Below are 57366 nucleotides of genomic sequence, written 5' to 3'. Positions count from 1 at the left end.
TCCGGCCCAGGCTGCTGCTCCAGCCGCTGCCGCTGCGCCGGCTCCGGCCGCCGCGCCTGCTGCACCGGTTGCCGACAGCGTTCAGGACATCCACGTTCCGGACATCGGTTCGGCCGGCAAGGCCAAGATCATCGAAGTACTGGTCAAGGCTGGCGACAGCGTTGAAGCCGACCAGTCGCTGATCACCCTGGAATCCGACAAGGCGAGCATGGAAATCCCGTCGCCTGCCGCTGGCGTGGTGGAAAGCATTTCCATCAAGCTGGACGACGAAGTCGGCACCGGCGATCTGATCCTCAAGCTGAAAGTCAAAGGTGCCGCTCCGGCTGCTGCCCCGGCTCCAGCTGCCGCTGCTGCTCCGAGTGCTCCGGCGCCAGCCGCTGCTGCTCCGGCAGCCGCTGCACCTGCTGCTGCCGCTCCGGTTGCCGCTCCAGCCAAGCCTGGCGCAAAAGTTCACGCCGGCCCGGCCGTGCGTCAACTGGCCCGCGAATTCGGCGTCGAGCTGAGCGCTGTCGGCGCCAGCGGTCCGCACGGTCGCATCCTGAAAGAAGACGTGCAGACTTACGTCAAAGCCATGATGCAGAAGGCCAAGGAAGCTCCGGCCGCTGCTGCTGGCGCAACCGGTGGCGCGGGCATCCCGCCGATTCCGGTCGTCGACTTCAGCCGCTTCGGCGAAATCGAAGAAGTGCCGATGACCCGCCTGATGCAGGTCGGCGCCGCCAACCTGCACCGCAGCTGGCTGAACGTGCCGCACGTAACGCAATTCGACTCGGCGGATATCACCGAGCTGGAAGCGTTCCGCAACGCACAGAAAGCCGTTGCAGAGAAGGCCGGCGTCAAGCTGACCATTCTGCCGCTGCTGCTCAAGTCCTGCGCACACCTGCTCAAGGAACTGCCGGACTTCAACAGCTCGCTGGCTCCAAGCGGCAAGGCGATCATCCGCAAGAAATACGTGAACATCGGCTTCGCCGTCGACACCCCGGATGGCCTGCTGGTACCGGTCATCAAGAACGTCGACCAGAAGAGCCTGCTGCAACTGGCCGCCGAGGCCGCTTCCCTGGCTGAAAAGGCCCGGACCAAGAAGCTCTCGTCGGACGAGATGCAAGGCGCCTGCTTCACCATTTCCAGCCTCGGCCACATTGGCGGCACCGGCTTCACGCCGATCGTCAACGCGCCGGAAGTGGCGATCCTCGGTGTTTCCAAGGCAACCATCCAGCCAGTCTGGGACGGCAAAGCCTTCCAGCCGAAACTGATGCTGCCACTGTCGCTGTCCTACGATCACCGTGTGATCAACGGCGCCGCTGCTGCACGCTTCACCAAGCGTCTGGGCGATCTGCTGGCGGACATCCGCACCATCCTGCTGTAAAGCGCTCGGCCCTCCGGCAACGGAGGGCCGACTGCGTTCCACGTTTTCGAGCGCCACACGCTCGTACCTCAACCCCGTCAGTTTGGCGGGGCTTTTTTTTGTCTGAAATAACGCACGCCTGTACTTTTCCCACAACTTGCGCTGACATCAGCCACGAACCTAGTCCACTTCCTGTCGATATTTTTCATCACCGCCCAACTAACCTTGGCCAACAAAAGTTAGCCAATGGATATTCAAACGCTTTCTTCTCAATCAACACTTATTCGAATGGAATCGAACATGCTAAATCCGACTGTCGGCCCCATTATTGGTCACACTACAACTAACCAGACACGCATATTTGTGCGCGGCGACTTTCAGGACAATAGTGCTGTATTTGCCGGCATTCGTTATCGGGTCACCGATTCAAAACAATGGCACTACGGCCGGTTCATCCGGCTGGATAAGCAACGTGACATGTCTGGCGTACTGCTTCTGGACAACTTGAACGCCGATACCGATTACGAATACCAGACAGGCTACTTCAGCCCTATGAGTCCGACCCACACCATCGAAAGTGTCGCGGAGTTGCCGCTGCAATGGCCACGGGAAACTTATCGCCTGCGTACCCGCAGCAGCCAGGCCTTGCAGCCTCGCGCATATATCCTCGGTTCCTGCCGCTACCTGCGCCTGACCGCCGGCATCCCCGTATTGCCGCATCAGGGCGACCGGATCTTCGCCTCGATCAGCCAATTGATAGAAGGCGCACAACCCCCGGTCAGCGCGATCATGATGAGCGGTGACCAGATCTACGCCGATGATTTGAACCTGATTGCACCGGACCGCGAATATAACGAGATCATTGCCAAATATCGTGCAGCTTTCTCTCAGCCCAACATCAGAAGACTAATGTCGGGCACTTCTACTTATATGATTCTCGATGACCATGAAATAGAAGATAACTGGCCAGCAAATGCCGGCACCTCCGATGAGGCACTGTTTCACAATGCAATGGCGGCTTACGAAATCTATCAGGCCAGTCATAGCCCAGCCTGCTCGCTCACAACTAACGGTCAAATAGAGCATTCTTCGTTGAAGCACTATTGGTATCAATTCAGCGATGGCGATATCGAGTGGTTTGTGACCGACAGTCGTACCCGTCGCAACTTGTCCAGTGAGAACCGCCGCATCCTGGATGAAGAACAGGAACAGGCCTTGTGCAAGTGGTTGATCGAAAGCCCCGCGCGGGTCAAATGCGTGGTCACCAGCGTCATGTTCTACCCGGATCGCAAAATGAACGGCGAGGATGCCTGGATGGGCTTCCCCGAACAGCGCCTGCGCCTGCTGGAAACCATCCGCCAGCATCGGATCAGAAACGTGGTGTTCATTTCCGGTGACGTGCATGGCTCGCTGACATCCCGCCTGACCCACAGCGACGATCCTGACTTCGAAGTGCACACCATCGTGTCCTCGCCGTTGAGCAACAGCAAACTGTTGCCCTATGCCACGGCCTCGACGTTCATTCTCGATAAGCCGCTGGCCCGTACCGACGCAGGAGAATACCGGCACACACTGACCAGCGAGGTCGTCAGTCAGGACAACTTTGCCCACATGGTGGTTGAGGCCGGGCACATCCAGGTCAACTACCACGACCGCGATGGCAAGCGCCTGCAAACGATCAACATTCCACTTCGCTAAACCCGGAGGCTTTACCGTTCCAGTTGCCCGATGGCTCTGGAACGGCACTTTCCCGGCGATCACGCATTACTTTCCGCCACCCGCTGGAGAAATGCCCGCCGCAGCCGACATATTCTTATAGCACTTGGCCTTCATGTCTCTTGTCAGTCGGTGCCGCAATGATGCAACCTTGCCGCAGGCAACAGTAAAGAGGGCGAGAGCCCGGCGCGTTCAGCAAATTTCCAAGCGAGTTCCCTTCATGAAGAGCCAACCCGATGCCGCCAGCCGTATGGCGGCCGAGGTAGTGACGCAGTTGCCTGTGCCCTCGCGGCTCGGCATGCTGCGTTTCGAGCGCCTGAATGAAGCCAGTTGGGCGATGCTGTTTCTCGATCCCAACTGCGAACGCCAGTTCGGCCAGCCGGCCGTCGAACTCTGCGCCCTGGTCGGTTCGCCCTACGCCAGCCTGATGGAGCCCGAAGCGCGCTATCAGTTGCACGATGCGATCCAGCAGCAACTCGGCCAGAGCCCGCATTATCTGGTGCGCTACACCCTGCACACCGCCGCCGGCGCCCTGAGCATTCTCGAACTCGGCGAAGCCTACAAACAGCACAACCGCCACTTGCTGCGCGGTTACCTGCTGGCGGTCGACGATGTATTTGACGAAGCACCAACGCTGCCGTCCGTCGACCTGGAAACCCAGAACTCCCGCCTGCAAATCGCCCTTGAGCTCAATCAGCGCGCCCAGCAGGAACAATTGCAGCACCTGGAGCGGGTGCGCGCCCAGCAGGACCTGATCCTGTTGCTGGCCCGCCAGCGCTACAGCAGCCAGAACTCCCTGCAGGAAGCCGCCGAGCTGATCACCCGCTGCGCCTGCGATATCTACGAAATCGACTGCGCCAGCCTGTGGAACCTCGAAGGCCAGAAACTGGTGCCGATCTCGGCCTACCACCGCGCCACCCAGGAATACATCCTGCCGGACGTGATCGACGTCAGCGGCTTTCCCGATTACATGGAGGCGCTGCACGGCAGTCGCGCCATCGACGCGCACAACGCGATGCGCGACCCGCGCACCCGGGAAATGGCCGAAGCCCTGCGCCCTCGCGACGTCAACGCCATGCTCGATGCCAGTATCCGCGTCGATGGCCAGGTGGTCGGCGTGCTGTGCCTGGAGCAGACCGGCGTCACCCGCGCCTGGCAGTCCGACGAGATCGCCTTTGCCGGCGAGCTGGCCGACCAGTTCGCCCAGGTCATCAATAATCACAACCGGCGCACCGCCACCAGCGCCCTGCACCTGTTCCAGCGTGCGGTCGAGCAAAGTGCCAACGCCTTTTTGCTGGTCAACTGCGACGGCGTGGTCGAGTACGTCAACCCGAGCTTCACCGCGATCACCCAGTACACCACCGAGGAAGTCCACGGCCAGCGTCTGTCGGAGCTGCCGGCCCTGGAAAACCTCAGCGAGCTGCTGTTCGACGCCCCCTCCGCGCTGGCCAAGAGCAACAGCTGGCAGGGCGAATTCAAGAGCCGCCGCAAGAACCTAGAACCCTACTGGGGCCAGTTGTCGATCTCCAAGGTCTATGGCGACAACCGTGAGCTGACGCACTACATTGGCATCTACGAAGACATCACCCAGACCAAACTGGCGCAGCAGCGCATCGAGCGCCTGGCCTACACCGACAACCTGACCAACCTCGGTAACCGGCCTGCATTTATCCGCAATCTGGACGAACGCTTCGCCCGAGACAGCGATACCCCGATCAGCCTGCTGCTGGTGGACATCGATAACTTCAAGCGGATCAACGACAGCCTCGGTCACCAGACCGGCGACAAACTGTTGATCAGCCTGGCACGTCGTCTGCGCAACAGCCTGAGCCCGAGCGGCAGCCTGGCGCGATTCGCCAGCAACGAATTCGCGGTATTGCTCGACAATACCGACCTCGAGGCCGGCCAGCAGATCGCCAGTCAGTTGTTGATGACCCTCGACAAGCCAATGTTCGTCGACAACCAATTGATCAGCGTCACAGGCTCCGTGGGTCTGGCCTGCGCGCCGCTGCACGGCCGCGACCCGCAGACCCTGATGCGCAACGCCGGCCTCGCCCTGCACAAGGCCAAGGCCAACGGCAAACACCAGGTGCAGGTGTTCACCGAAGCGCTGAACGCCGAGGCCAGCTACAAACTGTTCGTCGAGAACAACCTGCGCCGCGCCCTGACCCAGAACGAGCTGGACGTGTTCTATCAGCCGAAGCTGTGCCTGCGCAGCGGCCGGCTGCTGGGCATGGAAGCGCTGCTGCGCTGGAATCATCCGGAGCGCGGCATGATCCGCCCAGACCAGTTCATCAGCGTCGCCGAAGAAACCGGCCTGATCATTCCGATCGGCAAGTGGATCGCCCGCCAGGCCTGCCGCATGAGCAAAGCGCTGACCGCTGCGGGCATGGGCAACCTGCAAGTGGCGATCAACCTGTCACCCAAGCAGTTCTCCGACCCGGATCTGGTGGCCTCGATCGCCAACATCCTCAAGGAAGAAGCCCTGCCGGCCAATCTGCTGGAGCTGGAACTGACCGAAGGCCTGCTGCTGGAAGCCACCGAAGACACCCACTTGCAGCTCGACCAGCTCAAGCGCCTGGGCCTGACCCTGGCCATGGACGACTTCGGCACCGGCTACTCGTCGCTCAGCTACCTGAAGAAATTCCCGATCGACATCATCAAGATCGATCGCAGCTTCATCCATGAAATCCCGGACAACCAGGACGACATGGAAATCACCTCCGCCGTGATCGCCATGGCCCACAACCTTAAACTCAAGGTCGTGGCCGAAGGCATCGAGACCGCCGAGCAACTGGCATTCCTGCGCCGTCATCGCTGCGACGTCGGCCAGGGCTACCTGTTCGACCGGCCGATTCCGGGCGGCGAGCTGATCCAGGCGCTCAAACGCTACCCGCGCGGCCCGCTCTGCCTCTAAATCCGATAATCCCCCCTAACCCTGTGGGAGCGAGCTTGCTCGCGAAAGCGGTGAGTCAGTCACTGCAAATGTTGAATGGAGCGCCGCCTTCGCGAGCAAGCTCGCTCCCACATTTGAATAGTGCGAAATCGGGCATCATTGGGCACACTGGTGGTCTGCTTATTTACATCCCATCCTGACTGAGAGGAACGATCATGGTTCTGCGCTCGGAAATTCTGGTGAACAAAAACGTGCTACCGACTAAAGAACAAGCTCTGCCCGGCCGTGAAACCCCGATGGCCCTGCCTGAAAAACACTTTGTTTTCACCGAAACGCCGTTGCTGGGCCCGTTCTTTCAGGACGTCGACTTCGCGATTTTCGGTCTGGGTTGCTTCTGGGGTGCGGAACGCCGCTTCTGGCAGCGCGAAGGCGTGGTCAGCACCGTGGTCGGCTACGCCGGCGGTTTCACGCCGAACCCGACCTACGAAGAAGTCTGCTCGGGCCTGACCGGACACGCTGAAGTGGTTCTGGTGGTGTATGACAAGGCCAAGGTCAGCTACGAAGAGCTGCTGGCAATGTTCTGGGAATTGCACAACCCGACCCAGGGCATGCGTCAGGGCAACGACATCGGCACTCAGTACCGTTCGGTGATCTACGCGACCCACCCGGAGCAACTGGATGCGGCGCTGAAGAGCAAGGCCGTGTATCAGGCCGAGCTGTCGAAGGCGGGTCTGGGTGAAATCAGCACCGAGATTGAACAGGCGCCGACCGTTTACTTCGCCGAGACCTATCACCAGCAGTATCTGGCGAAAAATCCGGAAGGCTACTGCGGGATTGGCGGCACTGGCGTTTGCATGCCACCGAGCCTGGCAGGTAACTAAGCCCGCCCTGATCGCTCCCGCGCTTGGCGTGGGAGCGATTGACGGTTGATCAGCTCTCGGCGATCAACCAATCCATCTGCCATCCACCCTGAGTCTGGCCCAGTTTCTTGGACAACCACGGCAGCAGCTCACGCAATTCTTCCTCCAGCCCCCACGGCGGATTGGCAATCGCCAGCCCGGAACCGTTCAGGCTGTTCGGCGTGTCCAGCGGATGCACCAGCAGCTCGACCCGCAGCAACTTCGGCGCACCGGTGCCGGCCAGATCCTGATAGAAACGACGCAATGCGCGCTGGTCCTTCACCGGATACCAGATCGCGGCAACAGTCTGGCGCATACGCGAGATCGCTTCTTTCAAGGACGCCGCGCAACGTTGCATCTCGTCGAGTTTCTCGAACGGCGGGTCGATCAGCATCACCGCACGCTTCTCGGCCACCGGCAGCAACGCCCGCGCCACGTGCCAGCCCTCACCCAGATGCACCGCCACACGACGGTCGCCCTTCATGTTGTCCTTGAGCAGCACACCGTCTTCCGGGTGCTTCTCGTTGAGCAGCACGCGATCCTGGGAACGGGTCAGACGCCGCGCCAGCTCCGGCGAACCCGGGTAATAGCGCAACTGGCCATCCGGGTTCATCTCGTGCAGCACGTTCATGTAGTCGGCGGTCAGCGCCGGCAGATCCGGCTGGTCCCACAACCGCGCGATGCCTTCCAGGTACTCGCCGGTACGGTTGGCCTGATCGCCCTGCAGGTCATACAGACCGATGCCGGCGTGGCTGTCGAGATAGGCAAACGGCTGCTCCTTGCGCGACATCAGGGCGATGAGGCGGGTCAAGGTCAGGTGTTTGAACACATCGGCGTGATTGCCGGCATGGAAGGCGTGACGATAATTCATGGCTGCTCCTGCGAGGGCCGTGAAGTTTACCTTTTACCGGGCGGCAAGTCAGGGGTTGGGGGCTGAGTGGGTGGTCTTGCTGTCGGGTACATCCTTGAGCAACCCCTCACCCTAGCCCTCTCCCGGGGGGGAGAGGGGACTGACGGAGGTGTTCTTCCGGCTTGCATCGACCTGAGAGATCACCACGACCTCAGCTTGGCCAAGCCAAGTTCACCGTCAAAGTCGCAGGTCGGCGTACATCATCCAAACAACTCGGTCGGTCCCCTCTACCCGAGGAAGAGGGAATTGACGGTAGTGTTCTTTCGGCTTGCATCGACCTGAGAGATCACCACGTCCTCAGCTTGGCCAAGCCAAGTTCACCGTCAAAGTCGCAGGTCGGCGCAGATCATCCAAACACCTCGGTCGGTCCCCTCTACCCTTGGGAGAGGGTTAGGGTGAGGGCTATCGATCTATGGAGTTACACTCGCTCACCAAGCCCGACAGGAAGTCAAAACCAAATGCGTCGCCCGATCATCTCTCTCTTGTGCCTGCTCAGCTCATACCAAACCGTTGCCAGCGAAAGCCGTACTGAACAAGCACGTCAGAACCTCAAGAACTACGGCCTGAGCCGTTGCATCCTGGCGCCATTCAAAGAACATTCCGCAATGAAAAAGGACATCGAACTGTCCGCCGGAGCCTACTCATTGATGGGCAAAGGCCTGCACACCATTGTTCAGAATGAGGACACGCTGGAGGTCACGCATGATCCGTATGCTGAGACTGAGAAATACATGACAAGCGCCTACCTAAAAACCTCCTCTACCAGCAAACAGACTGGTAAAAACATAGTGTTCTATTCCTGCCTGGAAATTTATAACTCCCCGGAATTTGACACTTTCATAAAGTCGCAGGATCAGTATCTGCAAAACTGAAATCTTCTCGCCTGACTAAATGATCTTTCCAAAACCGATGTTGGAAGGATCTTTGGAAAGGGGTGAGTGGGCAGTCTAGCTGTCGGGTACATCCGTGAGAGCCCCCTCACCCTAACCCTCTCCCGGAGGGCGAGGGGACTGACGGTGGTGATCTTTCGGCTTGCATCGACCTGAGAGATCACCACGCCCTCAGCTTGGCCAAGCCAAGTTCACCGTCAAAGTCGCAGGTCGGCGTACATCATCCAAACAACTCGGTCGGTCCCCTCTCCCACTGGGAGAGGGCTAGGGTGAGGGGATGGGATCTAAGGTCGGTCACGCAACCTGCGGCCAATCACATCCAGCACATCACAGCCGTCGCGCAATGGAATAACGCAGAGCTGGGCGAAGTCGCTGAGGATGACCGAGTCGCACTCGACCGAGCCGCGCATGCACATGTTTTCCAGGACTTGGATGACCGCGCGGATGCGGTAGTTGGCGGCGTCCATCAGGATGTCGAGCGGGGCGTGGGTGTCGATGAACAGGGTGGGCATGTCGTTGCAGTTGCTGGTCAGCGCCATGAGGCGGTTGTTGGGGTGAGGGATGAAAGGTTCGTAGGGTGGATCAGGTTTTAACGTCGACATATTGTTTGCACCTCGGCAGGTTAAGTAAGGCTGCCAACGACCTTCCTACAGGTTTGGGTGGCAGCTGTACGCGAGAGTAGGAAACTGAGGAACCCACCAAACTCAGCTACGCCGAAGCGTTCCCGCGCACAGCCGCCGCGAACAATGTCATGGGCACGTTCAAGTGCCGCAATCAAAGAGCAGAGCGAATGCACGGTGAGTTTTCCAAGGGTTCCTACACCCTGTCACCACTCTCGCAGTGACAGCCAAAAGACTATCCCCGCACCACCGCGCCCACCAGTTCACGAAAACCGCCGCAACTCGCAGGAAACGTCCGAAGCCTTTGCCCGGAAATTTCACTCTGACTCGTCCCGCAAGTAGTCCAGCAACGCCGAAGCCGACGATTCGTCCGACGCCGTAACCGCAAAAAACCTGACAACCTTGCAGCGCAAAACATCGGTGGGAAACGCCTCGAACAACGCAGGTTGCTCCTCACTCAACCACTGCAAGGCGTTGTTGATCCGGGTATCATCGCCGAACTGCGACAGCAGCTTTTCCGGCACTGACCACCAAGGAAACTCCCGACCCGAGACCTGCGCCCTGCCCTCGATCTCCACGGTCTGACCGTTGATCAACCCTCGCGTAAGGACCGAGAGCAATTGCCCGGCATCCATCTCGGACGACTCAAGGATCGGCAACAAAAACCGCCCATCCCAGAACCGGAAGAACACCGCTTTCCCGTCCGGCATCAACACCTGAGTCAAACTGCGAAAGTGCTCGACCACCGCATCAAGCCCGGCCGAAGAAATCGCCAGCCAGCCCCAGTCCCGAGACTCCGTGCTCGCCACCCAATCCAGAAACTCACTACCCGCGTCGACGATTCCCACGTAGGGCATCACCGCATCCCACTCGGCATAGATCGTTTCCGCCCAGACCGGTTTCGGCATCTGCGCCTCCGAAGGCCAGGCTTTCAGCGGTTCTACGGCACTGGCGCTGCTGAAAATCGCGAACAGCTGCTCTGTCGTTTTCAGCGGTTCATCCTTCAACCATTGATCAGGCCGCACAGACACCCTCCTTGCAGCGCTCGCATTCTTCGCAGAACGGCGCATCTCCTTTAAGACTCATGATTTGCGCAGCAGTCAGAATCGCAGCCGGTGCCGCCGCCAGTTTCTCCGGCAACCCCGGCACGGTCGGCGCCGCGCTCATTGCCGCCATCGGCGCACCACCCACCACAATCGGCACGCTGCTGAAGATCCCGCCGGGGCCGATGTTGATCCACTGCCCGCCCGCCTGAATGGTCGCGCTCGCCCCGCCGTCGATCACCACTTGCTGGCCGGCGCTGACGTGGAATTGCGCACTGGCGTTGATCGCCTGATTGCTCACCCGAATATGCCTGTCGCCGGTCACCGTGAGGTGGTCGTCCTGCTTCACTTCGGTCTGGCGCTGACCGTGAGTGATGCGCTGCTCATCGGCTTTCAGTTCATGTTTCGCCAGCCCCGTCACGACAACGCTGCGCTGGTTATCCACCTGCACCTGCTGATCATTCAGCACATGCTGCGTCCAGTTTCGCTGAGCCCGCAGGTAGATTTCCTCGGCGCCCTTGCGATCCTCGATGCGCAATTCGTTGTAGCCCCCGCCGCCGGGACTACTCTGGCTACGGAAAATGCTGCGGGTCTTGTCGGCCGGCAGATCCAGCGGCACCGGCGTCGCGGCGTTCGGCAGGCAACCCATGACCAGCGGTTTGTCGGCGTCGGAGTCGATGAACCCCACCAGCACTTCCATGCCGACCCGCGGGATCAGCACGCTGCCATAACGGTCGTGAGCCCAACCGCTGGCGACCCGCAGCCAGCAGCTGGAATGTTCGTTGAGTTCGCCGTCACGATCACAGGCCAGTTGCACCTTGACCCGGCCGTACTCGTCGCAATGGATTTCACTGTCTTTCGGGCCGGTGACCACGGCCGGCTGATAGCCGAGCATCCGAGGTTTCTCCGGGCCCATCGGCGGGCGGAAGAACACGCCCCACGGCGTGGCGAGAAAGGTATTACGGTAACCCTGGAATTCGTCGCCATCGCTGGTCACCGACTCCTCCAGCACTTGCGGCTGCCGGCCATGGTGCTCGACGGAGGTCAGCAGCCAGAGATCATTCAAATCCTGGCGCGGATGCCCGGTCAGTTGCAGGAAATGTCCACTGACCAAGACAGATTGATCGCTGCGCCCCTCGGCCTGACGGTAATCGGCGACATGTCGCTCAAGGGTGCGCCGGGCCAGTTGCTTGCCGGTTTCGCGTTCGGTGAACTGGCCGGGAAAGTGGTAATCCTCCAGCACCGGGCGCTGTTCGCTTTCGACACGACTCTGCAGCGGCAGGCGCGGTTTGGTGAAGTCGTAATCACGGCGGGTGACCACGCTGGTTCGGGTTTCCACACGGACGGTGAAGCGCTTGATCGCCGGTGCCGCCGCAGCCATGCCGCTGCCCGGCAGGTACGGCGTCGGTTCGGCCAGACGCGGAAATACCGTTTGATCGTCGCCGAACACCAACAGGTGCCCGTCCGTGCTGTGCTGAAAGTGGAAATGAATACCGACCTCGGCACACAAGCGCTGGATGAACGCCAGATCGCTCTCCGCGTACTGCACGCAATATTCACGGGGCGGGTAATCGCTGCCGAGGCGAAATTCGAAGGCATCGCGCAGGATCGCGTGATCCTTGAGGATCTGCGTCACGATCTGCGGCACGCTTTGATGCTGGAAAATCCGCTGATTGATCCGGTGGCCAAGATAGGCCAGACGCGGAACAAGGCTGACGTGATAGCGGGTCAGACGCTTGCCGGAATCCCCCTGCCCGACCCGATAGATCTGGCCGTGGATACCGGAACCGCCTTCATCAAAACCCAGAAACGCCTGACAGTGCAGCAGGCTTTCAAGGTCCAGGTCCGGTCGCTCGCTGACCAGTTCCAGGTCAAAGCGAAAGGGCTGGCTGATGGCTTCCTTGCCCGTGAACTCAAGGACTTTGAGATCAAACTGGGCGCCTTCGACGGTCAACGTGAAACGCGGTTGATTGGCAGGCGCGAACATCCGATGTCTCTCTGCAGTATGAAGGCGGGCGATTCTGCATGAGGGGCAAGGGGTGCAGGTTGGGTGACCGGAAAATCAGATTTTCCCTACTTGAAACTTCGATCTCCCCTTCAAGAATAGGCGCCTTCAACTACAGACATTTCCTTCCACAACATCACCAATCCCTGTGGGAGCGAGCTTGCTCGCGAATGCGGTGTGTCAGAAAAACAGATTTGAATGACAGGACGCCTTCGCGAGCAAGCTCGCTCCCACAGGGTTTCTCGGTGTTTTCAAAGAACTTGCAGGCAATAAAAAACGGCCCGTTTCCTGCCAGGAAACGGGCCGTTCTTTTGTGAGCCTCAGCTCATTCCCATCACTTGTTCAGATGGAAGTCCTTCTCGGCCGCTTCAAAGCGCTGAACCATGCCAGTGCTTGGCTGGCCCATCAGGCTGACGAAGTAGATGGCCAGGCTGGCGAAGATGAAGCCCGGGATGATTTCGTACAGGCCCAGCACTTCGAAGTGCTTCCACACGATCACGGTGATCGCGCCGACCAGGATGCCGGCCAGTGCGCCGTCACGGGTCATTTTCTTCCAGATCACCGAGATCAGCACGACCGGACCGAAGGCTGCGCCGAAACCGGCCCAGGCGTAGGACACCAGACCCAGCACGCGGTTGTCCGGGTTGGCGGCCATCGCGATGGCGATCAGTGCAACCAGCAGCACCATGGCGCGACCGACCCATACCAGCTCGACTTGCGAGGCGGACTTACGCAGGAAGGTTTTGTAGAAGTCTTCGGTCAGGGCGCTGGAGCACACCAGCAACTGGCAGCTCAGGGTGCTCATCACCGCCGCCAGAATGGCCGACAGCAAGACACCGGCAATCCACGGGTTGAAGAGGATTTTCGCCAGCTCGATGAACACACGTTCGTGGTTCTCGGTCACGGGCATTGCCACGTCCGGGTTGGCCGAGAAGTAAGCGATACCGAAGAAGCCCACGGCTACTGTGCCGCCCAGGCACAGGATCATCCAGGTCATGGAGATACGACGGGCGTTGGCGATGGATTTCACCGAGTCAGCGGCCATGAAGCGCGCCAGGATGTGCGGCTGGCCGAAGTAGCCCAGGCCCCAGCCCATCAGCGAGATGATGCCGATGAAGGTGGTGCCCTTGAGCATGTCGAAGTTGCTCGGGTCGTTGGCTTCGATGGCCAGGAATGTGGTGTCCACGCCACCGGTCGCCAGCAGAACGATAATCGGCGTCAGGATCAGGGCGAAGATCATCAGGGTGGCTTGAACGGTATCGGTCCAGCTCACCGCGAGGAAACCGCCGACGAAGGTGTAGGCAATCGTCGCCGCAGCACCGGCCCACAACGCCGTCTCGTAGGACATGCCGAAGGTGCTTTCGAACAGACGGGCGCCGGCCACGATGCCGGAAGCGCAGTAGATGGTGAAGAACACCAGAATCACTACTGCCGAAATGATGCGCAGCAGGCCGCTTTTGTCTTCGAAACGGCTGGCGAAGTAGTCCGGCAGGGTCAGCGCATCGCCGTTGTGCTCGGTTTGAACACGCAGACGGCCGGCGACGAACAGCCAGTTCAGGTAGGCACCGACGATCAGGCCGATGGCGATCCAGCTTTCGGACAGGCCAGACATGTAGATGGCGCCCGGCAGGCCCATCAGCAACCAGCCGCTCATGTCGGAAGCGCCGGCGGACAATGCGGTCACCACGCTGCCCAGGCTGCGGCCGCCCAGAATGTAGTCGGAAAGGTTGTTGGTGGAGCGATAGGCCATGAAGCCGATCAGCACCATTGCTGCGATGTAGATCACGAACGTGATCAGGGTTGGATTGCTTGCGCTCATTACGTACGTGCCCTGGCTTTGTTTTTATGTAGCGGCGGCGGTTGCACCGTTTGCAGACTGACGTCTGACAGACGATTCGCACGGCCGCGCATTTATGACCAATGTTTCCCCAGGAAAGCCATTGGCCGGCACACCTGGTTTCCCGGTTGCACCTTGGGCGCGAATCCTATGCAACAAAGCAAAACAGGTGCAACCAGTTTCTTGAGAATTAGTTGCACCTACGTCATTTTTTCGGCCGCAAACCGCCGTTTTTGCACCGTTGCGGCGCAGTCACACCCCGCCATGTGCCTTGAAAGCACCTATCTAGAGCGATCCTCGCGAAGCTGAAATTTATTCCTGACAAGCTGCCGAATATTCCGACAAAAAAAGGGTTGCACCCGGTTGCACCTCTTTCGGCTCGCGGCTAATCTTGCCGCCAGCTGTTGTCGCGCAACTGCGGCACCTATGAGGATAAAAATATGGCTACCACCACCCTTGGGGTCAAACTTGACGACCCGACCCGCGAGCGCCTGAAGGCCGCCGCAACCTCGATTGATCGCACGCCGCACTGGCTGATCAAGCAGGCAATTTTCAATTACCTGGAAAAACTCGAGGGTGGTGCAACCCTGACCGAGCTGAACGGTTTGACCGCCAAGGACGCCGATGACGCAGGCGAAGTCCACACCGATCACGCTCACCAATGCTTCCTCGAATTCGCCGAAAGCATCCTGCCGCAATCGGTGCTGCGCGCCTCAATCACCGCCGCTTACCGCCGCCCTGAGCCGGAAGTGGTGCCGATGCTGATCGAACAGGCTCGCCTGCCAGCACCGATGGCCGAAGCCACCAACAAACTTGCAGCCAACATCGCGGAAAAACTGCGTAACCAGAAGAGTGCCGGCGGTCGTGCAGGCATTGTTCAGGGCCTGTTGCAGGAATTTTCCCTGTCGTCCCAGGAAGGCGTGGCGCTGATGTGCCTGGCCGAAGCGCTGCTGCGTATCCCGGACAAGGGCACTCGCGATGCACTGATCCGCGACAAGATCAGCACCGGCAACTGGCAGCCGCACCTTGGCAACAGCCCGTCGCTGTTCGTCAACGCAGCGACCTGGGGCCTGCTGCTGACCGGCAAACTGGTGTCGACTCACAACGAAGCCGGCCTGACTTCATCCCTGAGCCGCATCATCGGCAAGAGCGGCGAACCGATGATCCGCAAGGGCGTCGACATGGCCATGCGCCTGATGGGCGAGCAGTTCGTGACCGGCGAAACCATCGCCGAAGCCCTGGCCAACGCGAGCAAGTTCGAAGCCAAGGGCTTCCGTTATTCCTACGACATGCTCGGTGAAGCGGCACTGACCGAACACGACGCCCAGAAGTACCTGGCCTCGTACGAACAAGCCATTCACTCGATCGGCAAAGCGTCCCACGGCCGTGGGATTTATGAAGGCCCGGGCATCTCGATCAAGCTGTCGGCCCTGCACCCGCGTTACAGCCGCGCCCAGTACGAGCGCGTGATGGACGAGCTGTACCCGCGCCTGCTGTCGCTGACCCTGCTGGCCAAGCAATACGACATCGGCCTGAACATCGACGCCGAAGAAGCCGACCGCCTGGAGCTGTCGCTGGATCTGCTCGAGCGCCTGTGCTTCGAGCCGCAACTGACTGGCTGGAACGGCATCGGTTTCGTGATTCAGGCTTATCAGAAGCGTTGCCCGTACGTGATCGACTACGTGATCGACCTGGCTCGTCGCAGCCGTCATCGCCTGATGATCCGCCTGGTGAAAGGCGCGTACTGGGACAGCGAAATCAAGCGCGCCCAGGTCGAAGGCCTGGAAGGCTATCCGGTCTACACCCGCAAGGTGTACACCGACGTTTCCTACATCGCCTGCGCACGCAAACTGCTGTCGGTGCCGGAAGTCATCTATCCGCAGTTCGCCACGCACAACGCCCACACCCTGTCGGCGATTTATCACATTGCCGGTCAGAACTATTACCCGGGCCAGTACGAATTCCAGTGCCTGCACGGCATGGGCGAACCTTTGTACGAGCAGGTTGTAGGCAAAGTCTCCGAAGGCAAGCTGAACCGTCCGTGCCGCGTGTACGCCCCGGTCGGCACCCACGAAACCCTGCTGGCGTACCTCGTACGTCGTCTGCTGGAAAACGGCGCCAACACTTCGTTCGTCAACCGTATTGCCGACCAGTCGATTTCGATTCAGGAACTGGTGGCTGATCCTGTTGCGCAGATCGAGCAGATGGCGACCGTGGAAGGTGGTTTCGGCCTGCCGCACCCGCGCATTCCGCTGCCGCGTGACCTGTACGGTTCCGAGCGCGCCAACTCCAGCGGCATCGATATGGCCAACGAACATCGTCTGGCATCGCTGTCCTGCGCCCTGCTGGCCACTGCGCACAACAATTGGAAAGCCACGCCGATGCTTGGTTGCGCTTCCAGCAACGAAGCGCCGGCCCCCGTCCTGAACCCGTCCGATCTGCGTGACGTGGTCGGCCACGTGCAGGAAGCCACCGTCGAAGACGTCGACAACGCCATTCAATGCGCCCTGAACGCTGCACCGATCTGGCAGGCCACGCCGCCGGCCGAACGTGCCGCGATTCTGGAGCGCGCCGCTGACTTGATGGAAGGCGAAATCCAGCCGCTGATGGGCCTGCTGGCCCGCGAAGCCGGCAAGACCTTCGCCAACGCCATCGCCGAAGTCCGCGAAGCCGTCGACTTCCTGCGTTATTACGCGGTGCAGGCACGCAACGATTTCAGCAACGATGCCCACCGCCCGTTGGGCCCGGTGGTCTGCATCAGCCCGTGGAACTTCCCGCTGGCCATCTTCAGCGGTCAAGTCGCCGCCGCACTGGCCGCCGGTAACCCGGTACTGGCCAAACCGGCCGAACAAACCCCGCTGGTGGCCGCACAAGCCGTGCGCCTGCTGCTCGAAGCCGGGATTCCGGAAGGCGTGCTGCAACTGCTGCCGGGTCGCGGTGAAACCGTCGGCGCGGGTCTGGTGGGTGATGAGCGCGTCAAAGGCGTGATGTTCACCGGTTCCACCGAAGTCGCGCGCCTGTTGCAACGCAACATCGCCGGTCGTCTCGATAACCAGGGCCGTCCGATTCCGCTGATCGCCGAAACCGGCGGCCAGAACGCGATGATCGTCGACTCTTCGGCACTGACCGAACAAGTGGTGATCGACGTGGTGTCCTCGGCCTTCGACAGCGCCGGTCAGCGTTGCTCGGCGCTGCGCGTCCTGTGCCTGCAGGAAGATTCCGCTGATCGCGTCATCGAAATGCTTAAAGGTGCGATGGCTGAAAGCCGTCTCGGCAACCCGGAGCGTCTGTCCGTGGACATCGGCCCGGTGATCGACGCCGAAGCCAAGGCCGGCATCGAGAAACACATCCAGGGCATGCGCGACAAAGGTCGCAACGTTTACCAGGTGGCGATCGCCGATGCCGAGGAAGTCAAACGCGGCACCTTCGTCATGCCGACCCTGATCGAACTGGAAAGCTTCGACGAGCTGCAACGCGAGATCTTCGGCCCGGTGCTGCACGTGGTGCGCTACAAGCGTAAAGAGATCGACCAGTTGATCGCCCAGATCAACGCCTCCGGCTACGGCCTGACCCTCGGCGTGCACACCCGCATCGACGAGACCATCGCCAAGGTGATCGACAACGTCAACGCCGGTAACGTCTACGTCAACCGCAACATCGTGGGTGCCGTGGTCGGCGTCCAGCCGTTCGGTGGCGAAGGCCTGTCGGGTACCGGTCCGAAGGCCGGTGGCCCGCTGTACCTGTACCGTCTGCTGTCGACGCGTCCTACTGATGCCATCGAACAATCCTTCGCTCGCGGTGATGCTGCCGTGGCACCGGACGTTCGTCTGCGCGATGCCCTGAGCAAACCGCTGGTTGCCCTGAAAGCCTGGGCCGACAGCAACAAGTTTGCCGACCTGAGCACGCTGTGCGTGCAGTACGCAGCCCAGTCGCAAAGCGGTATCACCCGCGTGCTGGCCGGCCCGACCGGCGAGAAGAACAGCTACGCGATCCTGCCGCGCGAGCACGTGCTGTGCCTGGCGGACATCGAAGGAGATCTGCTGACTCAGCTCGCTGCGGTACTGGCGGTGGGCGGTTCGGCGGTCTGGCCGGAATCCGACACCAGCAAGGCATTGTTCGCACGCCTGCCGAAGGAAATTCAGGCGCGGATCAAACTGGTTTCCGACTGGAACAAGGACGACGTGGTGTTCGATGCGGTTCTGCATCACGGCCATTCCGACCAGCTGCGTGCGGTCTGCCAGCAGATCGCCAAGCGTGCCGGCGCCATCGTCGGGGTTCAGGGCCTGTCCCAGGGCGAGACCAACATTGCGCTGGAGCGCCTGGTGATCGAGCGCGCGTTGAGCGTCAACACTGCGGCAGCGGGCGGAAACGCCAGCCTGATGACCATCGGTTAATCAGCGACTCCGTCAGCAACATAAAAATGGGCGCCCACACCGGCGCCCATTTTTTTGGCTTCTCCATCACCGTTATCAATCTTCCTGTTCAGCCTTTATTCGCACGCCTAGACTCGGCCCATTCCAAAAAAAGGTAGGCCGCCATGTCCGAGACGCTGCTCAGTTCCCGCAATCTGGCTTTCGAGCTGTACGAAGTCCTCGATGCCGAGGGCCTGACCCGGCGCGAGCGGTTTGCCGAGCACAACCGCGAAACCTTCGATGCCGCCATCGGCACGGCGCGCAACATCGCCGAGAAGTACTTCGCACCGCACAACCGCAAGGGCGACGAGAACGAACCGCGCTACGAGAACGGTCAGGCGATTCTGATTCCCGAAGTGAAACCGGCTGTGGATGCCTTCCTCGAAGCCGGATTCCTCAACGCCGCGCGAAGTTTCGACGCTGGCGGGATGCAACTTCCTACACTGCTGTCCCAGGCCTGCTTCGCCCACTTCCAGTCGGCGAACGCGGCGTCGACCTCGTACCCGTTCCTGACCATGGGCGCGGCCAACCTGATCGAAAGTTTCGGCACCGAAGAACAGAAGCAACGCTTCCTGCAACCAATGATCGACGGCCGCTTCTTCGGCACCATGGCCCTGACCGAACCCCATGCCGGTTCGTCGCTGTCGGATATTCGTACACGCGCCGAACCGGCGTCCGACGGCACTTATCGCCTCAAGGGCAACAAGATCTTCATTTCCGGCGGTGATCACCCGCTCTCGGAAAACATCGTGCACATGGTGCTGGCCAAGCTGCCGGACGCGCCGGCCGGGGTGAAGGGGATTTCGCTGTTCATCGTGCCCAAGTTTCTGGTCAACGATGACGGCAGCCTTGGCAAGCGCAACGACGTGCTGCTGGCCGGGCTGTTCCACAAGATGGGCTGGCGTGGAACGACGTCCACGGCGCTGAACTTCGGCGATAACGGCGAGTGTGTCGGCTATCTGGTGGGCAAGCCGCATCACGGTTTGAGCTATATGTTCCAGATGATGAACGAGGCGCGGATTGGCGTCGGTATGGGCGCGGTGATGCTCGGTTATGCCGGTTACCTGTATTCACTGGAATACGCTCGCGAACGTCCGCAAGGCCGGGTGCCGGACAGCAAGGACCCGACGACTGCGCCGGTGGCAATCATTCAGCACGCGGATGTCAGACGCATGCTGCTGACGCAAAAATCCTACGTCGAAGGTGCGTTCGATCTCGGCCTGTATGCGGCGCGACTGTTCGATGACACCACCACACTGGAAACCGAAGCCGAGCGCAAACAGGCCCATGAGCTGCTGGACTTACTGACGCCGATCGTCAAATCCTGGCCATCGGAGTTCTGCCTCAAGGCCAACGAACTGGCGATCCAGATTCTCGGCGGCCACGGTTACACCCGCGAGTACCCGGTGGAGCAGTACTACCGCGACAACCGCCTGAACCCGATCCACGAAGGCACCCACGGTATTCAGTCGCTGGACCTGCTGGGACGCAAACTGGCGCAGAACGGTGGCGCCGGGCTCAAGCAACTGATCCGCCTGATTGCCGATACCGCCGAGCGCGCGGTGGCGTACGAATCGTTGACCGCACTGCGTGAGCCGTTGGAGAAACTGGTCGCACGCCTGCAGAGCGTGACCATCGGCCTGCTGACCGATCTGGCTCAGGGCAAGGTCAACAGCAGCCTGGCGAATTCGGCGCTGTACCTGAAGGTGTTCGGGCACGCGGTGATTGGCTGGCGCTGGCTGGAGCAGGCGATTCGTGCCGAGGAAGGGTTGGCCAAGGGGAATGCGGCGGATGCCGACTTCTATAAGGGCAAGTTGCAGGCGGCACGGTATTTTCTGACGTGGGAAGTGCCGGGCTGTCAGCATGAGCTGGCGTTGCTGGAGGCTCGGGATGATACGTGTCTGGCAATGCAAAATGAGTGGTTCTAAAGCCGGCCCTCACCCCAGCCCTCTCCCGGAGGGAGAGGGAGCCGAATGGGGGATGCTTCAGAAGTACATCGACCTGAAAGTGCTTTGCCGAATCCATAATCGACTCGGTTTTTCAGGTCGATGTCTAACGCAAGACAACTCGGTCAGTCCCCTCTCCCTTTGGGAGAGGGCTAGGGTGAGGGGACTCTTTGGCTCCTGGCACTCAACTCAACTTGAACCCACCCATCTGCCGCGCCAGATCATCCGCCAGCCGCTGCAACATCTGACAATCCTCACGACAAGCCCGAACCTCCCCCGCCGTCGCCCGGGCCAGATCGGAAATCCCCTGCACGTTGCGGTTGATCTCCTCGGTCACCGCCGACTGTTCTTCCGTCGCCGTCGCCACCTGATGGTTCATGTCGCTGATGCGCTCGACCTGCCCGGTGATCGCGGTCAGCGACGCTCCGGTGCGCTGACTCGATTCAACCCCAGTCCCCGTCGCAGCCTGACCGGTGCGCATTGAAGACACGGCATTCTCCGCCCCCTGCTTGAGGCTGCCGATCATCTGCTGGATCTCGTCGGTAGATGCCTGGGTCCGGCGCGCCAGCGTCCGTACTTCATCGGCCACCACCGCAAAACCACGCCCCATGTCCCCGGCACGCGCCGCTTCAATCGCCGCATTCAATGCCAACAGATTGGTCTGTTCGGAAACACCGCGAATCACCGCCAATACTTGATCGATCGACGCCACCTGATGCGCCAGTTCACCCACCGCGCCGGCCGCGACGCCGATTTCATCGGACATGCTTTCTATATGGCGAATCGAGCCGCCGACCACTTCCCGCGCCTGCATCGCTTCATCACGGGCAGTTTGCGAGGCGAGCGCAGCATTACCGGCGTTCTGGGCGATTTCCTGCACTGTCAGGCCCATTTCGTGGACAGCGGTGGCGACCATGTCTGTCATTTCCTGCTGGCGGCCGGAGCGCTCGGCGGTGTTATCCACAACCCTGGCCACCTGGCCGACGGCGACACGCAGACGCTCGCTGGTGGTCAGCACTTCGCCGATCATCCCGCGCTGGCTGTCGAGGAAACGGTTGAAGCCCCGGGCGAGGTCGCCCAGCTCGTCGGCGCGGCTGGAATCTAACCGATGGGTCAAATCTCCACCACCGCTACCGATTGCTACCAGCGCAGCTGTTACCTGACGAATCGGTCGCACCAGTCCCTGGGCCAGCCAGATCACCAGTGCCAGGCAAACCAGTGCCACCGCCAGGCCGATGCCGCTGCTCATCCACATCGCGCGTCGGGCTTCGGCGTAGATTTGCGACTGCGGCACTTCGGCCACCAAGGTCCAGCCGAGGTCACGTAAAGGCAGGCTGAAGGCAAGGAAGTCTTCACCATCGCGCTGGAAGCTGCTGCTGGTCGCCACTTTGTGGCCCATGACCGCTTGTGCCGCGTTGGCGCCAATCTGCTCCGTGAGGGTGCGCTTGCCGCTGAACTGTGCTTCGGGATGGACCTGGATCAGACCGTCGGAACGCACGAGATAGACCTTGCCGTGTTCACCGAAACTGAAGTTGTGGATCAGCTCGGACAGCTCTTTCATGCTCAATCCGAGCCCCGCGACACCCACCACTTTGCCGGCCTGTTCGACCTTCAAATCGATGAACAGCGCCAGCTCTCCAGTGGCCCCGTCGTTATCGATATTCAGGGTGCGTGGCTGATTGCTGTCGAGGAAAGAGTAGAACCAGGCATCGGCCGGTTTGGATCGGCTGAGGGTGCGATCCAGGCCTTTTTCGGTGATGTAGTGATTGGATTCGGTACCGATGATCAGCGCGGTGAACGCCTTGTGTTCGGCGCGGATACCTTCCAGATACTGCGCAAAGCCCGCCGTTTTGCCGGAGTCTTCACCATTGGCCAGCCAGTCGCGGACCATGGTGTTGCGGGCAATGTCTTTGGCGGCAGTGAGGGGTTGAACGAGGATTCGCTCGATGTCGTTGCGCGTTGCTTCGATGCTCGACGGCAACGCCTGTTCGACCAGATAGCTCTGGGCGAGGCGGTTGACCACCAGGGTATAAATGCCAACCACGATCAGGATGCTGACCAGCAGAGCGGTGCCCATGCCGAGGATCAGCTGCCATTGAATACTGCGACGCCAGAACTGCATGGAGCACCCCCAAAGAATAAGAGGCTGAAACACTGCAACAGCCGTGCCGATTGTATACAACGCAATCGACAATCTTATTCTTTGGTTGTGCGCAACCCCATCAACCCTGATTGATGGTCTTGGCGATGGTCTCGACCGTGGCGCTGACTTGCTCTTGGTAACGCTCGAGTTCTTCCTGATGCTGCTTCTTCATTTCAATCTGCTGCGAACACAGATTCATCGCCGCCAGCACCAGCAGGCGGTCACCGATCAGGGTCGGGTATTTGCGCTTGGTGTCGGCCAGCGCAGCCTTGAGCATCAATGCAGCGTCCAGCAGGGTCTGTTCTTCCCCGGCCGGCGCCTTGATCGAATAGTCCTCCCCCATGATGGAGATGACTTTTACCCCTGCTGTGCCGTGGTTCATGCGCTGACAGGACCTGCGTTGACGCGATCAACCAGGGCCTGGATGCGTGCGGCGGTGGCGCCGTGCTTTTCTTCCTGTTCCATCAGGCTCAGTTGCAGGCTCTCGTTTTCATCCTTGGCCTGGGCCAGTTCCGTGGACAGGGTCTGGTTGGTTTCCGACAGGGTCTGGTTCTGTTGCACCAGGTCGCTGACGAGCTGTTCCAATTGGCTGAGGGATGCTTCCAACATTTTGATATTCCAGGGCTTTTTCAAAGGGCGCGTACGATAAAGAAAAGTCGTCGTGGATGCCAGGATTAAACCGGCGCAAGGCCTTGATTTTCCTGGCAGTCGACCATTCCTGCGAGTGTTAGAGACTGTGATCTGCCGATCTGGTTCCTGCACTTCGTCGCCCGACCCCTTATGCGACAAATACGCGCACCGCCTCAAGACTTTAGTCGTATGACCGATAAGTCATCCAACAGCAGTCTCAGCCCGCATGGATGCGGCCCTTCCCTGGTAATCGCACCATGTCCCTTCGCAATATGAATATCGCCCCCCGGGCGTTCACCGGCTTCGCCCTGATCGGCGGCCTGATGCTGATTCTCGGCGTGTTCGCCCTGAACCAGATGAGCAAGATCCGCGGCGCCGCCGAAAACATCACCACCACCAGCGTGCCAAGCATCAAGAACCTCGACGAGTTCACCCAGCTGACCCTGCGTCTGCGGGTGCTGTCGTACCGCTTGCTGGTGAACCGTGAGCCGGACGTCCAGCAGAAAACCGTCGAGCTGCTGGAAATGCGCAACCAGCAGATTCGCAAGGCCCAGACCGACTACGAGCCGCTGATCGGCAGCCCGCAGGAACGTGCGGCCTACGATCAATACGTGCAGTTGCTGGGCCAGTACCGCCAGATCGAAGACCGGATGAAAACCCTGTCGCGCAACAATCAAGTGGATGAGCTGCGCAACCTGCTGAACACCGAATTGCTGAACAACTCCGAAGCAATGAACACCGTGCTCAACCGCCTGATGCAGATCAACGGCGAGCAGATCAGCCAGACCAACCAGCAAGCCGCCGAGCAGTTTTCTTCGGCCTTCAGTCTGGTGGTGACGCTGCTGGTGATCGCCACCGGCCTGACCTTCCTCTTTGCGTGGCTGCTGACCCTGAGCATCACCAAGCCGATTTCCAAAGCGCTGGACGCCGCGGAAACCATCGCCGAAGGCAACCTGACCCAGCCGATCCACGTTGACGGCACCGACGAAGCCGGGCGCCTGCTGGCGGCCATGGCCAAGATGCAATCGAAGCTGCGCGACACCCTGCAGCGGATTTCCGGCTCGGCCACCCAACTGGCGTCCGCCGCCGAAGAGCTGAACAGCGTCACCGACGAAAGCGCCCGTGGCCTGACCCAGCAGAACAACGAAATCGAGCAGGCCGCCACAGCGGTCAACGAGATGACCAGCGCCGTGGAAGAAGTCGCGCGCAACGCCGTCAGCACCTCGGAAGCCTCGAAAAACGCCACCACCTCCGCCGGCGACGGTCGTGATCTGGTGCAGGAAACCGTCAGCGCCATCGAACGCATGAGCGCCGACGTGCAGAGCACCGCGACCCTGATCGGCGATCTGGCCAACGAATCCCGCGACATCGGCAAGGTGCTGGACGTGATTCGTGGCCTCGCGGACCAGACCAACCTCCTGGCACTCAACGCTGCCATCGAAGCGGCCCGCGCCGGTGAAGCCGGTCGCGGTTTTGCCGTGGTGGCGGACGAAGTTCGTGCTTTGGCGCACCGCACGCAGCAGTCGACCAGCGAAATCGAGCGCATGATCGGCAGTATCCAGAGCGGCACCGAACACGCCGTGGATTCTATGCGCAACAGCACCGAGCGCGCCGAATCGACCCTGAACATCGCCCGCGGCGCCGGTCTGTCGCTGGACACCATCAACACCGCCATCGTCGAGATCAACGAGCGCAACCTGGTGATCGCCAGCGCCGCCGAAGAACAGGCGCAGGTAGCGCGGGAAGTGGATCGCAATCTGGTGAACATTCGCGATCTGTCGGTGCAATCGGCGACCGGCGCGAATCAGACCAGTGCGGCGAGCAACGAGCTGTCGCGCCTGGCGCTGGATCTGAACAATATGGTTGGGCGGTTCAGCCTCTAACCCTGCGCAAGACTGATCGTTCCCACGCCCGTGGGGACGATCTTTCACCCCGCTGAAAAACCTTTTTGACAGCATCACATTTCAACAGGTTAGAATCGCTGGCACGCAGACTGCATGGTCAGTTTGTGCCCGTCTTTCCGCTTCTGGAGTACTGCCTTTGAATGCGACGACCATCAACAGCCTGTTCTTGATCGGCGCGTTGCTGGTAGGTGCGAGCATTCTTGTCAGTTCCCTTTCGTCGCGTCTCGGCATCCCGATTCTGGTGATCATCCTCGCGGTCGGCATGACCGCCGGGGTCGATGGCGGCGGCATCATTTTCGATAACTACCCGACGGCCTATCTGGTCGGCAACCTCGCGCTGGCGGTGATCCTCCTCGACGGCGGCTTGCGCACCCGGGTATCCAGTTTCCGCGTGGCCTTGTGGCCCGCCCTGTCGCTGGCCACGGTCGGCGTGCTGATAACCACCGGGCTCACCGGCATGGCCGCCGCGTGGCTGTTTGATCTGAACCTGATCCAGGGCCTGCTGATCGGCGCCATCGTCGGCTCCACGGACGCTGCGGCGGTGTTCTCGCTGCTCGGCGGCAAGGGCCTGAACGAACGGGTGACCGCCAGCCTGGAAATCGAATCCGGCAGCAACGACCCGATGGCGGTGTTCCTCACCGTGACCCTGATCGACATGCTCGCCAGCGGCCAGACCGGCCTGCACTGGAGCCTGCTGACCCACCTGATCCGCGAGTTCGGCATCGGTGGCGTTATCGGTCTCGGTGGTGGCTGGCTGATGCTGCAACTGGTCAACCGGATCAACCTCGCCACCGGCCTCTATCCGATCCTGGTGATCGCCGGCGGTCTGGTGGTGTTCGCCCTGACCAACGCCCTGCACGGCAGCGGCTTCCTTGCCGTTTACCTGTGCGGTCTGGTGATCGGCAACCGTCCGGTGCGCAGCCGCCACGGCATCCTGCACATGCTCGACGGCATGGCGTGGCTGGCACAGATCGGCATGTTCCTGGTGCTGGGTTTGCTGGTCACTCCACATGACTTGCTGCCGATCGCCCTGCCGGCTCTGGGTCTGGCGCTGTGGATGATCCTGTTCGCACGGCCGCTGTCGGTGGTGGTCGGGCTGCTGCCGTTCAAGGCCTTCCATGGTCGCGAAAAGGCCTTCATTTCCTGGGTCGGCCTGCGTGGCGCGGTACCGATCATTCTGGCGGTGTTCCCGTTGATGGCCGGGCTGCCGAATGCGCAGCTGTACTTCAACCTCGCGTTCTTCATCGTGCTGGTGTCCTTGCTGGTGCAGGGCACGAGCCTGCCGTGGGTGGCCAGACTGCTCAAGGTGACGGTGCCGCCGGAACCTGCGCCGATCTCCCGTTCGGCCCTCGAAGTGCACATCACCAGCGAGTGGGAGCTGTTCGTTTACAAGCTCGGTGCGGAGAAATGGTGCATCGGTTCGCCCCTGCGCGAGCTGAAAATGCCCGAAGGTACCCGTATCGCGGCCCTGTTTCGCGGCCAGCAACTGCTCCATCCGTCGGGTAGTACGGTGCTGGAAGTCGATGATTTGCTGTGTGTTATCGGCCACGAACACAACTTGCCGGCCCTAGGAAAACTGTTCAGCCAGGCACCGCAACGGGGCCTCGATCTGCGCTTCTTCGGCGACTTCGTACTCGAAGGAGACGCCCAGCTCAAAGCGGTTGCCGCCCTTTATGGCCTGTCGGCCGAAGGCATCGATCCGGACATGACCCTGGGCCACTTCATCGCCCAGAAAGTCGGCGGTGCACCGATCGTTGGCGACCAGGTGGAATGGAACAACACCCACTGGACGGTGGCGGTCATGGACGGGAACAAGATCGCCAAAGTGGGCGTCAGATTCCCCGAAGGAAGTCGCCCGGGCCCCGGGCTCTTCCTCTAAACTGCCTCCACTCTCACTTGCTTGACCGGTCTCTATGCCTACCCTGCGCTCCTTTTTCCTCGCGGCCCTGCTGGGCCTGAGTCTTACTGTCGGCCCGCTGCAGGCCGCAGAACCGCCGTCCAGCGAAGCCGTGCAGGCGAACCTGGACAAGCTCACCGACAGCAAACTGCCCGAGGCCGACAAAAAGGCCCTGCAAACGCTCCTGCAAAACACGCTGAACCAGCTCAACAACCGGCGTGACTACGATCAGAAACTGATCGACCTCAAGCAGCAACTGGCCACGGCGCCGAAGCAAACCATCGAGAACACCCGCGAACTGGCACGCCTCAAGGCCACCGCCGTGGTACCGGTAGCGCAGCGCTTCACCAAAGAGAACATCCAGCAGCTGGAACAGATCCTCACCGAGCGCTCGACCCAGCAAAGCGACCTGCAAAAAGCCCTGGCCGACGCCAACAGCCTGATCATCACCGCGCAGACCCGGCCGGAGCGCGCCCAGGCAGAAATCGCCAGCAGCCAGACCCGCATCCAGCAGATCAACAGCATCCTCAAGACCGGCAAGGACAGCGGCAAGACCCTGAGCGCCGAGCAACGCGACCTGCTAAACGCCGAGCTGGCAGCGCTCAATGCACTGATCCCGTTGCGTCGCCAGGAACTGGCCGGCAACAACCAGTTGCAGGATCTGGGCAACAGCCAGCATGACCTGCTCACGGAAAAATCCGATCGTCTGGACCATGAGATCCAGGAACTGCAGACCCTGATCAACCAGAAGCGTCTGACCCTGTCTCAGGAAACCGTGACGCAGCAATCGATCGAGGCTCAGAAGTCCGGCAGCAGCACCCTGCTGGCCACCGAAAGCGCGGCCAACCTCAAGCTCTCCGACTACCTGCTCAAAAGCACCGACCGCCTCAACGAACTGACCCAGCAGAACCTGCAGACCAAGCAGCAACTGGACAGCGTGACCCAGAGCGATTCGGCCCTCGACGAGCAGATCAACGTGCTCAAGGGCAGCCTGCTACTGTCGAAGATTCTCTATAAACAGAAGCAGGCGCTGCCACGCCTCAAGGTCGACCGCGACCTGGCGGACCAGATCGCCGACATTCGCCTGTACCAGTTCGAAATCAACCAACAGCGCGAACAACTGAGCAATCCGGCGACTTACGTCGACACCCTGCTGTCCACCCAGCCGCCAGAGCAAGTCACACCGCAACTTCGCAAAAACCTGCTGGATCTGGCCAATACCCGCGTCGACCTGCTGGAACGGCTGAGTCGCGAACTGAGCGCGATGCTCAATGAATCGATCACCCTGCAACTGAACCAGAAACAACTGCTGAGCACCGCCCAGAGTCTGCGCGCGACCCTCGACGAGCAGATGTTCTGGATTCCCAGCAACAAGCCGCTGGACTCCGAGTGGCTGCGCGGTGTGCCGGAGCGCCTGAAACGCCAGATCGACACCTTGCCGCTGGCCTCCAGCCTCAGCGAGCTGACCGACGGCCTGACCCAGCGTCCGCTGCTGTTCCTGCCGCTGGCGCTGCTGATCGGCGCCTTGCTGTGGCGGCGCAAGCAGCTGTATGCACGCCTGAACAAGGTTCACCAGGACATCGGCCACTTCAAGCGCGACAGCCAGTGGCACACGCCGCAGGCGATCCTGATCAACATCCTGCTGGCGATGCCGGTGGCGCTGGGCCTCGCCTTGTGCGGGTTGGCGCTGCAGATCGACGCCCGGGGCCAGAACGCCAACATGGGCGCCGCCCTGCTGCAAATGGGTCAGGCATGGCTGGTGTTCTACACCGCTTACCGGATTCTTGCGCCGGGCGGTGTGGCTGAACTGCACTTTCGCTGGGAGAAGCCGCAGGTCGAATTCCTGCAGGGATGGGTGCGTCGCCTCGGTCTGGTGGTCATGGCTCTCGTGGCGGTGGTGGCAGTCGCCGAACTGCAACCAGCGGCGCTGGCCGATGACGTCATCGGCATGCCGGTGGTGCTGACCTGCTACGCGCTGATGGCGTGGCTATTGAGTCGCCTGCTGATCAGCAGCCCGACCCACGAAAACGCTTCGCTGTTCCGCAAGGCCGTGGGGATCATGTTTACCCTGCTGCCCATCGCGCTGTTCGTCGCGGTGTGCTTCGGCTACTACTACACCGCGCTGAAACTCAGCGACCGTTTGATCAATACCCTGTACCTGCTGATGTTCTGGCTGGTGATCGAGGCGACTTTCGTCCGCGGCCTGGCCGTTGCCGCTCGGCGCCTGGCCTACCAGCGCGCCCTGGCCAAACGCCAGGCAGCGAAAGAAGCCGGCGACGGCGAAGCGGTGATCGAAGAGCCGACCCTCGACATCGAGAAGGTCAACGAACAGTCCCTGCGCCTGATCCGTCTGGCCCTGCTCGGCGGTTTCATCGCCGCGCTGTACTGGGTCTGGGCCGACCTGATCACGGTGTTCTCGTACCTCGACAACATCACCCTCTACGAGTACACCAGCGGCACCGGCGCCAACATGAGCATGGTGCCGATCAGCATCGGCGACATGCTCGGCGCGCTGATCATCATCGGCATTACCTTTGCGCTCGCACGCAACTTGCCGGGTCTGCTGGAAGTGTTCGTGCTGTCGAAACTCAATCTGGCCCAGGGCAGTGCCTACGCGACCACGACGCTGCTGTCCTACGTGATCGCCGGGGTCGGCTTCGTCTCCACCCTGTCGACCCTCGGCGTGAGCTGGGACAAGTTGCAATGGCTGGTGGCGGCGCTGTCGGTGGGCCTCGGTTTCGGTATGCAGGAGATCTTCGCGAACTTCATCTCCGGCATCATGATCCTGTTCGAACGCCCGGTGCGGATCGGCGACACCATCACCATCGGCAACCTGTCGGGCACCGTGAGCAAGATCCGCATCCGCGCCACGACCATCACCGACTTCGACCGCAAGGACATCATTGTCCCGAACAAGACGTTCATCACCGGGCAACTGATCAACTGGTCGCTGACCGACACCATCACCCGGGTGACCCTGAAACTCGGTGTGGATTACGGTTCGGATCTGGATCTGGTCAAGGAACTGCTGCTCAAGGCCGCCCGGGAAAACCCGCGCGTGCTCAAAGAACCCGAGCCGCACGTGTACTTCCTCAACTTCGGCGAAAGCACCCTCGACCACGAGCTGCGCATGCACGTGCGTGACCTCGGTGACCGCAACCCGGTGATCGACGAGGTCAACCGCTTCATCAACCGCGAGTTCAAGAAGCAGCACATCAACATCTCGTTCCGGCAGATGGAGGTGTACCTGAAGAACCTCCACGGTCAGGAGTACAAACTGGTGCCGGTCGAAGACGACAGCAAAACCATCGTCCCCGTCAGCGGCGAGCAAAAACCGCTGCAAGAGCCGCCGCCCGCCAAACTCGACTAACCCGGCCATTCCCAGCAGAATGCTCGGACATTCTGCTGGAGCCGGCCCTTGAAAGCCCTCGACGAACTGACCTTCGACAACCGCTTCGCCCGCCTGGGCGATGCGTTCTCGGCCCATGTGCTGCCCGAACCGATCGACAATCCTCGGCTGGTGGTGGCCAGCCCGGCGGCCCTGGCGCTGCTGGATCTCGACCCGGCGGTGGCCGACACCCAGGAATTCGCTGAACTTTTCGGCGGCCACAAGTTATGGGCCGATGCCGAGCCACGGGCGATGGTCTATTCCGGGCATCAGTTCGGCGGGTATACGCCGCAACTGGGCGATGGTCGCGGGTTGTTGCTGGGCGAGGTCTACAACGAAGCCGGTGAACACTGGGACTTGCACCTCAAGGGCGCCGGGCAAACGCCGTTCTCGCGCATGGGCGATGGTCGTGCCGTGCTGCGTTCGTCGATCCGTGAGTTTCTCGCGTCCGAAGCGCTATATGCGCTGAACATCCCGTCCTCACGCGCCGCCTGCGTGATCGGTTCCGACACCCCGGTGTGGCGTGAGAAACAGGAGCGCGCCGCGATGGTCCTGCGCCTGGCGCCAAGCCACGTGCGCTTCGGCCATTTCGAATATTTCTATTACACCAAGCGGCCCGAGCAGCAGAAACTGCTCGGCGAGCACGTGCTGGCGATGCACTTCCCCGAGTGCCTTGAACAGCCGGAGCCGTATCTGGCGATGTTCCGCGAAATCGTCGAACGCAACGCCGAACTGATCGCCAAATGGCAGGCCTACGGTTTCTGCCACGGGGTGATGAACACCGACAACATGTCGATCCTCGGCATCACCTTCGACTTCGGCCCGTTCGCCTTCCTCGACGACTTCGACGCGAACTTCATCTGCAACCATTCCGACGACCAGGGCCGTTACTCGTTCAGCAATCAGGTCCCCGTCGGCCAATGGAACCTCAGCGCCCTGGCCCAGGCCCTGACTCCGTTCATCAGCGTCGAAGCCCTGCGCGAAACCCTTGGCCTGTACCTGCCGCTGTTCCAGGCGCACTACCTCGACCTGATGCGCCGCCGTTTCGGCTTCACCACGGCCGAAGACGACGACCAGCAACTGCTGGAGCAACTGTTGCAATTGATGCAGAACAGTGGCGTCGACTACACGCTGTTCTTCCGGCGTCTGGGCGAAGAGTCAGCCGAACAGGCCGTCGCTCGCCTGCGCGATGACTTCGTCGATATCAAAGGTTTCGATGCCTGGGGTGAACGCTATGTCGCCCGAGTCGCACGCGATGGTGCAAGCGATCAAGAACAGCGCCGCGCGCGGATGCATGCGGTGAATCCGCTGTACATCCTGCGCAACTATCTGGCGCAGAAGGCGATTGATGCTGCCGAGCAGGGTGACTATTCAGAAGTGCGCCGACTGCATGCGGTGTTGAGCAATCCATTCGAGGAACTACCTGGAATGGAGAGCTATGCGGAACGGCCGCCGGAGTGGGGCAAGCATCTGGAGATCAGTTGTTCGTCGTGAGGAGGCTCAATCCAACGGATCGATTGCGCTGACTACCCGAGCGACGATGTCCGCCATCGTCACGTCGTCCAGTCGCTCAATAAACTTCGCGTTTCCCTCTCGTACACGCTGTTCGATATCAAAGCTACGAACCTGATTACACACCGCGACACCATTGGTTTCGTGACCAGAAATGGTCACGGCCAATCCCGAGGTTCGACTGAAATTGCCGCCGCTGGTGATCGGTACGGTCATGCTGACGCCCAAAGCATTTATCTCCCGAGGAGTGATGACTACAAAACGATGCCTGTTCATCATCTCCCGCCCGGCCACGGGATTGGGATCAATCCAGTAAACATCTCCCCGCTGCGGGGGCTGTCGACGCACCATCAACCCAGCTCCCTGCCAACTGGCTCACCTTCGCGAGCTTCGGCAGTTTGAGCATTCAGTTCTTGCAACTGCTCAGCGCCTTCAAGCAGTTCGACCAAGCTATAACGCTTGCGAGCAACAGGCGCCACGGGGCGAGCTATCAACTCCCCTTCAACCACATTCAGCTCCAGTTGAGCTCCCACATCCAAATGCAACAGCTTCAACAGCGTTGGCGGAATCGTTATGACTGCAGCGCCTCCCTGACGGCGAATTTTGGACGTTACGGACATGAAGTCACTCCGATCCGGTAAGTGGAAATCATCGATCTCTCGATTTGTGCAACAAAAGTAGCACGCAGATACAGTCAAAGCGACCTCCTCACGACGAGCGTTAAAAACAGGAATTTGCTCTCAGCCTAGACATCAATCGAAAGGTGGCCGGCGGAAAACTGTGACGATTCAAGACATTGATAAATGACTCCCTCGACACCAGATCAGTGACATCAACTGCTCAATCGAGACCTATCATGACCGACCCGCTCCTCATCCCCTGCCCCTCCTGCAACGGCCTCAACCGCATTCCCGCCGAACGCCTCAGCGACCACCCGAAATGCGGGCGCTGCAAGTCGGAGGTGCTGTTGAACAAGCCGTTCGATCTCAAGCAAGGCGACTACGCCAGCCAGATCAAGGGCGATCTGCCGTTGCTGGTGGATGTGTGGGCGGACTGGTGCGGGCCGTGCAAGTCGTTTGCGCCGGTGTTCGAGCAGGCGGCGGCGCAACTGGCGGGCAAATGCCGGCTGGCCAAGCTGGACAGCGAAGCCAATCAGCAGTTGTCGGCGCAGTTGGGGATTCGCTCGATCCCGAGCCTGATCCTGTTCAAAAATGGCCGTGAAGTGGCGCGGCAGAGCGGCGCGTTTCCGCTGCCGCAACTGATGGCGTGGCTACGCAGTCAGGGCATCTGACACAACACAAAACCATGTGGAAGATTGCTCCCACATGGTTTTTTCAGGCGTCTTCGAGCAGGTTGTGCAGCTCGACGAACTGCTGCGTCAGTTTGTGCCGCGGATCGAGATGGATCAGCGGTGTGCTGGCCTGGTGCGATTCGCGCATGCGCACTGAGCTGGCAAGGTAAACCGGGAGCACCGGCAACCCTTCGGCGATCAACTCGTCGAGCATCTGCTGCGGCAGGCTGGCCCGGGCCTGGAACTGGTTGACCACGATGCCTTCGACTTCCAGGCCTTCGTTGTGGTCGTCCTTCAACTCTTCGATCTCCGACATCAGCCCATACAGCGCCTGACGGGAAAAGCTGTCGCAATCGAAGGGAATCAGTACGCGATCAGCGGCAATCAGCGCCGAAACTGCATAGAAATTCAAGGCTGGCGGGGTATCGAGGTAGATGCGGTCGTATTCGCCGTCCAGCTCTTCCAGCAACTTACGCAGCTTGTTGATCTTGTGCTTGGCCTCAAGCTTGGGCTGCAAATCGGCCAGCTCCGCCGTGGCGGTGATGATGTGCAGGTTGTCGAACGGGGTTTCGTAGATATCAGCTTTGTTCTTCTTGGAGAACGGGCCCGAGGACAGGGTCTGCTTGAAGAAGTCGGCGATGCCCATCGGAATGTCATTACCGGTGAGCCCGGTCAGGTACTGAGTGGAGTTGGCTTGGGCATCAAGGTCCACCAACAGCGTGCGATAACCCTCGCTGGCGCTGACCGCCGCCAGATTGCAGGCGATGCTGGATTTGCCCACGCCACCTTTCTGATTGAACACCACGCGCCGCATGACAAAACCTCCGTGTATCAAAGAATGACCGAGTGTAGTGGTGCCCGGCCCCGCTTCGCTACCTTCGCGGACACGGACTACAGGGTCAGGCGTAAATATCTCAATAGTCACGGCGCAAATGCTGCCCTCGACCGACGATATGCCCGACAGACAATCCCTTCACAACCCGGATAATGGCCAAATGATATTTTTTGCCATGTACCCTTCGGTCCATTTCAGCGCGCAAAATGTAACCAGCATTTGCTACACACTCGTCGCACCGGGATAATGCGCGCCACCCGGGGCCAAGCGCCACGCCACTTCCGGCAAGGTCAGCGCGTCTGCGGCGCTGGCAAAACAGCGTCAAATTTAGCCCGCAGGGGCGGGATGAATGTCCGTGATCAACTTCAACATCGCCCAATGGCGCGCCTGGGCTCCCGGGCTCGACAGCGTGGACGCCTGGCAAGCCTGGAGCCGACAGCCGGTCGTGCTGCCGAGCAGCGATGCCGCGCCCGATGTGTCGTTCCTTCCCGCCATGCAGCGCCGCCGTCTCAGCCGCCTGGCGCGGATGGCCTTCAGTGTCGGCTGGCCACTGGCCGACGGTCGGGAAAACCTGCCGCTGGTGTTCGTGTCCCGTCACGGCGAAACGCCGCGCACCTTCGACATCCTCAGTGACCTGGCCAATGAGCAGCCGTTGTCACCGACCCAGTTCAGTCTCTCCGTACACAACGCGATCATCGGCCTGTGGTCGATCATGCGCGGCGAAACCAGCGAGATGACGGCCCTCGCCGCCGCTGGCGACGGTCTAGAACACGGCGTGCTGGAAGCCGCCGCCCTGCTGGAGGAAGGCGCGCCCGCCGTACTGTTGGTGATCACCGAAGAACAACCGCCCCAGGCCTATTCGGCGTGGATCGATGATGTGCCGTTTCCGTACGCGGTCGGCTTGCTGCTGACCCCCGGTACCGACTGGCGGCTGACCCTGAACAGCGCCCCCGAAGCACTGTCCAAAGCGCAATGGCCCCATGCACTGAATCTGCTGCAAACCCTGCTCGGCCAGCAAACCCTTTGCCAACATGCCTGGAAAAATCGTGTATGGACCTGGCAACGCAACCTGTGACCGAAAAGCACCGCGACGCCTACTACTGGCGCCTGCTGGCCACCGCCATCAGCTTCGCCCTCTTCGGGCTGGGCGGGCTGTGCCTGCGTTTGCTGGTTTTTCCGCTGCTGGGCTGCCTGCCGGGTGACGCTAAAACCCATCGCGAGCGGGCGCGGCAGACCGTCAGTCGGCTGTTCTGGTTTTTCGTCCGGTTCATGGCCCGTACCGGCGTGCTGACCTATGACATTCAGGGTGCCGAACGCCTCGGTCGGCCGGGGCAGATGATCATCGCCAACCACCCGTCGCTGATCGATGTGGTGTTCCTGATCGGTCTGGTGCGCCACGCCAATTGCGTGGTGAAGAAAACGCTGTGGGAAAACCCTTTCACCCGTGGCCCGCTGCGCAGCACCGAATACATCAGCAACGACGGCAGCATGGACATGCTCGATGCCGCCGCCGGCGCATTGCAGGATGGCCAGACCCTGATCATTTTCCCGGAAGGCACGCGCACCCAACCCGGTCAGGCCCCGGCCTTTCATCGGGGGGCTGCGGCCATCGCGCTGCGCGGTGCGAAAATCCTGACTCCGGTCATCATCAAGGTCAGCCCGACCACTTTGACCAAGGCCGAGCCGTGGTATCGCATCCCGAGCCGCCGTGTTCACTTCAGTTTTCGCGTCGGGGCCGATATAGACCCACAGACCTTTGCCGCACAAGGCCCTGCACCGCAGGCCTCGCGCAAGCTCAACGACTTTCTGCACCATTTTTTTATCAAGGAGCTCGCCGAAGATGAGCGATCTGCACCGTGAGATAAAACTGTTGATCATCGACGCCCTGGGCCTCGAAGACATCAGCGTCGACGATATTGGCGACGACCAGACACTGTTCGGCGAGGGCCTTGGCCTGGATTCCGTTGACGCCCTGGAACTCGGCCTGGCCATCCAGAAAAAGTACGGCATCAAGATCGACGCCGACGCCAAGGACACCCGCAACCACTTCACCAACGTGGCGAGCCTCGCGGCGTTCGTCACGGCAAAACAGGCAGCTTGAGACCGGACCATGCAAACTCGTGACGACATCTTCAACACCCTGCGCGATGCCCTGGTCGAGCTGTTCGAACTGGACCCGGCCCGTGTGAGCCTGGAATCGAACCTGTATCAGGACCTGGAAATCGACAGCATCGACGCCGTCGACCTGATCGACCACATCAAGCGTCAGACCGGCAAGAAAATCGCCGCCGAGGAATTCAAGTCGGTGCGTACCGTCGGCGACGTGGTCGAGGCGGTCTACCGTCTGGTTCAACCGGCCGCATGAGCCGATTGATCGGCCTCGGCCTGCTGCTGGCGGGCCTGTTGTATCCCTTTGCGGTGTATTTCGGCATGGAGCACTTTGCGCCGTGGCAGTTCGGCCTGCTGCTGGGCAGCCTGTGGCTGGCCCGCGCCCTGACCGGCGAGCGCAAGCCCGGCAGTCTGTGGATGGCCTGCGTGGCCATCGTGTTCTGCCTGTTGCTGGCGCTGTTCGACAGCCCGCTGTTGCTGCGCTGGTATCCGGTGCTGATCAGCGGCTTCATGCTGGTGCTGTTCAGCCTGAGCCTGAAATACGGCCCGCCGATGGTCGAACGTCTGGCGCGAATTCGCGAGCCGCAATTGCCGCCCGAGGCGATCCGCTACACCCGCCAGGTCACCGTGGCCTGGAGCGTGTTTTTTTTCTGTAACGGCTTGTGCGCGGCCCTGCTGACCCTTTGGGCGCCGCTGCACTGGTGGATGTTGTACACCGGCCTGATCTCCTACGGATTGATCGGCCTGATGTTTGCCATTGAATGGCTGATACGACAACGGGTAAGAGGTCGCCCATGAACTGGATAAAACTTGAGCAGCTGTTGCTCAAGGATCTGCCGCAGCGCGCCGTCACCGTCGCGCCGGCACTCGATCACGCACACCTGCGCGAACAGGCCCTGAGCCTGGCCGCCGGCCTGCAAGCCAGGGGCGTGCGACGTCTGGCCGTGCACCTGGAAGATGCCGCAGAACTGGCGATTGCCCTGCTGGGTGCCTGGCGCGCCGGCGTCAGCGTCTTGCTGCCTTCGGATCTGCAAGCGCAGACACGCCAGCGCTGGTCGCAAGAAGTCGACCTGTGGCTGACCGATCACGCCGACGACGTGCACCTGAGCGACTTGCAGGGCACCGCACTGACGGGTGCCGAACTGGATCTCGACCAGTGTCGCCTGAGCCTGTGCACCTCCGGCTCCAGCGGCGAGCCCAAACGCATCGACAAATCCCTGCGGCAACTGGCCAACGAAGTCGAAGCCCTCGAGCAACTGTGGGGCGCGGATCTCGGCGAGGCCTGCATCATCGGCAGCGTCGCCACCCAACACATCTACGGTCTGTTGTTCCGTGTGCTGTGGCCGCTGTGTGCCGGCCGCGTGTTTCTGCGCAAACAACTGGCCTTTCCTGAAGACATGCAGCGCGCCAGCCGCGAACACCCGGCCTTCGCCTGGGTGGCCAGCCCGGCGTTGCTCAAGCGCATGGGCGACAACCTCGACTGGCCGGCCCTGAGCGCCGTGCGCCGAGTGTTTTCCTCCGGCGGCGCGCTGCCGGCAGATGCCGCGCAGAGCCTGCACCAGCGCTTGCGGCAGTGGCCGACGGAAATCCTCGGCAGCTCCGAGACCGGCGGCATCGCCTGGCGTCAGGGCCAACAGCTGTGGCAGCCATTCGCTGGTGTCGAGCTGAGCCAGGACGGCGACGGCGCCCTGTTGATCGCGTCACCGTACCTGCCCGCCGGGCATGTCGAACACACCGCCGATGCCGCGCGCATCGAAGCCGATGGTCGCTTCGAACTGCTCGGGCGGCTGGACCGGATCGTCAAACTGGAAGAAAAACGCATCTCCCTGCCGATGCTGGAGCAGGCCCTGGTCGCCCACGATTGGGTCGCCGAAGCACGGCTCGGTGTGGTGCAGGAAAACCGCGCGTCCCTCGGCGCCTTGCTGGTGCTCAGCGAATCCGGCCTGTTTGCCCTGCGCGAGCACGGCCGCCGCAGCCTCACCGAAACCCTGCGCCGTCACCTCGGCGAGCACTGCGAAGCCCTCGCCCTGCCCCGGCGCTGGCGCTTGCTGCGACAACTGCCGCTGAACCCTCAGGGCAAGTTGCCTCAGGCCGACGTCGAAGCCCTACTGCTGGCACCGCGCCCGAAGGCACCTGAGGTTCTGGAACAGACCGAAACCGATGGCGAGTGGAGCCTGCAACTGAGTGTGCCGCCAGACCTTGCTTACTTCAGCGGTCACTTCCCCAAGGCCCCGGTGTTGCCAGGCGTGGTGCAGGTCGAGTGGGCGCTGAACCTTGGTCGGCAACTGTTGAACCTTTCCGGCGCGTTCGCCGGCATGGAAGTGCTGAAGTTCCAGCAACTGGTACGCCCCGGCGATGAAATCCAGCTGCATCTGCGCTTCGACCCTGAACGCGGCAAACTGTATTTCGCCTACCGCAACGACACGGCCACCTGCTCCAGCGGGCGGATTCTGCTGGGGACTGGCAATGCATAATCCTTGCGCGGTCATCCCGGTCTACAACCACGAAACCGCGATCACCACCGTGGTCGATGCCCTGCTCGCTCAAGGCTTGCCGTGCATTCTGGTGGACGACGCCAGCAGCAAATCCTGCGCAGCCGTGCTGGATGTACTGGCCGAGCGCGAGCGGGTGTATCTGGTGCGCCTCACCACCAATCAGGGCAAGGGTGGCGCGGTGATGACCGGTCTGCGCGAAGCCGCGCGGCTGGGTTTCAGCCACGCCTTGCAGGTCGATGCCGACGGTCAGCACGACTTGCAGGATGTCGCGCGGTTCGTCGAGGAATCCCGCGCCCATCCGCGAGCGCTGATCTGCGGTTATCCGCTGTACGACGCCAGCGTGCCCAAGGGCCGCCTGTATGCCCGTTACCTGACTCACGTGATGGTGTGGATCAACACCCTGTCGCTGCAGATCCGCGACTCGATGTGTGGTTTCCGGGTGTATCCGCTGGAGCCGACACTGGCAGTGATCGATTCGGCGCGGATCGGCAAGCGCATGGATTTCGACTCGGACATCCTCGTGCGCCTGTCCTGGCGCAACCAGCCGATGCGCTGGCTGCAAACCAGCGTGCACTACCCGCTGGACGGCGTGTCGCACTTTCGGATGTTCCACGACAACGTGCTGATTTCGAGCATGCACACGCGCCTGTTCTTCGGCATGTTGCTGCGCTCGCCCGCGATCCTCTGGCGACGGTGGCGCGCATGACGGTCGAAACCGACAAGAAGCACTGGGCCGACCGCGAAGAGCGCGGCAGTTTCCTGCTGATGAAATTCACTGCGTTCGCCGCCAAGGTCCTTGGCCGACGCCTGCTGAGCCCGTTGCTGTACGGTATCGTCCTGTACTTCTTCCTGTTCGGCCGCACGGCCCGACGTAGTGCTTGGCAGTATCAGCAACGCCTCGCCGACTGGAGTGGGCGCCATGAATTGCGCCCGAGCCTGTGGCGCGTGTTCGGGCAGTTCATGGCGTTCGCCGATTCACTGCTCGACAAGCTCGACGTGTGGAACCGCAAGCTGAGCATCGAGCAGATCGAAATCATCGACCCGGCGCTGCTGCGCAATCAGTTGCGCGGCAGTCGCGGGCAAATGCTGGTGGGCGCGCATCTGGGCAACCTCGAAGTGTGCCGGGCGCTGGCGGAGATCGGCGAAAAGGTCACCATGAACGTGCTGGTGCACACCAAGCATGCCGAGCAATTCAACCGCCTGCTGGGCGAAGCCGGGGCGACCAATCTGCGGCTGATCCAGGTCAGCGAGCTGGACCCGGGGGTCATGCTGCAACTGAACGAACGCCTGGAGCGCGGCGAATGGCTGGCGATTGCCGGTGATCGCGTACCGCTGCATGGCGGCCGCAGCGTGACCGTGGATTTCCTCGGTCACCCGGCGCGGTTCCCGCAGGGCCCGTGGCTGCTGGCCGGCCTGCTGAAATGCCCGGTCAATCTGCTGATGTGCCTTAAACAACCTGACGGACACTATCGCCTGACCCTCGAGCCGTTCACCGAGGCCGTGACCTGGACCCGCCGCGACCGCGAACAGGTCATTCATCAGTGGGCGACCCGCTATGCCGAACGCCTGAGTCACTATTGCCTCGAAGCCCCCAAGCAATGGTTCAACTTTTACCCTTTCTGGAAGACCGATGACGACGCCAACCCATGAGCCGGTAACCTTCGGCGAACGCCCTTTGCGCATCGAAGACGTGCTGGCCCTGGCCAACCGTCAGGCACCCGTGCAGTTGCAGAGCGACGCCGACTACCGCGAACGCATCGCCAAAGGCGCGCGGTTTCTCGATTCGCTGCTGGACAAGGAAGGCGTGATCTACGGCGTGACTACCGGTTACGGCGACTCCTGCGTGGTGGCGGTGCCGCTGCATCACGTCGAAGCGCTGCCGCAGCATCTCTACACTTTCCACGGTTGCGGGCTGGGCAAACTGCTTGACGCCCAGGCCACCCGCGCAGTGCTGGCGGCGCGTTTGCAGTCGCTGTGCCACGGCGTGTCCGGGGTGCGCATCGAGCTGCTGGAACGCCTGCATGCCTTCCTCGAACACGACATCCTGCCGCTGATCCCCGAAGAGGGTTCGGTGGGCGCCAGCGGCGATCTGACGCCGCTGTCCTACGTCGCCGCGACCCTGTCCGGCGAGCGTGAAGTGATGTTCCGTGGCGAGCGCCGCCAGTCTGCCGATGTGCATCGCGAACTGGGCTGGACCCCGCTGGTGCTGCGCCCGAAAGAAGCGCTGGCACTGATGAACGGCACCGCCGTGATGACCGGCCTCGCCTGCCTGGCCTACGCCCGCGCCGATTACCTGCTGCAACTGGCTACGCGCATCACCGCGTTGAACGTGGTGGCGCTGCAAGGCAATCCGGAACACTTCGACGAGCGCCTGTTCGCCGCCAAGCCGCATCCGGGGCAGATGCAGGTCGCCGCGTGGCTGCGCAAGGATCTGGCGATCGACGCGCCGACCGCGCCGCTGCATCGCCTGCAGGATCGCTACTCGCTGCGCTGCGCACCGCACGTGCTCGGCGTATTGGCCGACAGCCTGAACTGGCTGCGTTCGTTCATCGAGACCGAACTCAACAGCGCCAACGACAACCCGATCATCGACGCCGAAGCCGAGCGCGTGCTGCACGGCGGGCACTTCTACGGCGGGCATATCGCGTTCGCCATGGACAGCCTGAAAAACCTCGTGGCCAACGTCGCCGACCTGCTTGACCGCCAACTCGCGCTGCTGGTGGACGAGCGTTACAACCACGGCTTGCCGAGCAATCTGTCCGGCGCCAGCGCCGACCGGGCGATGCTCAACCACGGCTTCAAGGCTGTGCAGATCGGCGCCAGCGCCTGGACCGCCGAAGCGTTGAAAAACACCATGCCGGCCAGCGTGTTCTCGCGCTCCACCGAGTGCCACAACCAGGACAAGGTGAGCATGGGCACCATCGCCGCTCGCGATGCCATTCGCGTGCTGGAGCTGACCGAACAGGTCGCCGCCGCCACGCTGCTCGCGGCCAATCAGGGCGTGTGGCTGCGTGGCCGTGATGAAGACGCACGACCACTGCCTCCGTCCCTGGCCGAGATGCACGAAGCGCTGGCCAAAGACTTCCCGCCGGTGATCGAAGACCGCGCCCTGGAAGGCGAATTGCGCCTGTGCCTGCAACGCATCGCCGAGCAACACTGGAGGCTGCATGCGTAGCGCCGGAGTGCTTCACGCCGATACGGAAATCCTCGTGCCGTTCTTTGACGTCGACACCATGCACGTCGTCTGGCACGGCCATTACGTGAAATACCTGGAAGTGGCGCGCTGCGCGCTGCTCGACAAGATCGGCCACAACTACAACCAGATGGTCGATTCGGGCTACGCCTGGCCGGTGATCGACCTGCAATTGCGCTACGTGCGCGGCGCGGTGTTCGGTCAGCGGCTGAACGTGCGCGCCAGCCTGGTGGAATGGGAAAACCGCCTGAAGATTCACTACCTGATCACCGACGCCGAGACCGGCGAGCGCCTGACCCGCGCCAGTTCGGTGCAGGTCGCTGTCGAGGTGAGCAGCCGCGAGATGCAACTGGCGTCGCCGAAAGTTTTCACCGATGCCGTGGAAAGGATGCTGCGATGAATGTGTTTGTGAAATCCCTTGGGGCCCTGGCGCTGTTGACGCTGTCGTCGCTGGCCAACGCCTTCGACCTGCAACAGCTGAGCGATCAACTGGCGAAACCGGATGTGATCCACGGCCAGTTCATCCAGGAAAAGCACCTGCGTGCCCTGCCCCAGCCGCTGATCAGCAAGGGCAGCTTCGTGCTGGCGAAAAACCACGGCCTGCTCTGGTTACTGAAAACCCCGCTGCAGCAGGACTACCGCATCAACGCCAAAGGCATCGCCCGCCGTGACGTCAGCGGTTGGCAAGTGTTGCCCGGCAAGAGCGCCGGCGCCGAACAGAACCGTCTGTTCCTCGCCGTGCTGCAAGGCGACAGCAGCGGCCTGCAACGGGATTTCGAACTGGCTCTGAGCGGCGATGCGCAGCAATGGCATCTGGCACTGACCCCGCGCTCGGTGCTGCTCAAGCAGGTGTTTAACCAGATCAACATCACCGGCGGCACCCTGGTGAACACCATCGAACTGCTGGAAACCCAAGGCGACAGCACCGTGCTGCGCATGCAGGACAGCACCGCCGGCCAACCGTTGAGTGACGCGGAGCAACATGACTTTGCCGAGTGAACGCAGGCTGCCCTGGCTGTTCCTGATCCTGTTGCTGGCCGTCGTCGCACTGGGCGCGTGGCAGTGGCGCGACGGCGCACCGCTGTCGGCGAACCTGATGGAACTGGTGCCCGGCACCCATCCGGACGCGGTCGAGCAACGTGCCGAACAACGCATGCAGGAACCGCTCAACCGGGAAATGCTGGTATTGGTCGGCCACACCGATCGCCAGCAAGCCGTCGCCATGGCCCAGACTCTGGGCGAGCAATGGCAGGCCAGTGGGCTGTTCGAAAAGGTCCAGTGGAACCTGCAAGCCGACCTTCCCGCCCTGCGCACGCAATTGCTGCAAGGGCGACTGGCAATGCTCTCGGCCGATGATCGGCAACTGCTGATCGAACACCCGGATGCCTTTATCCAGCAACGGGTGCAGGCGCTGTTCGATCCGTTCACCGGATTCAGTCTGGTGCCGAGCCAGGACGACTGGCTGGGTCTGACCGGACGCATCCAGAACAGCCAGCCACAGCACGGCGCGGTGCAACTCGACATCGGTAGCGGCGCGTTGATCGCCGATGCCGACGGCAAGAGCTGGGTGCTGCTGCGCGCGCGCACCACCGGCAACGCCTTCGACATGAACCTGCCACTGCAAGTCGCCACGCTGCTGCAACACAGCCGCGAGCAAGCAGCGACATCCGATGTGCAACTGCTGGCCGCCAGCGGATTGCTCTACGCGGCCAACGGTCAGCAGCAAGCGACCCGGGAAATTTCCTGGGTCGGCGGCGGCGCGACGCTCGGCATTCTGTTGCTGCTGTTGCTCGCCTTCCGCCGCTGGCGGGTGTTGCTGGCGTTCATTCCGGTGCTGGTGGGCATGTTGTTCGGGGCGGTGGCCTGCGTGGCGCTGTTCGGGCATCTGCATGTGATGACGCTGGTGCTCGGTTCGAGCCTGATCGGTGTCGCGGTAGATTACCCGCTGCACTATCTGTCCAAGAGCTGGAGCCTCAAACCCTGGCGCAGCTGGCCGGCGCTGCGCCTGACCGTGTCGGGCCTGACCCTGAGCCTGATCACCAGCGCCATCGGCTATCTGGCGCTGGCCTGGACACCGTTCCCGGCCTTGACCCAGATCGCCGTGTTCTCCGCCGCCGGACTGCTCGGCGCTTACCTGTCGGCGGTGTGCCTGCTGCCGGCACTGTTGAGCAGCGTTGAATTGCGCCCGGCGCAGTGGCCGCTACGTCTGGCTGAACGCATGGTCAGCCTTCGGGAAACCCTGCTGGAACACGTACGCACACCGATTCTGTTTGCCCTGCTGATCGCCTTCTGCGCCGGCGGTCTGGTGCAACTGCAAAGCAAAAACGACATCCGCCAGTGGGTCGGCGCACCGCAGCATCTGACCGATGAGGCGCAGGCCATCGCCCGCATCACCGGTTATCAGCCGACCAGCCAGTTCTTCCTGGTGCGCGCGGAAAACCAGGAGCAACTGCTGGAACGTCAGGCCGCGTTGAGTGAGCGACTGGAGCAATTGGTCAACCTCGACAAGTTGCAGGGTTTTCTGGCGCTCAACCAACTGGTCAGCCCGCCGAGCCAGCAACAGCAGGTTCGCGAAGCGCTGAACAAATTGCCGCAGTTCTGGCAGCCACTGCTTGAAGTCGGCGTTCCGCCGGCAGCCCTGCAAGCCGAATTGACGCAGTTGCAATCACTGCCCGCCGAAGACATCGACACCGCGCTCACCGGCCCGCTCGGTGAGCCTTACCGCACCTTGTGGCTCGGCCCGGTCGAGGGCGGTGTGGCGGCGATGGTCAGCCTGCAAGGCCTGAACAACCCGGCGCTGCTGCGGGTGCAGGCACTGGACTTGCCCGGCGTGGAGCTGGTGGATCGACTCGGTGACTTGAACCGGGTGTTTGCCGAAACCCAGATCAGCGCCGCCGAACTGAAACTCGCCTCCTGCGTGCTGATCGTGCTGGTGCTGATCCTGCCATTCGGCCTCGGCGGCGCGTTGCGCATCGTTTCCCTGCCGCTGCTCGCGGCGCTGTGCAGTCTGGCCAGCCTTGGCTGGCTCGGTCAGCCGCTGACCCTGTTCAGCCTGTTCGGCCTGCTGCTGGTGACGGCAATCAGCGTCGATTACGCAATCCTGATGCGCGAGCAGGTTGGCGGTGCGGCCGTGAGCCTGCTCGGCACCTTGCTGGCGGCGCTGACGACCTGGCTGTCGTTCGGTCTGCTGGCGGTGTCGAGTACACCGGCGGTGAGCAATTTCGGTCTGTCTGTGAGTCTCGGGCTGGCCTTCAGCTTCATGCTGGCACCGTGGGCCGGGCGACATGCCCACACCGCGACAGTCGCGGAGCCGACAGCATGATGGTTGCAGTCTTCTGGCTGATGGCGCTGGCGCTGTTTGCCGTGGCCACCCGCGTCGGCCGGCATTTCGGGTTGATTCCGATTGTCAGCCAGTTGCTGCTGGCCAGCTTCATCCTGCCGCTGTTGATGTATTTCTGGATCGAACCGGGCTGGCAGCTCAGTGGCGCCGATCTGATTGCGCCGGAGTGGCTGAAAAACCTCTACAGCCTGAGCTTTGCGCTACTGCTCGGGCACATCCTCAGCGATGTGATCGACCTGCGTCTGGATCGCCAGAGCGTGAAAATCGCCCTGCCAAGTTTCGCCGTACCGTTCGCCTGCGGGCTGGCGACGGCGTACTGGCTGCTGCCGGCGCAACCGTGGATCAACTCGCTGGCCATCGGTCTGGTGTTCGCCATCACCGCAATCCCGGTGTTGTACCTGTACCTGCGCCACATCGATTATCCGCCCGCCGCCACCCGGCGTCTGGTGCAGACCGCGATCCTGATCGACCTGACCTGCTGGACCCTGTTCGGCCTCGCCCAGGGCAGTCTGCACCTGAGCAGTCTGTTGCTGCCGCTGGGGCTGGCCTGCGTGCCATTGCTGTTGCGCGTGTTCGGCATCCGCCGGCCGCTGACTTACAGCCTCGGCTTTTTTGCGCTGTTGGTGCTGGCCGAACACTACAAGCTCAATGCACTGATTTTCGGCATCGGCTACCTGCTGTGCATGGCCGTGATGAAAGTGCCGCTGGTTCTGCCGTTGCCGGCACGCTGGATGAACCGTTTGCAGACGTGGATCGCGATTCCGCTGATCCTCACCTTTGGCATCGTGCAGATCGATGTGCACAGCGCCCTCGTCAGCCTCGGCGCTGTGCAATGGTTAGCGCTGCTGCTGTTGCCGATTGCCAGCAAATTGCTCGGCAACTGGCTGGGCCTCGGCTGGGCCGGTGAATCCTTCGAAGGCGCCAGCCGCTGGCGCGAGAGCGTGCTGCTGAACATTCGCGGCTTGAGTGAAATCGTTTTTCTCAACCTGCTATTGCAACAACAACTCATCAGCCCGGCGCTGTACTTTGCGCTGATGCTGATGGGGCTGATCGCGACGCTGCTGCCGGCCTTCATCGGCCTGCACCGTGCGTCTCTGAACCCTATTGCCGTACCCAGGAGCTCGCGTGCCAATCGTTGAAATGGAATCCCGTCAGGTCGTGATCATCGGCGCCGGCCCGTCCGGCGCCATTGCCGCTGCGTTGCTCAAGCGCAAGGGGCACGATGTGCTGGTCATCGAGCGCCAGCATTTTCCGCGGTTTTCCATCGGCGAAAGCCTGCTCAGTCATTGCCTGGATTTCGTCGAAGAAGCCGGCATGCTCGATGCGGTGAACGCCGCCGGATTCCAGCGCAAGACCGGCGCTGCATTCGCCTGGGGCGAGCGCTACAGCGCGTTCGATTTCGGCGATACGTTCACCGGCGGCAAACCGACCACCTTCCAGGTGCAACGCGCCGACTTCGACAAACTGCTGGCCGATCAAGCCGCGCTGCAAGGCGTGGAAATCCGTTATGGCGATGCCATCGTCAGCGTCGATTTCGACCGCCCGCAACCGCAACTCGATGTGCGTCGTGAGGACGGCAGCGAGTACCGTGTCGAGGCCGGTTTCGTTCTCGATGCCAGCGGCTATGGCCGCGTACTGTCACGCTTGCTTGATCTGGAAGCACCGTCGAATTTCCCGGTGCGCCAGGCCGTGTTCACCCATGTCGAAGATCACATCGATCACCCGGCCTTCGACCGCGAAAAGATCCTCGTCACCACCCACCCGCAGCATCGCGATATCTGGTTCTGGACGATCCCGTTCAGCAACGGTCGCTGCTCGGTGGGCGTTGTCGCTGCTGCTGAACATTTCAACGGTCGCGACGCCGATCTCGATGCCTGCCTGCGCGGTTTCATCGCTGAAACCCCGAGCCTGGCGAAGGTGCTGAACAACGCCGTGTGGGACACCCCGGCGCGCACCCTCGGCGGCTATGCCGCCAACGTCAAAACCCTGCACGGTCCGGGTTTTGCTCTGCTGGGCAACGCCGCCGAGTTTCTCGATCCGGTGTTCTCTTCCGGCGTGACCATCGCCATGCGCTCGGCGAGCATGGCCGCCGGTGTATTGCACCGGCAGTTGCAGGGCGAAACCGTGGACTGGCAAAGCGAGTTCGCCGAACCCTTGAAACGCGGCGTCGATACCTTCCGCGCCTACGTCGAAGGCTGGTACGCCGGCACTTTCCAGGACGTGATTTTCCATGAGCAGGCCTCCCCGGACATCCGTCGCATGATCTGTTCGATTCTCGCCGGTTATGCCTGGGACGAACGCAACCCGTTCGTCAGTGAGGCCCGCCGCCGACTGAAGACGATTTCCGAACTCTGTGCAAAGGACGCCCCATGAATTACTTGAGCGACAGCTACGTCGAGGAAACCCGTTTCGGCTTCTGGTTCCTGCGCAGCCACACCTGGCAGCACCATGTGTTGCGCGTGGCGATCAACGATTTGCGCGGCTTGTTCAGCGAAGCGCTGCCGGCCAATCCGGTGCTGCTGGATGCCGGATGCGGCCAGGGCAAATCCTTCGGCCACCTGCGCCAGACCTTCGCTCCACAGCGTTTGATCGGCGTCGATGCCGACCCGCAAAGCCTGGAATTGAGCGCCGCAGAGGCCGCGCGTCAGGGTTTCGAGGTCGAACTGATCGGCAGCGACTGCGCGACACTGAATGTGCCGGATGCGAGCGTCGATCTGCTGTTCTGTCACCAGACCTTTCATCATCTGGTGGAACAGGAAAAGGCCCTGGTCGAGTTCTACCGGGTGCTCAAACCGGGCGGTTATCTGCTGTTCGCCGAGTCCACCGAGGCTTACATTGATACGTGGGTCATCCGTTGGCTGTTCCGTCATCCGATGCATGTGCAGAAGAGTGCGGCGCAGTATCTGGAAATGATTCGCCAGCAGGGCTTCGAGTTCGGCGAACGGAATGTTTCCTACCCGTACCTTTGGTGGAGCCGGGCGAAAGATTTCGGCCTGCTGGAACGTTTTGGCCTGCGCAAGCCGAAGCCGTTTGGCCAGCGTGAAGAAACCCTGGTCAACGTCGTGGCGCGCAAACCGCTGCAAGGTGATAACTGATGCCACACCTTACCTGTGGGAGCGAGCTTGCTCGCGAAAGCGGTGTGTCAGACACCAGAAAGGTCGAATGTGAGATCGCATTCGCGAGCAAGCTCGCTCCCACAGTGTCCGATGTGTGGCGTTTTTTTGTTCTCGGCGCTGCACTGCTTTTGAGCGCTTGCGCCGGCCAGGCGCCGCTGCCTGTGGATAACCCGACGCTGCCCTTGCCGCTGCAACTGCACATCGAGCGCCAGCAAGCCGGACAGCGCCAGGACTGGTTGCTGGTGATCCAGCGCGAGGGCCCGGGTATCCGCTGGTCGATGATGGATCCGCTGGGCATTCCCCAGGCCCGTCAGCAACTGATCGACGGACGCTGGCAGGCCGACGGCCTGCTGCCGCCGAATCCGGAAGCCCGGGAGCTGTTCGCTGCACTGCTGTTCGCCCTGACGCCTGCCGGCGAGCTGTCACGCAATTACCCCACCGCGCAGCAGCACGACGGGCAACGTTCCTTGCCGGCACGCTGGGACATCCGCTATTCACAACCGTCGAGCTTCGAATTGAATCTGCCCCAAGGCCCGCACTATCGCGTGTCTCCCCTAGGTGAATCGACGCCATGACCGCCTACCTCAACGCCCTCGGCGTGATCTGCGCCCTGGGTCGTGACAAGCAAGAAGTCGCCCGCCACCTGTTCGCCGGTGATTGCTCGGGCATGCGCCACGAGGCTGGCTGGGTGCCGGAGCGCGAGTTGCCGGTGGCCGCCGTACGCGGTGATCTGGCGCCCATTCCGCCGCAGATGGCGGCGCACAAGAGCCGCAACAATCAGTTGCTGCTGGAAGCTGCGTTGCAGATTCGCGACGACATTGACGCTGCGATTCGGAGCTATGGTGCGGACCGTATCGGCGTGGTGCTCGGTACCAGCACCTCGGGTATCGACGAGGCCAGCCAGGGGCTGGCGCATTACATTCGCAACCAGCAGTTCCCGGACGATTACGACTACCGGCAACAGGAGCTCGGCGCCCCGGCGACCTTCCTCGCCGACTGGCTGCAACTGAGCGGCCCGACCTACGTGATTTCCACCGCGTGCACCTCCAGCGCCCGGGCCCTGATGAGCGCCAAACGCCTGCTCGATCTGGGGCTGTGCGACGCGGTGCTGTGCGGCGGTGTCGACAGCCTGTGCAAACTGACCCTCAATGGCTTTTCGTCGCTGGAAGCTGTTTCCGGGGAGCGCTGCAACCCGTTCTCGGCCAACCGCAACGGCATCAACATCGGCGAGGCAGCGGTGCTGTTCGTCATGAGCAAACAGCGCGGCGAAGGCCCGGCCATTGCCCTGCTGGGCGCTGGCGCCAGTTCCGACGCTCACCACATTTCCGCACCGGAGCCATCCGGCCGTGGCGCGTTGCAAGCAATGCAACAGGCGCTGAATCGCGCCCGACTGCAAGCCACGCAAATCAGCTACCTGAACCTGCACGGCACCGCCACCCAACACAACGACGCCATGGAAAGCCTGGCCGTTGCCACCCTGTTCCCGCAGGGCGTGGCCTGTTCCTCGACCAAACCCATGACCGGCCATACCCTCGGTGCTGCCGGCGCACTGGAAGCCGCGTTCTGCTGGCTGAGCCTGAGTGCCGACAACCCCGACCACGCATTGCCGCCGCACGTCTGGGACGGCCAGGCCGATCCGGACCTGCCAGCGCTGAAGTGGGTGACCGCGAGCGAGCGCCTGGCGTCCATTGCACCCCGCTACCTGATGAGCAATTCGTTTGCCTTCGGTGGCAATAACGTCAGCCTGATTATCGGAGACGCCCCATGACTGACTGGCCGCTCGCCGAACTGCTGCCCCACGCTGGCGACATGATTCTGATCGACCGGATCCTCAGCTTCGACGACGAGCAGATCCACACCACCCTGACAGTCAAACCCGACGGCCTGTTCAGTCTGCCCGACGGCAGTCTGCCGGCGTGGGTCGGCGTCGAGCTGATGGCGCAGAGTGTTGCCGCTTTCGCTGGCTGCCATGCCCGGCAGAAAGGCAACCCGGTGGAGCTGGGTTTCCTGCTCGGCACCCGCAAGTTCGAATGCAATGTCGAGGCGTTTCCGGTCGGCTGTGAACTGACCATCCACGGCATCCGCTCGCTGGAAGATGACAACGGCATGGGCGTGTTCGAATGCCATATCAATGCGCCCGGCATCGAAGCCAGCGCCCGGCTGAACGTGTTCCGCCCGCCGCACGCGGCGCAATATCTTGAACAATTGAAGGAGTCGAACGATGACTGAATTCGTACTGGTCACCGGCTCCAGCCGTGGCATCGGCCGCGCCATCGCACTGCGCCTGGCCAAGGCCGGCCACGATATCGTCCTGCATTGCCGCAGCGGCGTGGCCGAAGCGCAAGCGGTGAAAGCCGAAGTCGAAGCGCTCGGCCGCAACGCGCGCATCCTGCAATTCGACGTGGCTGACCGCGATACCTGCAAAGCCATCCTCGAAGCCGACGTCGAAACTCACGGCGCCTACTACGGCGTGGTGCTCAACGCCGGCCTGACCCGCGACGGCGCGTTCCCTGCCTTGAGCGACGACGATTGGGACGTGGTATTGCGCACCAACCTCGACGGTTTCTACAACGTTCTGCACCCGGTGATGATGCCGATGATCCGTCGCCGCGCCGCTGGTCGCATCGTTTGCATCACTTCTGTCTCGGGGTTGATCGGCAACCGTGGCCAGGTCAACTACAGCGCTTCGAAGGCTGGCGTGATCGGTGCCGCAAAGGCGTTGGCGATCGAACTGGCCAAGCGCAAAATTACAGTCAACTGTGTCGCGCCGGGTCTGATCGACACGGCCATGCTCGACGAGAACGTGCCGGTGGAAGAACTGATGAAAATGATCCCGGCACAACGCATGGGCACCCCTGAAGAGGTGGCCGGTGCGGTGAATTTCCTGATGTCGGCGGAAGCGTCGTACATCACCCGCCAGGTCCTGGCGGTCAACGGAGGCTTGTGCTGATGAAGCGCGTTGTCGTCACCGGCATGGCCGGCATCACCTCGCTGGGCAGCGACTGGGACACCATCGCCGGTAACTTTGCGGCCAATCGCAGCGGCATCCGCCGGATGGACGAGTGGGATCGTTTCAGCGAACTCAACACCCGACTGGCCGGGCCGATCGATGATTTTCTGGTGCCGGCGCACTGGACCCGCAAACAACTGCGCAGCATGGGCCGGGTCTCGCGGCTGGCCGTCGGCGCGGCGGAAAAAGCGCTGGCCGATGCAGGGCTGCTGGGCGACGAATCGATCAAGGACGGGCGCATGGGCGTCGCCTGTGGTTCGTCCACCGGCAGCACCGACGAGATCAAGGCGTTCGGCAACATGCTGCTGAATTCGGTGGCTGAAGGCCTGAACGCCAACTCCTACGTGCGGATGATGCCGCACACCACGGCGGCGAACATCAGCATCTTCTTCGGCCTCACTGGTCGCCTGATCCCGACCTCCAGCGCCTGCACCAGTGGCAGCCAGGGCATCGGCTACGCCTACGAGGCGATCAAGTTCGGCCGCCTGCCGCTGATGCTCGCCGGCGGTGCCGAAGAGCTGTGCCCGACCGAGGCCATGGTGTTCGACGCGCTGTACGCCACCAGCCTGAAAAACGATGCACCGCAAACCTCGCCACGCCCATACGACAAGGGTCGCGACGGCCTGGTGATCGGTGAAGGCGGCGGCATGCTGGTGCTCGAAGAACTGGAACACGCCCTCGCTCGCGGTGCGCACATTCATGCCGAAATCGTCGGCTTCGGCAGCAACGCCGATGGCCAGCACACCACCCGCCCGGAACAGGTCACCATGCGCCGTGCGATGGAGCTGGCACTGGAAGACGCTGGCCTCACGCCTGACGCCATCGGTTACGTGAACGGTCACGGCACGGCCACCGAGCAGGGCGATATCGCCGAGACCCTGGCCACCAGCAGCCTGTTCGGCGAACACATGCCGATCAGCTCGCAGAAGAGCTTCCTCGGCCACACCTTGGGCGCCTGCGGAGCGCTGGAGTCGTGGTTCAGCATCGAAATGCTCAACCGCGACCTGTACGTGCACACGCTCAACCTCGACGAAGTCGACCCGCACTGCGGCAAACTCGACTACCTGCGCGGCGAGTTCCGCCAGATGCACCACGACTACGTGATGAACAACAACTTCGCGTTCGGCGGGGTCAACACCTCGCTGATCTTCCGCCGCTGGACGCAACCGAATTAATCCAGGTCAAGGAGACCTCCATGCGCTTCAACCAACTCGCTGCCGCCCTGCTCATCTGTGCCTTGCCGGCCGTCAGCCAGGCCCGTGACACGGCGGTCTATCTGCCATTCGACCAAGCGGTCGCAGAGGCAACCCGCACCGGCAAGATCGACGGCAGCGTGAAATTCTATCTGGCGGGCAACGCCCCGGCCGGCAAAGTCAGCGTCGTCAGCCCCGGTGCTGTGACCAACAAGAAGACCAACGCCTTCAACAAGTCCGACCAGGAAGCCTGCGAGTGGGTCGTGCAATCGGCGATCATCAGCCTGCACCAGGCGGCGAAAAACGCCGGCGCCAATGCCGTGACCAACATCGTCAGCTTCTACAAGAGCAACGAGCGCAAGGATGCGAAAAACTACGAATGCCACGCGGGTGCGATCATGGCCGGCGTTGCGTTGAAGGGTGATCTGGCGACGGTTCAGTAACCGCCGGAAACGACAAAGGGCGCCTTTCGGCGCCCTTTTCAGTTCAGATCATGTGCTGGCATGCAGCTTCAGTCCCAGCGCTTTCATGACTTTGAGGATCGTTCCAAACTCGGGATTTACCTCGCCTGACAGTGCGCGATAAAGACTTTCCCGTGACAGCCCTGCATCGCGCGCGACCTGGGTCATGCCACGCGCCCGAGCGATAGTGCCAAGTGCCTTGGCAATAAAAGCCGGGTCGTCACCCGCCTCCTCCATACAGGCGTCCAGATAGTTGGCCATGTCCTCTTCTGTCTTGAGGTACTCGGCTGAGTCCCAACGAGTGAATTGTTCGGTCATGGGTTTTGCTCCTGCCAGGATTCCGCGATGAGCCTGGCTTGCTTGATGTCTCGAGATCAGCCGTAGCCGTTGAGCTACACGCACTCTACATGGACTTCTCTCTGTCCGATATACGGCGTCTACACTCGTCATACCCGTAATTTGCTGCGCGTTACGTCAAGGAGATGACCATGCAAGCGAAAGCCCTGATCGCCGCCGCCCTTTTCAGCCTGCTTCCCAGCGCCAGCCACGCCACCAACCTGATGTACATGCCGTTCGAAACCGTGCTGTCGGATGCGATTCGTGCCGGGCGGCTGGATGGCAGTGTGAAGTTTTACCTGATCGGCAATGGACCACAGGGGACTCAGCGGATGTTGCAGCGCGGTGTGGTCAGCGATCTGAAGACCAATGGTTTCAACAAGAGCGATCACGACTCCTGCGAGTGGGTGCTGCAATCGAACCTGATTGCCCTGCAGGCCCAGGCCAAGCGCGTCGGAGCGAATGCGGTGACCAATATCGTCAGCTACTACGACCAGCATGTGCGCAAGGATCTGAACACATACGAATGTCGCGCCGGGGTGTTTGTGACGCGGGTGGCGTTGAAGGGTGATCTGGTACGGCTGCCCTGATCAACCGGCTTCGACCTTGCGCGTGAGCAATTCGACAAACGCCTTGGCCATCGGTGATTTCTGGTCCTTGCGCTGCACCAGCCACACCGCGGTCACGGCCTCGGGATCCAGCAGCGGTCGATAGACCACGCCGTCGATGCGCATCCGCTGATACGAGGCCGGCATGACCGACACGCCCAGGCCCGCCGCCACCAGGCCGATGATCGTCATCGCCTCCCCCGCCTCCTGAGCGAAGTGCGGGCTGAACCCGGCGTCACGGGCCAGGCTGATCAGTTGCGAATACAGACCACTGCCGTAGCTGCGGGGGAAGAACACGAACGGTTCGAGAGCCAGAGCTGACAGAAACAGGCCTTCCTCACTGCCCTGGGCCAGCGGATGTTTGGAGCTGAGCACCGCCACCAAGGGCTCGCGCATCAGCTCGACCACGTTCAACGAATCCGGTAAACCCAGCGGGCGCATGATGCCGACCTCGATCGACTCGTCCACCAGTGCGTCGGCCACCATGGTGCTGCTCATCTCCCGCAGGTTCAGGTGCACGGCCGGGAAACGCTGGCGGAAGGAAAAAATCGCCTGGGGAATGGTCGAGTTGAACGGCGCCGAAGAGGTGAAGCCGATCTTCAGCTCCCCCAGTTCTCCAAGCTGCGCGCGGCGGGCTACATCTGCCGCTTTGTCGACCTGAGCCAGCACCAGTCGCGCTTCCTCCAGAAACAGTCGCCCGGCTTCGCTGAGCTCGACCCGACGATTGGTACGCTCGAAAAGCCGTGCGCCGACTTCCTGTTCCAGCGCCTGAATCTGCTGGCTCAGCGGTGGCTGGGAGATGCCCAGCACCTGTGCGGCGCGGCCGAAGTGCAGTTCTTCGGCGACGGCGATGAAGTAGCGCAAGTGACGCAATTCCATGGACACCCCATTAGGTCGTTAAAGCTATCAAACAGGTCGAACAATATATTGGATAGAAACATTAGCCAGCTATATGATTTTTTTCATTGCCTGCTTGTCCGCGCCCTCCGAGGTCTGATGTGAAAACCGCCGTCGCTCCACTGGCCCATGAAGTCCCGCCCGCTGCGGCGGACGATGTACTGACCGAACTGCAAGAGATCTATATCGAGAAAGGCACACCCGCGTTCATGCGCACGGTGCTGGCATTGTTCAGCGGCGGCTTCGCGACCTTCGCCCTGCTGTACTGCGTGCAGCCGATGATGCCGCTGCTGTCCCACGAATATTCGATCAACGCGGCGCAGAGCAGCCTGATTCTGTCAGTGGCCACCGGCATGCTGGCCTTTGGGCTGCTGATCACCGGCCCGATTTCCGATCGGGTCGGGCGCAAACCGGTGATGGTCGCCGCGCTGTTTGCTGCGGCCCTGTGCACCATCGCCAGTTCGATGATGCCGAGCTGGCACGGCGTGCTGATCATGCGTGCGTTGATCGGGCTTTCGTTGAGCGGCCTGGCGGCGGTGGCAATGACGTACCTGAGCGAGGAAATCCATCCGCAGCACATCGGTCTGGCGATGGGCCTGTACATCGGCGGCAACGCGATTGGCGGGATGAGCGGGCGATTGATTACCGGTGTACTGATCGACTTCGTCAGCTGGCACACGGCGATGATGGTGATTGGTGGCCTGGCGCTGATTGCGGCGGCGGTGTTCTGGAAGATCCTGCCGGAGTCACGCAACTTTCGCTCCCGTTCGCTGCATCCGCGCAGCCTGCTCGACGGCTTCACCATGCACTTTCGCGACGCCGGCCTGCCGCTGCTGTTTCTTGAGGCGTTCGTGCTGATGGGCGCGTTCGTCACGTTGTTCAACTACATCGGCTACCGCCTGCTGGCCGAGCCGTATCACCTGGATCAAGTGTTTGTGGGACTGCTGTCGGTGGTGTATCTGTCGGGCATCTACAGCTCGGCGAAAATCGGTTCACTGGCCGACAAACTGGGCCGCCGCAAGGTGCTGTGGGCCACCATCGCCCTGATGTTCGCCGGCCTCGCCCTGACGATGTTCACACCACTGCCGCTGGTGATCATCGGCATGCTGATCTTCACCTTCGGCTTCTTCGGCGCCCACTCGGTGGCCAGCAGCTGGATCGGTCGGCGGGCGCTCAAGGCCAAGGGCCAGGCGTCGTCGCTTTACCTGTTCAGTTATTACGCCGGCTCGAGCATCGCCGGGACGGCGGGCGGGGTGTTCTGGCACATGGCCGGGTGGAACGGGATTGGGCTATTTATCGGTGCGCTGTTGCTGGTGGCGCTGTTGGTGGCGTTGAAGCTGGCGAAGTTGCCGCCGCTGGGTGGCGTCAAAGCCTGATTCCCGCCCACAAAAAAACGCCCGGCATAAGCCGGGCGTTTTTGTTTTCCAACATTGGAGCTGGGCAAAGATCACTCGTGATACTGCGCCGACAACTCGTGCACCGCACGCAGGAACGCGCCCGCGTGTTCCGGATCGACTTCCGGCGTGATGCCGTGGCCGAGGTTGAACACGTGACCACTGCCCTTGCCGTAGCTGGCGAGGATGCGGCCCACTTCAGTGCGGATCGCTTCCGGCTTGGCGTAGAGCACCGTCGGGTCCATGTTGCCTTGCAGCGCGACCTTGTCGCCAACGCGGGCGCGGGCGTTGCCGATGTCGCAGGTCCAGTCCAGGCCCAATGCGTCGGCACCGGCGTCGGCGATGCTTTCCAGCCACAGGCCGCCGTTCTTGGTGAAGAGGATCACCGGCACCTTGCGCCCGTCGTACTCGCGGATCAGGCCGCTGACGATTTTCTTCATGTAGGCCAGGGAGAATTCCTGATACGCCGCCGCCGACAGGTTGCCGCCCCAAGTATCGAAAATCTGCACCGCTTGCGCACCGGCCTGGATCTGGCCGTTCAGGTACGAGGTCACCGACTGCGCCAGCTTGTCCAGCAGCAAGTGCATGGCTTGCGGGTTGTCGTAGAGCATCGCCTTGGTCTTGCGGAAGTCTTTCGACGAACCGCCTTCGACCATGTACGTAGCGAGGGTCCACGGGCTGCCGGAGAAACCGATCAGCGGCACGCGGCCGTTGAGTTCGCGGCGGATAGTGCTGACCGCGTCCATCACGTAGCCGAGGTCTTTGTGTGGATCCGGGATCGGCAGGGCTTCGATGTCGGCCAGGGTGCTGACGACTTTCTTGAAGCGCGGACCTTCACCGGTCTCGAAGTACAGGCCCTGGCCCATGGCATCGGGAATGGTGAGGATGTCGGAGAACAGAATCGCCGCGTCCAGTTGCGGATAGCGGTCGAGGGGTTGCAGCGTGACTTCGCAGGCGAATTCCGGATTCATGCACAGGCTCATGAAATCACCGGCCTGGGCGCGGCTGGCGCGGTATTCCGGCAGGTAGCGGCCGGCCTGGCGCATCATCCACACAGGGGTGACGTCTACGGGTTGCTTGAGCAGGGCGCGGAGGAAA

At 61.7% G+C, this 57366-nt stretch carries 49 protein-coding genes and 1 pseudogene (2 of these 50 running past the window's edge); 36 read left to right on the top strand and 14 right to left on the bottom strand.

Going from position 1 to position 57366, the window contains the following annotated elements; translation table 11 throughout:
- From aceF to msrA, 4 genes are all read left to right on the top strand, one after another.
- Positions 1-1363 carry the 3' portion of a dihydrolipoyllysine-residue acetyltransferase gene (gene aceF, locus CAG02_RS16675; RefSeq protein ID WP_085711105.1) on the top strand. The gene continues 602 nt to the left of window position 1, outside the view, so only the last 1363 of its 1965 coding nucleotides appear in the window; the start codon falls outside the window, past its left edge; the stop codon is at positions 1361-1363.
- 279 nt (positions 1364-1642) lie between these two features.
- Entirely contained in the window at positions 1643-3040 is a 1398-nt protein-coding gene (locus CAG02_RS16670) for an alkaline phosphatase D family protein (protein ID WP_085711104.1), read from the top strand.
- 238 nt (positions 3041-3278) lie between these two features.
- A complete protein-coding gene (locus CAG02_RS16665; RefSeq protein WP_085711103.1) occupies positions 3279-5975 on the top strand; it encodes a bifunctional diguanylate cyclase/phosphodiesterase in 2697 nt (898 codons plus the stop codon).
- 194 nt (positions 5976-6169) lie between these two features.
- Positions 6170-6835, top strand: a complete 666-nt coding sequence (msrA, locus tag CAG02_RS16660; protein WP_085711102.1) for a peptide-methionine (S)-S-oxide reductase MsrA — start codon at positions 6170-6172, stop codon at positions 6833-6835.
- A gap of 49 nt (positions 6836-6884) precedes the next feature.
- Here the strand turns inward: msrA and CAG02_RS16655 are convergent, their stop codons facing one another.
- On the bottom strand, positions 6885-7724 hold the full coding sequence (locus tag CAG02_RS16655) for a 23S rRNA (adenine(2030)-N(6))-methyltransferase RlmJ (RefSeq protein WP_085711101.1): 840 nt from the start codon (positions 7722-7724) through the stop codon (positions 6885-6887).
- 497 nt (positions 7725-8221) lie between these two features.
- Between CAG02_RS16655 and CAG02_RS16650 the strand changes: the two genes are divergently transcribed.
- Positions 8222-8635: a hypothetical protein gene (locus CAG02_RS16650; protein ID WP_085711100.1), complete on the top strand. Its 414-nt coding sequence runs from the start codon at positions 8222-8224 to the stop codon at positions 8633-8635.
- A gap of 302 nt (positions 8636-8937) precedes the next feature.
- On the opposite strand, the gene CAG02_RS16645 is transcribed toward CAG02_RS16650, so the two are convergent.
- From CAG02_RS16645 to putP, 4 genes are all read right to left on the bottom strand, one after another.
- Positions 8938-9255: a hypothetical protein gene (locus tag CAG02_RS16645; RefSeq protein WP_085711099.1), complete on the bottom strand. Its 318-nt coding sequence runs from the start codon at positions 9253-9255 to the stop codon at positions 8938-8940.
- A gap of 335 nt (positions 9256-9590) precedes the next feature.
- Positions 9591-10343 (bottom strand): DUF4123 domain-containing protein, encoded by a 753-nt coding sequence (locus tag CAG02_RS16640; RefSeq protein ID WP_139831886.1) that lies wholly within the window; start codon positions 10341-10343, stop codon positions 9591-9593.
- On the bottom strand, positions 10288-12303 hold the full coding sequence (locus CAG02_RS16635; RefSeq protein ID WP_085711097.1) for a type VI secretion system tip protein VgrG: 2016 nt from the start codon (positions 12301-12303) through the stop codon (positions 10288-10290). The genes CAG02_RS16640 and CAG02_RS16635 overlap by 56 nt, the downstream gene beginning before the upstream one ends.
- A gap of 352 nt (positions 12304-12655) precedes the next feature.
- The gene (gene putP, locus CAG02_RS16630) at positions 12656-14140 is read right to left on the bottom strand and encodes a sodium/proline symporter PutP (RefSeq protein WP_085711096.1); all 1485 of its coding nucleotides are present in this window, start codon (positions 14138-14140) and stop codon (positions 12656-12658) included.
- Positions 14141-14598: 458 nt separating this feature from the next.
- Between putP and putA the strand changes: the two genes are divergently transcribed.
- Both putA and CAG02_RS16620 read left to right on the top strand, forming a co-directional pair.
- Positions 14599-18552, top strand: a complete 3954-nt coding sequence (gene putA, locus CAG02_RS16625) for a trifunctional transcriptional regulator/proline dehydrogenase/L-glutamate gamma-semialdehyde dehydrogenase (protein WP_085711095.1) — start codon at positions 14599-14601, stop codon at positions 18550-18552.
- 143 nt (positions 18553-18695) lie between these two features.
- Positions 18696-20498 carry an acyl-CoA dehydrogenase gene (locus CAG02_RS16620; protein WP_085711094.1) on the top strand — a complete coding sequence of 601 codons (1803 nt, stop codon included), beginning with the start codon at positions 18696-18698 and terminating at the stop codon, positions 20496-20498.
- A gap of 202 nt (positions 20499-20700) precedes the next feature.
- Here the strand turns inward: CAG02_RS16620 and CAG02_RS16615 are convergent, their stop codons facing one another.
- The 3 genes from CAG02_RS16615 to CAG02_RS16605 form a co-directional block, all read right to left on the bottom strand.
- The gene (locus CAG02_RS16615) at positions 20701-22638 is read right to left on the bottom strand and encodes a methyl-accepting chemotaxis protein (protein ID WP_085711093.1); all 1938 of its coding nucleotides are present in this window, start codon (positions 22636-22638) and stop codon (positions 20701-20703) included.
- 100 nt (positions 22639-22738) lie between these two features.
- A complete protein-coding gene (locus CAG02_RS16610) occupies positions 22739-23041 on the bottom strand; it encodes a cell division protein ZapA (protein WP_007952314.1) in 303 nt (100 codons plus the stop codon).
- Positions 23038-23268 carry a hypothetical protein gene (locus CAG02_RS16605; protein ID WP_007952320.1) on the bottom strand — a complete coding sequence of 77 codons (231 nt, stop codon included), beginning with the start codon at positions 23266-23268 and terminating at the stop codon, positions 23038-23040. The genes CAG02_RS16610 and CAG02_RS16605 overlap by 4 nt, the downstream gene beginning before the upstream one ends.
- 251 nt (positions 23269-23519) lie before the next feature.
- Here CAG02_RS16605 and CAG02_RS30255 point away from each other — a divergent pair.
- The 5 genes and pseudogenes from CAG02_RS30255 to selO form a co-directional block, all read left to right on the top strand.
- Positions 23520-24269, top strand: a pseudogene (locus tag CAG02_RS30255) (MCP four helix bundle domain-containing protein); the annotation flags it as partial.
- Between the two features lie 30 nt (positions 24270-24299).
- A complete protein-coding gene (locus CAG02_RS30250; RefSeq protein ID WP_371850982.1) occupies positions 24300-25172 on the top strand; it encodes a methyl-accepting chemotaxis protein in 873 nt (290 codons plus the stop codon).
- 157 nt (positions 25173-25329) lie between these two features.
- A complete protein-coding gene (locus tag CAG02_RS16595) occupies positions 25330-27072 on the top strand; it encodes a potassium/proton antiporter (protein ID WP_085711091.1) in 1743 nt (580 codons plus the stop codon).
- 34 nt (positions 27073-27106) lie between these two features.
- The gene (gene mscK, locus CAG02_RS16590; protein ID WP_085711090.1) at positions 27107-30460 is read left to right on the top strand and encodes a mechanosensitive channel MscK; all 3354 of its coding nucleotides are present in this window, start codon (positions 27107-27109) and stop codon (positions 30458-30460) included.
- 48 nt (positions 30461-30508) lie between these two features.
- Complete coding sequence (selO, locus tag CAG02_RS16585; RefSeq protein ID WP_085711089.1) at positions 30509-31972, top strand: protein adenylyltransferase SelO; 1464 nt, start codon at positions 30509-30511, stop codon at positions 31970-31972.
- A 6-nt stretch (positions 31973-31978) separates the two neighbouring features.
- Here selO and CAG02_RS16580 read toward each other — a convergent pair whose 3' ends face one another.
- Both CAG02_RS16580 and CAG02_RS16575 read right to left on the bottom strand, forming a co-directional pair.
- Positions 31979-32341: a type II toxin-antitoxin system PemK/MazF family toxin gene (locus CAG02_RS16580; RefSeq protein ID WP_085711088.1), complete on the bottom strand. Its 363-nt coding sequence runs from the start codon at positions 32339-32341 to the stop codon at positions 31979-31981.
- Complete coding sequence (locus tag CAG02_RS16575; RefSeq protein ID WP_085711087.1) at positions 32341-32610, bottom strand: PbsX family transcriptional regulator; 270 nt, start codon at positions 32608-32610, stop codon at positions 32341-32343. The genes CAG02_RS16580 and CAG02_RS16575 overlap by 1 nt, the downstream gene beginning before the upstream one ends.
- Before the next feature lie 236 nt (positions 32611-32846).
- On the opposite strand from CAG02_RS16575, the gene trxC reads away from it, so the two are divergent.
- On the top strand, positions 32847-33281 hold the full coding sequence (gene trxC / locus CAG02_RS16570; protein ID WP_085711086.1) for a thioredoxin TrxC: 435 nt from the start codon (positions 32847-32849) through the stop codon (positions 33279-33281).
- Between the two features lie 43 nt (positions 33282-33324).
- Here trxC and CAG02_RS16565 read toward each other — a convergent pair whose 3' ends face one another.
- On the bottom strand, positions 33325-34095 hold the full coding sequence (locus CAG02_RS16565) for a ParA family protein (protein ID WP_085711085.1): 771 nt from the start codon (positions 34093-34095) through the stop codon (positions 33325-33327).
- 370 nt (positions 34096-34465) lie between these two features.
- On the opposite strand from CAG02_RS16565, the gene CAG02_RS16560 reads away from it, so the two are divergent.
- The 21 genes from CAG02_RS16560 (at position 34466) to CAG02_RS16460 (ending at position 53015) form a co-directional block, all read left to right on the top strand.
- Positions 34466-35191, top strand: coding sequence for a beta-ketoacyl synthase chain length factor (locus CAG02_RS16560; RefSeq protein ID WP_085711084.1), 726 nt, complete (start codon positions 34466-34468; stop codon positions 35189-35191).
- Entirely contained in the window at positions 35167-35976 is an 810-nt protein-coding gene (locus CAG02_RS16555; protein WP_085711083.1) for a 1-acyl-sn-glycerol-3-phosphate acyltransferase, read from the top strand. The genes CAG02_RS16560 and CAG02_RS16555 overlap by 25 nt, the downstream gene beginning before the upstream one ends.
- The gene (locus CAG02_RS16550; protein ID WP_085711082.1) at positions 35957-36217 is read left to right on the top strand and encodes a phosphopantetheine-binding protein; all 261 of its coding nucleotides are present in this window, start codon (positions 35957-35959) and stop codon (positions 36215-36217) included. The genes CAG02_RS16555 and CAG02_RS16550 overlap by 20 nt, the downstream gene beginning before the upstream one ends.
- A gap of 9 nt (positions 36218-36226) precedes the next feature.
- Positions 36227-36481, top strand: a complete 255-nt coding sequence (locus CAG02_RS16545) for an acyl carrier protein (RefSeq protein ID WP_007909503.1) — start codon at positions 36227-36229, stop codon at positions 36479-36481.
- Positions 36478-37023 (top strand): hypothetical protein, encoded by a 546-nt coding sequence (locus CAG02_RS16540; protein WP_085711081.1) that lies wholly within the window; start codon positions 36478-36480, stop codon positions 37021-37023. The genes CAG02_RS16545 and CAG02_RS16540 overlap by 4 nt, the downstream gene beginning before the upstream one ends.
- Entirely contained in the window at positions 37020-38699 is a 1680-nt protein-coding gene (locus tag CAG02_RS16535) for an acyl-CoA synthetase family protein (RefSeq protein ID WP_085711080.1), read from the top strand. The genes CAG02_RS16540 and CAG02_RS16535 overlap by 4 nt, the downstream gene beginning before the upstream one ends.
- Positions 38692-39426 (top strand): glycosyltransferase family 2 protein, encoded by a 735-nt coding sequence (locus CAG02_RS16530; protein ID WP_085711079.1) that lies wholly within the window; start codon positions 38692-38694, stop codon positions 39424-39426. The genes CAG02_RS16535 and CAG02_RS16530 overlap by 8 nt, the downstream gene beginning before the upstream one ends.
- Positions 39423-40370 carry a glycosyl transferase gene (locus CAG02_RS16525; RefSeq protein WP_085711078.1) on the top strand — a complete coding sequence of 316 codons (948 nt, stop codon included), beginning with the start codon at positions 39423-39425 and terminating at the stop codon, positions 40368-40370. The genes CAG02_RS16530 and CAG02_RS16525 overlap by 4 nt, the downstream gene beginning before the upstream one ends.
- A complete protein-coding gene (gene hutH / locus CAG02_RS16520) occupies positions 40351-41895 on the top strand; it encodes a histidine ammonia-lyase (RefSeq protein WP_085711077.1) in 1545 nt (514 codons plus the stop codon). The genes CAG02_RS16525 and hutH overlap by 20 nt, the downstream gene beginning before the upstream one ends.
- Complete coding sequence (locus CAG02_RS16515; protein WP_085685400.1) at positions 41888-42313, top strand: thioesterase family protein; 426 nt, start codon at positions 41888-41890, stop codon at positions 42311-42313. Before hutH ends, CAG02_RS16515 begins: the two co-directional genes overlap by 8 nt.
- Positions 42310-42912, top strand: coding sequence for an outer membrane lipoprotein carrier protein LolA (locus CAG02_RS16510; protein WP_085711076.1), 603 nt, complete (start codon positions 42310-42312; stop codon positions 42910-42912). The genes CAG02_RS16515 and CAG02_RS16510 overlap by 4 nt, the downstream gene beginning before the upstream one ends.
- Positions 42896-45235 carry an MMPL family transporter gene (locus tag CAG02_RS16505; RefSeq protein ID WP_085711075.1) on the top strand — a complete coding sequence of 780 codons (2340 nt, stop codon included), beginning with the start codon at positions 42896-42898 and terminating at the stop codon, positions 45233-45235. The genes CAG02_RS16510 and CAG02_RS16505 overlap by 17 nt, the downstream gene beginning before the upstream one ends.
- On the top strand, positions 45232-46392 hold the full coding sequence (locus tag CAG02_RS16500) for a sodium:proton antiporter (RefSeq protein WP_085711074.1): 1161 nt from the start codon (positions 45232-45234) through the stop codon (positions 46390-46392). The genes CAG02_RS16505 and CAG02_RS16500 overlap by 4 nt, the downstream gene beginning before the upstream one ends.
- A complete protein-coding gene (locus CAG02_RS16495; protein WP_085711073.1) occupies positions 46379-47626 on the top strand; it encodes an NAD(P)/FAD-dependent oxidoreductase in 1248 nt (415 codons plus the stop codon). Before CAG02_RS16500 ends, CAG02_RS16495 begins: the two co-directional genes overlap by 14 nt.
- Positions 47623-48348 carry a class I SAM-dependent methyltransferase gene (locus tag CAG02_RS16490; protein WP_085711072.1) on the top strand — a complete coding sequence of 242 codons (726 nt, stop codon included), beginning with the start codon at positions 47623-47625 and terminating at the stop codon, positions 48346-48348. Before CAG02_RS16495 ends, CAG02_RS16490 begins: the two co-directional genes overlap by 4 nt.
- Positions 48349-48461: 113 nt before the next feature.
- The gene (locus tag CAG02_RS16485) at positions 48462-48944 is read left to right on the top strand and encodes a hypothetical protein (RefSeq protein WP_085711293.1); all 483 of its coding nucleotides are present in this window, start codon (positions 48462-48464) and stop codon (positions 48942-48944) included.
- Positions 48941-50137 carry a beta-ketoacyl-[acyl-carrier-protein] synthase family protein gene (locus tag CAG02_RS16480; RefSeq protein ID WP_085711071.1) on the top strand — a complete coding sequence of 399 codons (1197 nt, stop codon included), beginning with the start codon at positions 48941-48943 and terminating at the stop codon, positions 50135-50137. The genes CAG02_RS16485 and CAG02_RS16480 overlap by 4 nt, the downstream gene beginning before the upstream one ends.
- Entirely contained in the window at positions 50134-50598 is a 465-nt protein-coding gene (locus CAG02_RS16475; RefSeq protein WP_085711070.1) for a hotdog family protein, read from the top strand. Before CAG02_RS16480 ends, CAG02_RS16475 begins: the two co-directional genes overlap by 4 nt.
- Positions 50591-51319 carry a 3-oxoacyl-ACP reductase FabG gene (gene fabG / locus CAG02_RS16470; RefSeq protein WP_085711069.1) on the top strand — a complete coding sequence of 243 codons (729 nt, stop codon included), beginning with the start codon at positions 50591-50593 and terminating at the stop codon, positions 51317-51319. The genes CAG02_RS16475 and fabG overlap by 8 nt, the downstream gene beginning before the upstream one ends.
- Positions 51319-52554, top strand: a complete 1236-nt coding sequence (locus CAG02_RS16465; RefSeq protein WP_085711068.1) for a beta-ketoacyl-ACP synthase — start codon at positions 51319-51321, stop codon at positions 52552-52554. Before fabG ends, CAG02_RS16465 begins: the two co-directional genes overlap by 1 nt.
- Before the next feature lie 20 nt (positions 52555-52574).
- On the top strand, positions 52575-53015 hold the full coding sequence (locus tag CAG02_RS16460) for an excinuclease (RefSeq protein ID WP_085711067.1): 441 nt from the start codon (positions 52575-52577) through the stop codon (positions 53013-53015).
- A 48-nt stretch (positions 53016-53063) separates the two neighbouring features.
- Here CAG02_RS16460 and CAG02_RS16455 read toward each other — a convergent pair whose 3' ends face one another.
- Entirely contained in the window at positions 53064-53351 is a 288-nt protein-coding gene (locus tag CAG02_RS16455) for an addiction module antidote protein (protein WP_011332089.1), read from the bottom strand.
- A 170-nt stretch (positions 53352-53521) separates the two neighbouring features.
- Here CAG02_RS16455 and CAG02_RS16450 point away from each other — a divergent pair, with 170 nt between their 5' ends.
- On the top strand, positions 53522-53959 hold the full coding sequence (locus tag CAG02_RS16450; RefSeq protein WP_085711066.1) for an excinuclease: 438 nt from the start codon (positions 53522-53524) through the stop codon (positions 53957-53959).
- Here the strand turns inward: CAG02_RS16450 and CAG02_RS16445 are convergent, their stop codons facing one another.
- On the bottom strand, positions 53960-54856 hold the full coding sequence (locus CAG02_RS16445) for a LysR family transcriptional regulator (RefSeq protein WP_085711065.1): 897 nt from the start codon (positions 54854-54856) through the stop codon (positions 53960-53962).
- 119 nt (positions 54857-54975) lie between these two features.
- On the opposite strand from CAG02_RS16445, the gene CAG02_RS16440 reads away from it, so the two are divergent.
- Complete coding sequence (locus tag CAG02_RS16440) at positions 54976-56250, top strand: MFS transporter (RefSeq protein WP_085711064.1); 1275 nt, start codon at positions 54976-54978, stop codon at positions 56248-56250.
- A 71-nt stretch (positions 56251-56321) separates the two neighbouring features.
- Here CAG02_RS16440 and hemE read toward each other — a convergent pair whose 3' ends face one another.
- On the bottom strand, positions 56322-57366 hold the 3' portion of the coding sequence (gene hemE, locus CAG02_RS16435) for a uroporphyrinogen decarboxylase (protein WP_085711063.1). It continues 23 nt past the right edge of the window; 1045 of the gene's 1068 nt are visible here — the last part of the coding sequence; the start codon falls outside the window, past its right edge — the gene reads right to left on this strand; its stop codon occupies positions 56322-56324.

The organism is Pseudomonas sp. R43(2017) (assembly GCF_002112345.1).
In the GTDB taxonomy this organism is placed as follows: Bacteria; Pseudomonadota; Gammaproteobacteria; order Pseudomonadales; family Pseudomonadaceae; genus Aquipseudomonas; species Aquipseudomonas kribbensis.
Note: the sequence above shows the minus strand (reverse complement) of the source record. Positions and strands in the feature narration are given on the sequence as shown.

What these genes read in the sequence shown, in the direction of transcription:
- CAG02_RS16670 (WP_085711104.1), top strand. Translation starts at nt 1,643, where the DNA reads ATGCTAAATCCGACTGTCGGCCCCATTATTGGTCACACTACAACTAAC.
- CAG02_RS16665 (WP_085711103.1), top strand. Translation starts at nt 3,279, where the DNA reads ATGAAGAGCCAACCCGATGCCGCCAGCCGTATGGCGGCCGAGGTAGTG.
- msrA (WP_085711102.1), top strand. Translation starts at nt 6,170, where the DNA reads ATGGTTCTGCGCTCGGAAATTCTGGTGAACAAAAACGTGCTACCGACT.
- CAG02_RS16655 (WP_085711101.1), bottom strand. Translation starts at nt 7,724, where the DNA reads ATGAATTATCGTCACGCCTTCCATGCCGGCAATCACGCCGATGTGTTC.
- CAG02_RS16650 (WP_085711100.1), top strand. Translation starts at nt 8,222, where the DNA reads ATGCGTCGCCCGATCATCTCTCTCTTGTGCCTGCTCAGCTCATACCAA.
- CAG02_RS16645 (WP_085711099.1), bottom strand. Translation starts at nt 9,255, where the DNA reads ATGTCGACGTTAAAACCTGATCCACCCTACGAACCTTTCATCCCTCAC.
- CAG02_RS16640 (WP_139831886.1), bottom strand. Translation starts at nt 10,343, where the DNA reads ATGCGCCGTTCTGCGAAGAATGCGAGCGCTGCAAGGAGGGTGTCTGTG.
- CAG02_RS16635 (WP_085711097.1), bottom strand. Translation starts at nt 12,303, where the DNA reads ATGTTCGCGCCTGCCAATCAACCGCGTTTCACGTTGACCGTCGAAGGC.
- putP (WP_085711096.1), bottom strand. Translation starts at nt 14,140, where the DNA reads ATGAGCGCAAGCAATCCAACCCTGATCACGTTCGTGATCTACATCGCA.
- putA (WP_085711095.1), top strand. Translation starts at nt 14,599, where the DNA reads ATGGCTACCACCACCCTTGGGGTCAAACTTGACGACCCGACCCGCGAG.
- CAG02_RS16620 (WP_085711094.1), top strand. Translation starts at nt 18,696, where the DNA reads ATGTCCGAGACGCTGCTCAGTTCCCGCAATCTGGCTTTCGAGCTGTAC.
- CAG02_RS16615 (WP_085711093.1), bottom strand. Translation starts at nt 22,638, where the DNA reads ATGCAGTTCTGGCGTCGCAGTATTCAATGGCAGCTGATCCTCGGCATG.
- CAG02_RS16610 (WP_007952314.1), bottom strand. Translation starts at nt 23,041, where the DNA reads ATGAACCACGGCACAGCAGGGGTAAAAGTCATCTCCATCATGGGGGAG.
- CAG02_RS16605 (WP_007952320.1), bottom strand. Translation starts at nt 23,268, where the DNA reads ATGTTGGAAGCATCCCTCAGCCAATTGGAACAGCTCGTCAGCGACCTG.
- CAG02_RS30250 (WP_371850982.1), top strand. Translation starts at nt 24,300, where the DNA reads ATGGCCAAGATGCAATCGAAGCTGCGCGACACCCTGCAGCGGATTTCC.
- mscK (WP_085711090.1), top strand. Translation starts at nt 27,107, where the DNA reads ATGCCTACCCTGCGCTCCTTTTTCCTCGCGGCCCTGCTGGGCCTGAGT.
- CAG02_RS16580 (WP_085711088.1), bottom strand. Translation starts at nt 32,341, where the DNA reads ATGGTGCGTCGACAGCCCCCGCAGCGGGGAGATGTTTACTGGATTGAT.
- CAG02_RS16575 (WP_085711087.1), bottom strand. Translation starts at nt 32,610, where the DNA reads ATGTCCGTAACGTCCAAAATTCGCCGTCAGGGAGGCGCTGCAGTCATA.
- trxC (WP_085711086.1), top strand. Translation starts at nt 32,847, where the DNA reads ATGACCGACCCGCTCCTCATCCCCTGCCCCTCCTGCAACGGCCTCAAC.
- CAG02_RS16565 (WP_085711085.1), bottom strand. Translation starts at nt 34,095, where the DNA reads ATGCGGCGCGTGGTGTTCAATCAGAAAGGTGGCGTGGGCAAATCCAGC.
- CAG02_RS16560 (WP_085711084.1), top strand. Translation starts at nt 34,466, where the DNA reads ATGTCCGTGATCAACTTCAACATCGCCCAATGGCGCGCCTGGGCTCCC.
- CAG02_RS16555 (WP_085711083.1), top strand. Translation starts at nt 35,167, where the DNA reads ATGGACCTGGCAACGCAACCTGTGACCGAAAAGCACCGCGACGCCTAC.
- CAG02_RS16550 (WP_085711082.1), top strand. Translation starts at nt 35,957, where the DNA reads ATGAGCGATCTGCACCGTGAGATAAAACTGTTGATCATCGACGCCCTG.
- CAG02_RS16545 (WP_007909503.1), top strand. Translation starts at nt 36,227, where the DNA reads ATGCAAACTCGTGACGACATCTTCAACACCCTGCGCGATGCCCTGGTC.
- CAG02_RS16540 (WP_085711081.1), top strand. Translation starts at nt 36,478, where the DNA reads ATGAGCCGATTGATCGGCCTCGGCCTGCTGCTGGCGGGCCTGTTGTAT.
- CAG02_RS16535 (WP_085711080.1), top strand. Translation starts at nt 37,020, where the DNA reads ATGAACTGGATAAAACTTGAGCAGCTGTTGCTCAAGGATCTGCCGCAG.
- CAG02_RS16530 (WP_085711079.1), top strand. Translation starts at nt 38,692, where the DNA reads ATGCATAATCCTTGCGCGGTCATCCCGGTCTACAACCACGAAACCGCG.
- CAG02_RS16525 (WP_085711078.1), top strand. Translation starts at nt 39,423, where the DNA reads ATGACGGTCGAAACCGACAAGAAGCACTGGGCCGACCGCGAAGAGCGC.
- hutH (WP_085711077.1), top strand. Translation starts at nt 40,351, where the DNA reads ATGACGACGCCAACCCATGAGCCGGTAACCTTCGGCGAACGCCCTTTG.
- CAG02_RS16515 (WP_085685400.1), top strand. Translation starts at nt 41,888, where the DNA reads ATGCGTAGCGCCGGAGTGCTTCACGCCGATACGGAAATCCTCGTGCCG.
- CAG02_RS16510 (WP_085711076.1), top strand. Translation starts at nt 42,310, where the DNA reads ATGAATGTGTTTGTGAAATCCCTTGGGGCCCTGGCGCTGTTGACGCTG.
- CAG02_RS16505 (WP_085711075.1), top strand. Translation starts at nt 42,896, where the DNA reads ATGACTTTGCCGAGTGAACGCAGGCTGCCCTGGCTGTTCCTGATCCTG.
- CAG02_RS16500 (WP_085711074.1), top strand. Translation starts at nt 45,232, where the DNA reads ATGATGGTTGCAGTCTTCTGGCTGATGGCGCTGGCGCTGTTTGCCGTG.
- CAG02_RS16490 (WP_085711072.1), top strand. Translation starts at nt 47,623, where the DNA reads ATGAATTACTTGAGCGACAGCTACGTCGAGGAAACCCGTTTCGGCTTC.
- CAG02_RS16480 (WP_085711071.1), top strand. Translation starts at nt 48,941, where the DNA reads ATGACCGCCTACCTCAACGCCCTCGGCGTGATCTGCGCCCTGGGTCGT.
- CAG02_RS16475 (WP_085711070.1), top strand. Translation starts at nt 50,134, where the DNA reads ATGACTGACTGGCCGCTCGCCGAACTGCTGCCCCACGCTGGCGACATG.
- fabG (WP_085711069.1), top strand. Translation starts at nt 50,591, where the DNA reads ATGACTGAATTCGTACTGGTCACCGGCTCCAGCCGTGGCATCGGCCGC.
- CAG02_RS16465 (WP_085711068.1), top strand. Translation starts at nt 51,319, where the DNA reads ATGAAGCGCGTTGTCGTCACCGGCATGGCCGGCATCACCTCGCTGGGC.
- CAG02_RS16460 (WP_085711067.1), top strand. Translation starts at nt 52,575, where the DNA reads ATGCGCTTCAACCAACTCGCTGCCGCCCTGCTCATCTGTGCCTTGCCG.
- CAG02_RS16455 (WP_011332089.1), bottom strand. Translation starts at nt 53,351, where the DNA reads ATGACCGAACAATTCACTCGTTGGGACTCAGCCGAGTACCTCAAGACA.
- CAG02_RS16450 (WP_085711066.1), top strand. Translation starts at nt 53,522, where the DNA reads ATGCAAGCGAAAGCCCTGATCGCCGCCGCCCTTTTCAGCCTGCTTCCC.
- CAG02_RS16445 (WP_085711065.1), bottom strand. Translation starts at nt 54,856, where the DNA reads ATGGAATTGCGTCACTTGCGCTACTTCATCGCCGTCGCCGAAGAACTG.